At 70.3% G+C, this 55929-nt stretch carries 55 protein-coding genes and 1 riboswitch (1 of these 56 only partly in view); of the genes, 17 read left to right on the plus strand and 38 right to left on the minus strand.

Annotation, left to right across the window (positions count from 1 at the left end):
* Nucleotides 1-67: 67 nt before the first annotated feature.
* From Q1K33_RS08545 to Q1K33_RS08560, 4 genes are all read right to left on the minus strand, one after another.
* On the minus strand, nt 68-652 hold the full coding sequence (locus Q1K33_RS08545) for a hypothetical protein (RefSeq protein WP_300402725.1): 585 nt from the start codon (nt 650-652) through the stop codon (nt 68-70).
* Nucleotides 653-847: 195 nt separating this feature from the next.
* Complete coding sequence (locus Q1K33_RS08550; RefSeq protein ID WP_300402728.1) at nt 848-1963, minus strand: 2Fe-2S iron-sulfur cluster-binding protein; 1116 nt, start codon at nt 1961-1963, stop codon at nt 848-850.
* A gap of 78 nt (nt 1964-2041) precedes the next feature.
* Complete coding sequence (locus Q1K33_RS08555) at nt 2042-2341, minus strand: hypothetical protein (RefSeq protein WP_300402731.1); 300 nt, start codon at nt 2339-2341, stop codon at nt 2042-2044.
* Complete coding sequence (locus tag Q1K33_RS08560) at nt 2341-3507, minus strand: Rieske 2Fe-2S domain-containing protein (protein WP_300402734.1); 1167 nt, start codon at nt 3505-3507, stop codon at nt 2341-2343. The genes Q1K33_RS08555 and Q1K33_RS08560 overlap by 1 nt, the downstream gene beginning before the upstream one ends.
* A gap of 97 nt (nt 3508-3604) precedes the next feature.
* Between Q1K33_RS08560 and Q1K33_RS08565 the strand changes: the two genes are divergently transcribed.
* The 3 genes from Q1K33_RS08565 (at nt 3605) to Q1K33_RS08575 (ending at nt 7607) form a co-directional block, all read left to right on the plus strand.
* Entirely contained in the window at nt 3605-4792 is a 1188-nt protein-coding gene (locus Q1K33_RS08565) for an acyl-CoA dehydrogenase family protein (protein ID WP_300402737.1), read from the plus strand.
* An 18-nt stretch (nt 4793-4810) separates the two neighbouring features.
* Nucleotides 4811-5923 carry an acyl-CoA dehydrogenase family protein gene (locus tag Q1K33_RS08570; RefSeq protein ID WP_300402740.1) on the plus strand — a complete coding sequence of 371 codons (1113 nt, stop codon included), beginning with the start codon at nt 4811-4813 and terminating at the stop codon, nt 5921-5923.
* Between the two features lie 103 nt (nt 5924-6026).
* Nucleotides 6027-7607: an AMP-binding protein gene (locus Q1K33_RS08575; RefSeq protein WP_300402743.1), complete on the plus strand. Its 1581-nt coding sequence runs from the start codon at nt 6027-6029 to the stop codon at nt 7605-7607.
* 20 nt (nt 7608-7627) lie between these two features.
* On the opposite strand, the gene Q1K33_RS08580 is transcribed toward Q1K33_RS08575, so the two are convergent.
* On the minus strand, nt 7628-8737 hold the full coding sequence (locus tag Q1K33_RS08580) for a nitronate monooxygenase family protein (protein ID WP_300402746.1): 1110 nt from the start codon (nt 8735-8737) through the stop codon (nt 7628-7630).
* Nucleotides 8734-10407: an acyl-CoA synthetase gene (locus Q1K33_RS08585; protein ID WP_300402749.1), complete on the minus strand. Its 1674-nt coding sequence runs from the start codon at nt 10405-10407 to the stop codon at nt 8734-8736. The genes Q1K33_RS08580 and Q1K33_RS08585 overlap by 4 nt, the downstream gene beginning before the upstream one ends.
* Before the next feature lie 47 nt (nt 10408-10454).
* On the opposite strand from Q1K33_RS08585, the gene Q1K33_RS08590 reads away from it, so the two are divergent.
* A complete protein-coding gene (locus Q1K33_RS08590; protein WP_300402753.1) occupies nt 10455-11273 on the plus strand; it encodes a crotonase/enoyl-CoA hydratase family protein in 819 nt (272 codons plus the stop codon).
* An 82-nt stretch (nt 11274-11355) separates the two neighbouring features.
* Here Q1K33_RS08590 and Q1K33_RS08595 read toward each other — a convergent pair whose 3' ends face one another.
* The 4 genes from Q1K33_RS08595 to Q1K33_RS08610 all read right to left on the minus strand — a co-directional run bounded on the left by Q1K33_RS08595 (nt 11356) and on the right by Q1K33_RS08610 (nt 16367).
* Nucleotides 11356-12588 (minus strand): hypothetical protein, encoded by a 1233-nt coding sequence (locus Q1K33_RS08595; RefSeq protein WP_300402756.1) that lies wholly within the window; start codon nt 12586-12588, stop codon nt 11356-11358.
* Between the two features lie 51 nt (nt 12589-12639).
* Complete coding sequence (gene fadD8, locus Q1K33_RS08600) at nt 12640-14283, minus strand: fatty-acid--CoA ligase FadD8 (RefSeq protein ID WP_300402759.1); 1644 nt, start codon at nt 14281-14283, stop codon at nt 12640-12642.
* A gap of 55 nt (nt 14284-14338) precedes the next feature.
* The gene (locus tag Q1K33_RS08605) at nt 14339-14911 is read right to left on the minus strand and encodes a TerD family protein (RefSeq protein WP_300402762.1); all 573 of its coding nucleotides are present in this window, start codon (nt 14909-14911) and stop codon (nt 14339-14341) included.
* Nucleotides 14912-15323: 412 nt separating this feature from the next.
* Complete coding sequence (locus Q1K33_RS08610; protein ID WP_300402764.1) at nt 15324-16367, minus strand: LLM class F420-dependent oxidoreductase; 1044 nt, start codon at nt 16365-16367, stop codon at nt 15324-15326.
* Nucleotides 16368-16425: 58 nt separating this feature from the next.
* Here Q1K33_RS08610 and Q1K33_RS08615 point away from each other — a divergent pair, with 58 nt between their 5' ends.
* Genes Q1K33_RS08615 through Q1K33_RS08625 form a run of 3 tightly spaced genes read left to right on the plus strand, consistent with a single transcriptional unit; the run spans nt 16426 to nt 19635 of the window.
* Complete coding sequence (locus Q1K33_RS08615) at nt 16426-17406, plus strand: OB-fold nucleic acid binding domain-containing protein (protein ID WP_300402767.1); 981 nt, start codon at nt 16426-16428, stop codon at nt 17404-17406.
* Between the two features lie 13 nt (nt 17407-17419).
* A complete protein-coding gene (locus Q1K33_RS08620; protein ID WP_300402770.1) occupies nt 17420-18472 on the plus strand; it encodes a thiolase domain-containing protein in 1053 nt (350 codons plus the stop codon).
* The gene (locus tag Q1K33_RS08625; RefSeq protein WP_300402773.1) at nt 18472-19635 is read left to right on the plus strand and encodes a thiolase domain-containing protein; all 1164 of its coding nucleotides are present in this window, start codon (nt 18472-18474) and stop codon (nt 19633-19635) included. The genes Q1K33_RS08620 and Q1K33_RS08625 overlap by 1 nt, the downstream gene beginning before the upstream one ends.
* A gap of 6 nt (nt 19636-19641) precedes the next feature.
* Here the strand turns inward: Q1K33_RS08625 and Q1K33_RS08630 are convergent, their stop codons facing one another.
* Nucleotides 19642-20055, minus strand: coding sequence for a VOC family protein (locus tag Q1K33_RS08630; RefSeq protein WP_300402776.1), 414 nt, complete (start codon nt 20053-20055; stop codon nt 19642-19644).
* A 152-nt stretch (nt 20056-20207) separates the two neighbouring features.
* Here Q1K33_RS08630 and Q1K33_RS08635 point away from each other — a divergent pair, with 152 nt between their 5' ends.
* Complete coding sequence (locus tag Q1K33_RS08635) at nt 20208-20531, plus strand: helix-turn-helix transcriptional regulator (RefSeq protein WP_300402779.1); 324 nt, start codon at nt 20208-20210, stop codon at nt 20529-20531.
* Between the two features lie 7 nt (nt 20532-20538).
* On the opposite strand, the gene Q1K33_RS08640 is transcribed toward Q1K33_RS08635, so the two are convergent.
* Genes Q1K33_RS08640 through Q1K33_RS08650 form a run of 3 tightly spaced genes read right to left on the minus strand, consistent with a single transcriptional unit; the run spans nt 20539 to nt 22571 of the window.
* The gene (locus Q1K33_RS08640; RefSeq protein WP_300402782.1) at nt 20539-21333 is read right to left on the minus strand and encodes a maleylpyruvate isomerase family mycothiol-dependent enzyme; all 795 of its coding nucleotides are present in this window, start codon (nt 21331-21333) and stop codon (nt 20539-20541) included.
* Nucleotides 21334-21342: 9 nt separating this feature from the next.
* Nucleotides 21343-21966 (minus strand): ATP-dependent Clp protease proteolytic subunit, encoded by a 624-nt coding sequence (locus tag Q1K33_RS08645; protein WP_300402785.1) that lies wholly within the window; start codon nt 21964-21966, stop codon nt 21343-21345.
* A complete protein-coding gene (locus Q1K33_RS08650) occupies nt 21963-22571 on the minus strand; it encodes an ATP-dependent Clp protease proteolytic subunit (RefSeq protein ID WP_300402788.1) in 609 nt (202 codons plus the stop codon). Before Q1K33_RS08650 ends, Q1K33_RS08645 begins: the two co-directional genes overlap by 4 nt.
* 129 nt (nt 22572-22700) lie before the next feature.
* Here Q1K33_RS08650 and map point away from each other — a divergent pair, with 129 nt between their 5' ends.
* Both map and Q1K33_RS08660 read left to right on the plus strand, forming a co-directional pair.
* On the plus strand, nt 22701-23468 hold the full coding sequence (gene map, locus Q1K33_RS08655; protein ID WP_300402791.1) for a type I methionyl aminopeptidase: 768 nt from the start codon (nt 22701-22703) through the stop codon (nt 23466-23468).
* 55 nt (nt 23469-23523) lie between these two features.
* Nucleotides 23524-26760: a response regulator gene (locus tag Q1K33_RS08660; RefSeq protein WP_300402792.1), complete on the plus strand. Its 3237-nt coding sequence runs from the start codon at nt 23524-23526 to the stop codon at nt 26758-26760.
* 51 nt (nt 26761-26811) lie between these two features.
* On the opposite strand, the gene Q1K33_RS08665 is transcribed toward Q1K33_RS08660, so the two are convergent.
* Nucleotides 26812-28053, minus strand: coding sequence for a cytochrome P450 (locus tag Q1K33_RS08665; RefSeq protein ID WP_300402794.1), 1242 nt, complete (start codon nt 28051-28053; stop codon nt 26812-26814).
* Nucleotides 28054-28252: 199 nt separating this feature from the next.
* Here Q1K33_RS08665 and Q1K33_RS08670 point away from each other — a divergent pair, with 199 nt between their 5' ends.
* The gene (locus Q1K33_RS08670) at nt 28253-29416 is read left to right on the plus strand and encodes a steroid 3-ketoacyl-CoA thiolase (RefSeq protein ID WP_300402796.1); all 1164 of its coding nucleotides are present in this window, start codon (nt 28253-28255) and stop codon (nt 29414-29416) included.
* 92 nt (nt 29417-29508) lie between these two features.
* On the opposite strand, the gene ribH is transcribed toward Q1K33_RS08670, so the two are convergent.
* Genes ribH through ribD form a run of 4 tightly spaced genes read right to left on the minus strand, consistent with a single transcriptional unit; the run spans nt 29509 to nt 33045 of the window.
* Nucleotides 29509-29988 carry a 6,7-dimethyl-8-ribityllumazine synthase gene (ribH, locus tag Q1K33_RS08675; protein ID WP_300402798.1) on the minus strand — a complete coding sequence of 160 codons (480 nt, stop codon included), beginning with the start codon at nt 29986-29988 and terminating at the stop codon, nt 29509-29511.
* Nucleotides 29985-31298 (minus strand): bifunctional 3,4-dihydroxy-2-butanone-4-phosphate synthase/GTP cyclohydrolase II, encoded by a 1314-nt coding sequence (locus Q1K33_RS08680; RefSeq protein WP_300402800.1) that lies wholly within the window; start codon nt 31296-31298, stop codon nt 29985-29987. The genes ribH and Q1K33_RS08680 overlap by 4 nt, the downstream gene beginning before the upstream one ends.
* Entirely contained in the window at nt 31295-31954 is a 660-nt protein-coding gene (locus tag Q1K33_RS08685; RefSeq protein ID WP_300402802.1) for a riboflavin synthase, read from the minus strand. Before Q1K33_RS08685 ends, Q1K33_RS08680 begins: the two co-directional genes overlap by 4 nt.
* Nucleotides 31954-33045 (minus strand): bifunctional diaminohydroxyphosphoribosylaminopyrimidine deaminase/5-amino-6-(5-phosphoribosylamino)uracil reductase RibD, encoded by a 1092-nt coding sequence (gene ribD, locus Q1K33_RS08690; RefSeq protein WP_300402803.1) that lies wholly within the window; start codon nt 33043-33045, stop codon nt 31954-31956. The genes Q1K33_RS08685 and ribD overlap by 1 nt, the downstream gene beginning before the upstream one ends.
* A 108-nt stretch (nt 33046-33153) precedes the next feature.
* Nucleotides 33154-33283: riboswitch (FMN riboswitch) on the minus strand.
* A gap of 434 nt (nt 33284-33717) precedes the next feature.
* On the opposite strand from ribD, the gene Q1K33_RS08695 reads away from it, so the two are divergent.
* The 4 genes from Q1K33_RS08695 to Q1K33_RS08710 all read left to right on the plus strand — a co-directional run bounded on the left by Q1K33_RS08695 (nt 33718) and on the right by Q1K33_RS08710 (nt 37074).
* Entirely contained in the window at nt 33718-34470 is a 753-nt protein-coding gene (locus Q1K33_RS08695) for an amino acid ABC transporter ATP-binding protein (RefSeq protein ID WP_300402918.1), read from the plus strand.
* 48 nt (nt 34471-34518) lie between these two features.
* The gene (locus tag Q1K33_RS08700) at nt 34519-35424 is read left to right on the plus strand and encodes a glutamate ABC transporter substrate-binding protein (protein WP_300402805.1); all 906 of its coding nucleotides are present in this window, start codon (nt 34519-34521) and stop codon (nt 35422-35424) included.
* A 97-nt stretch (nt 35425-35521) separates the two neighbouring features.
* On the plus strand, nt 35522-36205 hold the full coding sequence (locus tag Q1K33_RS08705) for an amino acid ABC transporter permease (protein ID WP_300402807.1): 684 nt from the start codon (nt 35522-35524) through the stop codon (nt 36203-36205).
* The gene (locus Q1K33_RS08710; protein ID WP_300402809.1) at nt 36205-37074 is read left to right on the plus strand and encodes an amino acid ABC transporter permease; all 870 of its coding nucleotides are present in this window, start codon (nt 36205-36207) and stop codon (nt 37072-37074) included. Before Q1K33_RS08705 ends, Q1K33_RS08710 begins: the two co-directional genes overlap by 1 nt.
* A 1-nt stretch (nt 37075) precedes the next feature.
* On the opposite strand, the gene Q1K33_RS08715 is transcribed toward Q1K33_RS08710, so the two are convergent.
* Together Q1K33_RS08715 and rpe are read right to left on the minus strand one after the other, a co-directional pair.
* On the minus strand, nt 37076-37537 hold the full coding sequence (locus Q1K33_RS08715) for a maleylpyruvate isomerase N-terminal domain-containing protein (protein ID WP_300402812.1): 462 nt from the start codon (nt 37535-37537) through the stop codon (nt 37076-37078).
* Nucleotides 37534-38214 carry a ribulose-phosphate 3-epimerase gene (gene rpe / locus Q1K33_RS08720; protein ID WP_300402815.1) on the minus strand — a complete coding sequence of 227 codons (681 nt, stop codon included), beginning with the start codon at nt 38212-38214 and terminating at the stop codon, nt 37534-37536. The genes Q1K33_RS08715 and rpe overlap by 4 nt, the downstream gene beginning before the upstream one ends.
* A gap of 216 nt (nt 38215-38430) precedes the next feature.
* On the opposite strand from rpe, the gene Q1K33_RS08725 reads away from it, so the two are divergent.
* On the plus strand, nt 38431-39384 hold the full coding sequence (locus tag Q1K33_RS08725) for a class II glutamine amidotransferase (protein ID WP_300402818.1): 954 nt from the start codon (nt 38431-38433) through the stop codon (nt 39382-39384).
* A 15-nt stretch (nt 39385-39399) separates the two neighbouring features.
* Here Q1K33_RS08725 and Q1K33_RS08730 read toward each other — a convergent pair whose 3' ends face one another.
* From Q1K33_RS08730 to def, 5 genes are read right to left on the minus strand one after another with little or no spacing between them, the layout of a single operon-like run.
* Nucleotides 39400-39801 (minus strand): hypothetical protein, encoded by a 402-nt coding sequence (locus tag Q1K33_RS08730; protein ID WP_300402820.1) that lies wholly within the window; start codon nt 39799-39801, stop codon nt 39400-39402.
* Between the two features lie 17 nt (nt 39802-39818).
* The gene (gene ligD / locus Q1K33_RS08735; RefSeq protein ID WP_300402822.1) at nt 39819-40808 is read right to left on the minus strand and encodes a non-homologous end-joining DNA ligase; all 990 of its coding nucleotides are present in this window, start codon (nt 40806-40808) and stop codon (nt 39819-39821) included.
* A gap of 45 nt (nt 40809-40853) precedes the next feature.
* Complete coding sequence (locus tag Q1K33_RS08740) at nt 40854-42260, minus strand: transcription antitermination factor NusB (RefSeq protein WP_300402824.1); 1407 nt, start codon at nt 42258-42260, stop codon at nt 40854-40856.
* Entirely contained in the window at nt 42253-43194 is a 942-nt protein-coding gene (gene fmt, locus Q1K33_RS08745) for a methionyl-tRNA formyltransferase (protein ID WP_300402827.1), read from the minus strand. Before fmt ends, Q1K33_RS08740 begins: the two co-directional genes overlap by 8 nt.
* A gap of 9 nt (nt 43195-43203) precedes the next feature.
* Nucleotides 43204-43749 carry a peptide deformylase gene (gene def / locus Q1K33_RS08750; RefSeq protein ID WP_300402829.1) on the minus strand — a complete coding sequence of 182 codons (546 nt, stop codon included), beginning with the start codon at nt 43747-43749 and terminating at the stop codon, nt 43204-43206.
* 158 nt (nt 43750-43907) lie between these two features.
* On the opposite strand from def, the gene ppk2 reads away from it, so the two are divergent.
* A complete protein-coding gene (gene ppk2, locus Q1K33_RS08755; protein ID WP_300402831.1) occupies nt 43908-44798 on the plus strand; it encodes a polyphosphate kinase 2 in 891 nt (296 codons plus the stop codon).
* 4 nt (nt 44799-44802) lie between these two features.
* Here ppk2 and Q1K33_RS08760 read toward each other — a convergent pair whose 3' ends face one another.
* The 12 genes from Q1K33_RS08760 to carB form a co-directional block, all read right to left on the minus strand.
* On the minus strand, nt 44803-45639 hold the full coding sequence (locus Q1K33_RS08760; protein ID WP_300402834.1) for a hypothetical protein: 837 nt from the start codon (nt 45637-45639) through the stop codon (nt 44803-44805).
* 59 nt (nt 45640-45698) lie between these two features.
* Nucleotides 45699-47771 (minus strand): primosomal protein N', encoded by a 2073-nt coding sequence (locus Q1K33_RS08765; RefSeq protein WP_300402836.1) that lies wholly within the window; start codon nt 47769-47771, stop codon nt 45699-45701.
* A 237-nt stretch (nt 47772-48008) separates the two neighbouring features.
* Nucleotides 48009-49211, minus strand: coding sequence for a methionine adenosyltransferase (gene metK / locus Q1K33_RS08770; RefSeq protein WP_300402838.1), 1203 nt, complete (start codon nt 49209-49211; stop codon nt 48009-48011).
* A gap of 180 nt (nt 49212-49391) precedes the next feature.
* Nucleotides 49392-50669 (minus strand): bifunctional phosphopantothenoylcysteine decarboxylase/phosphopantothenate--cysteine ligase CoaBC, encoded by a 1278-nt coding sequence (coaBC, locus tag Q1K33_RS08775; protein WP_300402920.1) that lies wholly within the window; start codon nt 50667-50669, stop codon nt 49392-49394.
* Between the two features lie 13 nt (nt 50670-50682).
* Nucleotides 50683-51015 (minus strand): DNA-directed RNA polymerase subunit omega, encoded by a 333-nt coding sequence (rpoZ, locus tag Q1K33_RS08780; protein WP_300402840.1) that lies wholly within the window; start codon nt 51013-51015, stop codon nt 50683-50685.
* A 49-nt stretch (nt 51016-51064) separates the two neighbouring features.
* On the minus strand, nt 51065-51685 hold the full coding sequence (gmk, locus tag Q1K33_RS08785; RefSeq protein WP_300402843.1) for a guanylate kinase: 621 nt from the start codon (nt 51683-51685) through the stop codon (nt 51065-51067).
* Nucleotides 51682-52005: an integration host factor, actinobacterial type gene (gene mihF / locus Q1K33_RS08790; RefSeq protein ID WP_300402845.1), complete on the minus strand. Its 324-nt coding sequence runs from the start codon at nt 52003-52005 to the stop codon at nt 51682-51684. Before mihF ends, gmk begins: the two co-directional genes overlap by 4 nt.
* A 124-nt stretch (nt 52006-52129) precedes the next feature.
* Complete coding sequence (locus tag Q1K33_RS08795) at nt 52130-52543, minus strand: hypothetical protein (RefSeq protein WP_300402847.1); 414 nt, start codon at nt 52541-52543, stop codon at nt 52130-52132.
* A gap of 62 nt (nt 52544-52605) precedes the next feature.
* Nucleotides 52606-53439, minus strand: coding sequence for an orotidine-5'-phosphate decarboxylase (gene pyrF / locus Q1K33_RS08800; protein WP_300402850.1), 834 nt, complete (start codon nt 53437-53439; stop codon nt 52606-52608).
* A gap of 97 nt (nt 53440-53536) precedes the next feature.
* Nucleotides 53537-54709, minus strand: coding sequence for an alpha-hydroxy-acid oxidizing protein (locus tag Q1K33_RS08805; RefSeq protein WP_300402852.1), 1173 nt, complete (start codon nt 54707-54709; stop codon nt 53537-53539).
* A gap of 40 nt (nt 54710-54749) precedes the next feature.
* Nucleotides 54750-55811, minus strand: a complete 1062-nt coding sequence (locus Q1K33_RS08810; RefSeq protein ID WP_300402854.1) for a quinone-dependent dihydroorotate dehydrogenase — start codon at nt 55809-55811, stop codon at nt 54750-54752.
* Nucleotides 55811-55929, minus strand: partial view of a carbamoyl-phosphate synthase large subunit gene (carB, locus tag Q1K33_RS08815; protein WP_300402898.1) — the 3' portion only. The gene runs 3253 nt beyond the window's last position; 119 of the gene's 3372 nt are visible here — the last part of the coding sequence; its start codon lies beyond the right edge, outside the window; its stop codon occupies nt 55811-55813. Before carB ends, Q1K33_RS08810 begins: the two co-directional genes overlap by 1 nt.

Below are 55929 nucleotides of genomic sequence, written 5' to 3' on the forward strand. Positions count from 1 at the left end.
GGGCCCGCCTAGTCATTTCTGACTAGCGCGGGCCCCGACCGTCGGGTTCCGTGGGTTGCCGCCGGGATCAGGCCGCGACGTCTCCCTGTCCGCTGTCGTCGAGTCGCTCGACGTCGGGCCTCCGGCGCGCCCGAGCGGCGAGCTCGAGACCGGTGTAGCTGCCCGGCTCGTAGATCGGCGGCATCGGGGGGCGCTTCTTGGCCTTCACCGAGGGGGCGCTCCGCTTCGGGTCGGACTGCGGACGGTCAGCGACGTCGAGCCCGTTGGCCGAGGCGAAGAGCTTGAGCTCCTCGAGGTCCGGGACGGTGCCGTTGCTGATGTGGGTGAGCAGCTGCTCGTGGGTGAGGTCGGCCGCGACCACGATGCCGAGCACCTCGGCGCCGAACTGCTCGAGCCACAGCCACATGGTGAAGGGCTTGATCCCCTGCTCGTCGGCGCGCTCGGTGATGAAACGCGCCTGCTGCACCGGCACTCCCTCACGGCCGAGGGCCGCCACGATGTCGGCCGAGTTGACGTGCGTCGGGTGGGTGGCCACGAACTTGGCACGGCGGCTCGCCGAGCGCTGCCGGGAGGAGTCGGTGGCGGGACGCGAGATCTGGGTCGCGAGCAGGATGCCGACCGTCAGGCATCCGATGAGGAGTGCGAGAGACATGGGGGGTCGTTCCTTACATGGGGGAGTGGGGGGCGCACCTGAGGAGGTGCTACGAAGTCAAACGGACTCGCCGTACGCAGGTCACGTGTTACCGCAAAATAGATCTTGCGGTCTAGACCGGAGCCCGTCTCCCCCACCCGTTGTTACTCAATTGTGGATCTTGTGGACGCATGGTTACCTCTGGGTCGGGTACCCCTAGGAGTAGCTGGCGCGCACGACGTCGGTTGTCGCGGTCGCCTGGCAGGCCAACCGGATCCCGTCGGCGAGGTCCTCGTCGTCCAGCACGTCGTTGTGCGCCATGGACACCTCGCCCTCGATCAGGCGTACCGCGCACGCCGAGCACTCCCCCTCCCGACACGAGTACGGCGCCTTCACCCCACGTGCCTCCAGGTGCTCCAGCAGCGTGGTGGAGCGCTCCCAGTCGTCGAAGACGTGCTTCTCACCGTCCAGCTCCACCTCGAGGCGCACGGGGTCGGCGTCGGCGGTCACGCTGACGTCCCCCGAGCTGCTCTCCTCCACGGCGGCGGTCGTCGCTGCCGGGGCAGGCGGCTCCGCAGCCTCCACGGCCCCCGGCACGTCGCCGAACGGGTTGCCACCCAGGGACACGAACTTCTCCTGATGCCTGCGGGCTCGGGGGAAGTCGAGCTCCTTGAGGGCGGCGGTGGTCATCTTCATGAAGGGCGCCGGTCCGCACACGAACGCGTCGCGCTCCTGGTAGGGCGCAGCGAACGCGCGCAGCTGCTCCTGGGTGGGCAGGCCCTGCACGCTCTCCAGCCAGTGGATCACGAGGAGCCGACAGGGATGGGCGGCTGCGAGCTCGGAGAGCTCGCGGGCGAAGATCACCGAGCTCTCGTCCCGGTTGGCGTAGAACACCGTGATCTGCCCGCTGCCGCGAGCCAGCGCCGTACGCGTGATCGACATGATCGGAGTGACGCCGCTGCCGCCGGCGAACAGCAACAGGTCGGCGTCCAGGGACGCCGGGGTGAAGATCCCGCTCGGGGGCAGGACCCGCAGCGTGTCGCCCGCGCCGACGCGGTCGCAGATCCAGTTGGACGCATAGCCCTCGGCGGTGCGCTTGACCGTGATGGTCAAGCTCGTCTCGGCGCCCTCGTCACCCGGGCTGCTGCACAGCGAGTAGCACCGGGCAGCGACGCCCGTCTGGTCGCTGGGAACGGCCACGGTGAGGAACTGGCCGGGCCGGTACGTGAAGTCGGTGGCGGCCTCGGTCGGGACGCGGAAGGTGATCGAGTGGGCGTCGGCGGTCTCTTCGACGACGTCGATGACCTCGAGCTCGTAGGAAACAGGCTCCACGGTTCTCTTTCGTGACGAGGTTGGGTAGGACAGCAGCACACCGGATCCCGGTGGAGCGACGCTGAGCAGGCGCGAGGGTCAGTAGCCGTCCTCGGCGCCGAGGGGGATTCTTCCCTCACGGGCCGCGGCGTCGATGCTGGCCTCCATCCGTGGACACCCCGCGTGGACGGAGCGGGCGCGCGGCACGCCCCGGCGCGACAGCACCGGGCACGAGCCCTGGGCGCTCGAGCTCCACTGGATCGCGGTGTGGTGCTCGCTGTTCTTCTTCACGCCGACCTCCGCCAGGCAGTCCAGGCAGGCGACCGTGGTCTGACGCGCCTCGGTGTAGAGCCGCCGGTCCTCGAGGGTGTCGTCGCTGGTGGGTACGAACGAGGCCATCAGTGTGCCGCGGTCGCCTCGGCGGACTCCGACGACGGCGGGGCCGTCTCCTCCTCCTGAGCGCGCTTGGCCAGGTTGTCGGCTACCTCCTCCTGCCAGTACTCGTTGGCCTTGGTGGTGTCGACCTCGAACTCGAACCGGTCGGTCATCTCGGCCGCGATGTCGGCCCGGTCGACGTAGAACTGCTCGTACCACCGACGCAGCTGGTAGACGGGACCATCCTCCTCGCAGAGCAGCGGGTTCTGCACGGGCACCTTGTTCTTCCAGATGTGCACGTCCTGCAGGAAGCCCCCACCGAACATCTCGGCGTACTTCCCGGCGATGAACTGAGCGGTCGGCTCGTCGATGCCCTCGGGCTTCTTGACCGTGATGCCGTACTGGAGGGTGAACGAGTCCGGACCCGTCGGGATGTGACAGTTGATCAGGATGACCTCGGTCTGGAAGCCCTTGTAGTCGACGTCGAGCCAGTTGATCATGTACGACGGCCCGTAGTACGTCGCCTCGGACTTGAGGAAGAGGTCGGCGTCGCCGTACCCGCCGCTCATGTCGGGACGCCCCTTGGACTCCATGAACTGGGTGGCGACGTGACCTTCGAAGACGTTGCGGAAGCTGGTGGGGAACGAGAAGTGCACGTAGTAGAAGTGCGCCATGTCGACCACGTTGTCGATCAGCTCGCGGCAGTGGGAGTCCTCGATCGGAACGACCTCCCAGGACCAGTCGGTGTACTCGTCGGTCCCGACGCCGGGGAGCTCGGGCGGCAGGATGTCGTGGTCGGCGTCGCTGCCCTCGGTGTCGTGCCAGATCAGCAGCTGACCGTTGCGGATCGCCGTCGGGTACTTCTGCGTGCGGGCGCGCAGCGGCACGCGTCGGGCGTAGGGGATCGCCTTGCACTTGCCGTCGCCACCCCAGCGCCAGTCGTGGAACGGGCAGGCGATCTCGTCACCCTTGACCGATCCCTGCGTGAGGTCGCCACCCATGTGGCGGCAGTAGCCGTCGAGCACCTGCAGGTCGCCGTGGGTGTCCTGCCAGACGACCAGCTTGGTGCCGAAGGCCTCGATCCCGTGCGGCTTTCCGTCCCCGAAGGCACTCGCCAGTCCGAGGCAGTGCCAGCCGCGGGCGAACCGCTCGGGGGCGGCGCCCTGGTCGAGCATGCGAGTCTCACTCATTGCGTCTCCCGTGTCGTGCGTCCATCGGTCCTGCTCGGGCCATTCAACGTCAAGGCGAGGCTAGCCGAAAACGAGAACACGTTCTAGTCTGACGCCCATGCGTGTAGTCCTCGAGCCTGAGCACCTGGCCCTGCGAGCGGAGCTGAAGGAGTACTTCGACGACCTCGTGACCCCCGAGCGGAGGGCCGGCCTCGCCTCGGCCACCGGGGAGTTCGGTGAGGCCGGGGTCTACAAGGAGGTCATCCGCCAGATCGGCACCGACGGCTGGCTGGGCATCGGCTGGCCCCGGGAGTACGGCGGCCAGGCCCGCTCGATGATCGAGCAGCTGATCTTCACCGATGCCGCGGCCGTGGCCGGCGTACCGATTCCCTACCTGACGCTCAACACCGTCGGGCCCACGATCATGCGCTACGGCAGCGACGCCCAGAAGGAGTACATCCTCCCGAAGATCCTCGCGGGCGACCTGCACTTCTCGATCGGCTACTCCGAGCCCGGCTCGGGCACCGACCTCGCGTCGCTGAAGACCAGGGCCACCCGCGAGGGCGACGAGTGGGTGATCAACGGCCAGAAGATGTGGACCTCGCTCATCCAGTACGCCGACTGGATCTGGCTGGCCTGCCGCACCGATCCCGACCTCCCCCGCCACAAGGGACTGTCGATGATCATGGTCCCCGCACAGGCGCCCGGCGTCTCGTACACGCCCGTGCACACCGTCGCCGGCGTCGGCACCAGCGCGACGTACTACGAGGACGTGCGTGTCCCGGCCGAGAACCTCGTCGGCGAGCTCAACGGTGGTTGGTCGTTGATGACCAACCAGCTCAACCACGAACGCGTCTCACTCACGTCGGCGGCGCCGACGGTCCACTCGCTCAAGCTCGTGCGGGAGTGGGCCCAGCAGACCAAGAACCCCGACGGCCAGCGCGTCATCGACACCGAGTGGGTCCAGATCGCTCTCGGCCGGGTCCACGCGCGTGTCGAGGCACTGGCGCTGCTCAACTGGAAGCTCGCCGCCGACGCCGACGCGAAGGTCGACCTCTCCCCCGCCGAGGCCTCGGCCATCAAGATCTACGGCTCGGAGCTCAACACCGAGGTCTACCGCACGCTCACCGAGATCGTCGGTCCGCAGGCCGGCCTCACCGGCGACTCCGAGGGAGCAGCCCTGGCCGGCCGGCTCGAGCGCTACTACCGGTCGTCGCTGGTGATGACGTTCGGCGGCGGCACCAACGAGATCCAGCGCGACATCATCGGCTACGTGGGCCTCGGCCTGCCCGCCGCGAAGCGATAGAGGACGGGACGCACACCCATGGACTTCTCCTTCACCTCCGAGCAGGACGAGGCCGCCGCGCTCGCCGCGACCATCCTCGGCGAGCGGGCGACCAACGAGCGACAGAAGCAGGTCGAGGCCGCGGGGTCGCGCTTCGACGCCGAGCTGTGGGGTGAGCTCGCCTCCTCCGGCCTGACCACCCTCGCGGTCCCGGAGCAGTACGGCGGTGCCGGGCTCGGCCTCGTCGAGCTGTGCCGGGTGCTGGTCGAGGTCGGCCGCACCGTCGCCCCGGTCCCGCTGGCCGTCCACGGGCCGGCGGCCCTGCTCGTCGCCGAGCGCGGCACCGAGGCCCAGCGCGAGTCCGTGCTCCCCCGCGTGGCGTCCGGCGAGCTGATCCTCACCGCCGCGGTCGCCGAGGAGCGCTCGCACCTCCCGGCACGCCCGACGGTCCTGGCACGTGCTGCCGGTGACGGGAGCGACGACTGGGTGCTGACCGGGTCGAAGTCGATCGTCCGCGCCGGTGGCGTCGCAGGTCTCCTGCTCCTCACCGCTGCCACGGACCAGGGTGTCGGCGTGTTCCTCCTCGACCCGGCCGCCGACGGCGTCACGGGCGTCGAGGGACACAGCAGCGACCGGGACGCCGTCGTACGACTCGACCTCGACGGCGCCGCCGCTCAGCTGCTGGGCGACGTCGACGGTGCCGCCGCGGACCGCCTCGCCCAGTTCCTCATCGCCTGTGCGGCCGCCGAGCAGCTCGGCGTCACCGAGGGTGCGCTGCACCTGACGGCCGCCTACGCCAAGACGCGCGAGCAGTTCGGCCGACCGATCGGCACGTTCCAGGCGGTCTCGCAGCGTCTCGCCGACGGCTACATCGACGTGCTCGCTCAGCGACTCACCCTGTGGCAGGCAGTGTGGCGCCTCGCCGAGGGGCTCCCTGCCGAGACCGAGGTCGCCACCGCCAAGCTCTGGGCCGCCGACGCCGGGCACAAGCTCGCCCACACGACGGTCCACGTGCACGGCGGGGTCGGCATCGACCTGGACGGCGAGGCGCACCGCTACTTCACGACGGCCAAGCGTTTCGAGTTCCTCTTCGGCGGCGCCACTGAGCAGGCGTTGACCATCGGACGGGCGCTGGCTGCGGAGCCTGCCTGATCGTGTCCCAGTCCCACAATTGTGCCGTCCTGACACGTTCGGCGGCCGTGGACGTGCCACATCGGCACAATTGTGCGATCTGGACGTCCGGGGCGACGACCCCATGACCGACGCCCCCACCGTGCGCGACCACCTGGTGGCGCGCTCCGAGGACGACCGGCCGGGGCTGCTGGCCGGCGACGCCGCCTGGAGCTGGCGCGAGGTCGTCGACGCTTCCCGGGTGCGCGCGACCCTCCTGTCGTCCGTGCTGTCCCCGGGCAGCCCGCCCCACGTGGGTGTCCTGCTCGAGAACACCCCGGAGTTCCTCTTCCTCCTCGGTGGAGCGGCCCTCGGCGGTCACGTCGTCGTCGGACTCAACCACACCCGCCGCGGAGCCGCCCTCGCTGCCGACGTACGACGGGCCGACGTGCAGGTGGTCGTGACCGAGGAGTCGCTCGCGCCCCTCCTGGACGGGCTCGACCTGGGTGTGCCCGTGCTCGTCGTCGGCTCACCCGCGTGGCGGGCCCTGGTCGAGGACGCCGAGTCGGCGCCGCGGTCAGGCACCGCCACCGCCACCGGCACCCCGGCGCCCGACGACCTGCTGATGCTGATCTTCACCTCCGGCACCTCGGGCGAGCCCAAGGCCGTCAACGTGACCCACGAGAAGATCGCCTACCCGGGGCAGTTCCTCTCCGAGCGGTTCGGCCTCACCCCCGACGACGTCGCCTACCTCTCCATGCCGCTGTTCCACTCGAACGCGATCATGGCCGGCTGGGCCCCCGCGCTGGCCGTCGGCGCCACCATCGCCCTCGCGCCGCGCTTCAGTGCGTCCGGGTTCCTGCCTGACGTGCGCCGCTACGGGGCCACGTACGCCAACTACGTCGGCAAGCCGCTGGCCTACGTGATGGCCACCTCCGAGATGCCTGACGACGCCGACAACCCGTTGCGGCTGGTGTTCGGCAACGAGGCGAACGAGCGCGACATCGAGGGGTTCGGGCGCCGCTTCGGGTGCACGGTGATCGACTCCTACTCATCGACGGAGAACGCCGTGATCGTGCAGCGGGTCGCCGGGATGCCGCCGGGCAGTCTCGGCCGGCCGGTCGACGGCGTCGCGGTGCTCGACCCCGCCACCGCGGAGCCGACGGCGGACGCGATCTTCGACGACGACGGCAGGCTGCTCAACGCCGAGGGCGCGACGGGCGAGCTCGTCAACACCCACGGCTCCGGCGCCTTCGCCGGCTACTACCGCGACGACAGCGCCGAGGCCGAGCGGATGCGAGGCGGGATGTACTGGTCGGGCGACCTGGCGTACCGGGACGCCGACGGATTCGTCTACTTCGCCGGGCGCAGCGCCGACTGGCTGCGAGTCGACGGCGAGAACCTCGCAGCCGCCCCGATCGAGCGGATCCTGCTGCGACACCCGGCCGTCTCGGAGGCGGCGGTGTACGCCGTGCCAGATCCCGCGGGCGGCGACCAGGTGGTTGCCGCGCTGCTCCTGCGCGACGGGCTGACGCCGCAGACCCTGGCCGCGTTCCTCGACGAGCAGGACGACCTGTCCCCCCAGGCCCGGCCACGCTACGTCCGGATCGTCGACGACCTGCCGCGCACCGCCACCAACAAGGTGCTCAAGCGAGCGTTGGCCGAGACCGGGGGCGGCACGACCTGGGAGCGGGCGCCGCGCGGCACGACGTACGCACCGATCTGAGCGCTCGCGCCCGGGTGGCGCTACCGCAGCTTCTCCAGCTTGGCGACGGTCTCCTCGAACTCCGCCACGAGGTCGGCCATCACCTCGGCGACCGGGCGCACCTCGTTCATCCGCCCGACGATCTGGCCCACGGGCATGGAGATCACGTCGGGGTCGTTGGCAGCGCTGATCCGGTTGTGGGCGTCGGAGACGAGGAGGTTCTGCAGCGGCATGGGCAGCGGCGCCGGTGCGCCCTCCTCGGCCCAGGCCTCGGTCCACTTCGTCTTGAGCAGCCGGGCCGGCTTGCCGGTGTAGACGCGGGTCCGCACGGTGTCGCTGCTCGTGGCCCGGGTGAAGGCCGTCTGCCAGGCGTCGGAGTTGGCCGCACCCATCAGCTGGTACTCCTGCGTACCGAGCCAGATCGAGCCCATCCACACGCCCTGCGAACCCAGGGCCAGCGACGCGGCGATCTGGCGGCCGGAGCCGATGCCACCGGCGCCGAGGACGGGCACGTCGGGTCCGACGGCGTCCACGATGTCGGGCTGGAGCACCATGCTCGCCACCTCACCGGTGTGTCCGCCGGCCTCGTAGCCCTGCGCGATGATGATGTCGACACCGTTGTCGACGTGACTCAGCGCGTGCTTGGCGGCGCCGGCCAGGGCACCGATCTTGATGCCGTGCTCGTGGCACTTGTCGATGACGTCCTTCGGCGGCGAGCCGAGCGCATTGGCGATGAAGACGGGGCGGTGCTGCAGCGCGACGTCGAGGTGAGAGCGCGCCACCGAGTGCAGCCAGCCGAGCACGCCGTCGCGTCCCTCGCCCTCCGGCAGCGGCGGGACGCCGAGCTTGAGCAGGGTCTCGTCGACGAACTTCTTGTGGTCCTCGGGGATCATCGCGCCGAGGTCCATCGAGGTGCCCTCGGTGGGGATCTTCATCGGCATCACGATGTCGACGCCGTACGGCTTGCCGTCGGTGTTGTCGTCCAGCCACGACAGGACGCTCTCGAGCTCCTCGGTGTCGTTGAACCGGACGCACCCGAGGACCCCGAGGCCACCGGCCCTGGACACCGCCGCCGCCACGTGCTCGGAGGGAGTGAAGGCGAAGATCGGGTACTCGATGCCGAAGGCCTCGCACAGCGGGCTGCGCATCATGCGGGGGCTCCCTGGCTGGTGGCCTGCGTGGTGGCCGCGCCGGTCTGGTCGGCGAGGATCATCTCCTTGGCGCGGGGGTACTGCGCCTTGCCGGTGGCGTTGCGCGGGATCTCCGGCACGACCGTCAGGCTGCGGGGCAGCTTGTAGCCGGACAGGTGCTCGCGCAGGAAGGTGCGCAGCTCCTCGAGCTCCACGCTCGCTCCCTCGCGGGGCTGGACCACCGCGGCGACCGACTGCCCGTACTTCTCGTCGGGGATGCCGACGACCAGGCAGTCGTAGACCGCCGGGTGGCGCTTGATCGACATCTCGACCTCCTCGGGGTAGACCTTCTCCCCGCCGGTGTTGACGCAGTTGGAGCCGCGGCCGAGCAGGGTGACCCGGTTGCCTTCCTCGATGCGCGCGAAGTCGCCGGGCACCGAGTAGCGCTCGCCGTCGACCTCGAGGAACGTCTTGGCCGACTTCTCCGGGTCCTTGTAGTAGCCCACCGGCACCGAGCCTCCGCGCCCGAGGCGACCGATCTTGCCGACGCTGGTGGCCAGGTCGTAGGGCCGGTCGTCGTCGTCGAGCACCACGCTGCTGGGACCGAGCCCGACCACGGGGCCGTCGGAGCTGATCGCGTCCTTGTCCTGCATGCCCATGCCCTGGAAGCCCGTCTCGGTGGCGCCCACGGAGTCGGTGAAGACGGCGTTGGTGAACTCCGACATCCACCGCTCCTTGACGGGCGGGCTGAAGATCGCTGCGCTGCTGGAGATGGCGAACAGGCTCGAGCCGTCGTACGGCGTGCCGGTCGCCTTCTTCCGCTCGTACTCCTCGATCAGCGGTCGTGCCATCGCGTCGCCGGTCATGAAGATCAGCTGGACCTTGTCGTCGTTGATGATCTCCCACGTGCGCTGGGGGTCGAACTTGGGCTCGAGGATCGTCAGGTGACCCGCGAACAGGTGCATCAGCAACCCGGCCTGGGCGCCACCGTGCATCAGGGGGCTGAGCGGGAAGGTCGTCATCCGGCCGTCCAGCTTGGCCTGCTCGGACTGGTCGAACTCCGAGAGCGGCTCTCCGGTGTAGAAGTCGATCCCACCGCCGAGCACGCGCCAGAAGTCCTCGTGGCGCCACATGACGCCCTTCGGGAAGCCGGTCGTCCCGCCGGTGTAGATGATGTGCAGGTCGTCGGCCGAGCGCTCGGCGAAGTCGCGCTCGGGGCTCTGGTCGGCGATCGCGTCGGCGTACTCCACGCCGCCGTACGACGACAGGTCGGCATCGTTGGTCGGGTCCAGGATGTCGGGGAACGACACGAACGTCTTCAGCTGGGGATGGTTCGGGGCGCAGGCGGCCACGAGGGGCGCGTAGGAGCGCTCGTGGATCAGCGCGACGACGTCGGCGTTCTCGAAGAGGTAGTTGAGCTCGCCCTCGACGTAGCGGAAGTTGACGTTGATCGTGACTGCGCGGATCTTGACCGTCGCCAGGACAGCGACGACGTGCTCGACGCTGTTCTTGGCGTAGATCGCCACGTGGTCGCCGGGTTGGACGCCCTGGGCGGCGAGGTAGTGGGCGAGCCGGTTGGCGTCTGCCTCCAGCTCCGCGTAGGTGACGACCCGGTCGCCCACCTTGACGGCGGGCTTGTCCGGGGCTGCGTCGACGGCGTGCTCGAAGAGGTCTGCGATGTTCAGGGCCACGCCGCGAGACTAGAACACGTTCTTGTTTTTCGCTACCGTCTCGCGACATGACCGAAACCGCAGCCGACTCCACCTCCCACGAAGCTCCGCACTGCCTGGTCGAGCAGGTCGGCCACACCCTCGTGGTGACCATGAATCGCCCGGAGGCGCGCAATGCGCTGTCCGGGGACATGCTCGCGATCATGAGCGACGCATGGGACAGGGTGAACTCCGACGACTCCATCCGGGTCTGCATCCTGACCGGGGCCGGCGGGTACTTCTGCGCCGGTGCCGACCTGAAGGCGATGAACGCCAAGCCGCCGAGCGACAGCTTCGAGTCGGGCGAGTTCGACCCCTCGGTGATCAAGTCGCTGCTCAAGGGATTTCGCCTCACCAAGCCACTGATCGCCGCGGTCGAGGGGCCGGCGGTGGCCGGCGGGACCGAGATCCTGCAGGGCACCGACATCCGCGTCGCCGGCGAGTCCGCGAAGTTCGGCGTCGCCGAGGCGCGCTGGAGCCTCTACCCGATGGGTGGCTCGGCCGTCCGGCTGATCCGCCAGATGCCCTACACCGTGGCCGCGGAGCTGTTGCTGACCGGCCGCACCATGAAGGCTCCGGAGGCCAAGGAGGTCGGCCTCATCGGGCACGTCGTGCCCGACGGGGAGGCGCTGGCGAAGGCGCACGAGATCGCCGACGCGATCGCGGCCAACGGGCCGGTCGCCGTCCAGGCGATCCTCAGGACGATGCGTGACTCCGAGGGCAAGCACGAGGACGACTGCTGGGCTGACGACGCGAAGGTCGGCGCCGCGGTCTTCGCCTCCGACGACGCGAAGGAGGGCCCGCGGGCGTTCCTGGAGAAGCGCAAGCCCGAGTTCACCGGCCACTGACACCGACGACCGGGTTTCCGGGCGCGGCGTTCCGGAGAGGATCCTCGCCATGGCCTCCCTGGCCGTCTCCGGGCCGGCGGTCTCAGACGGGGAAGAGCGGGAGGGATCGCCGCGGCTCGAACTCGAACCTCGCCCCGGTGCTGAACCTCGTCACCGCCACCTCGCCCGCCTCCGGAGCCGGCTCGTGACGTCGTACGACGGTGAGGTCCCACGTCTCCTGCGAGCCGGTCACCTCGACGTCCAGGTAGGGGTCCACGGCGCGTACGGCGGCCTGGAGGGGCGCGGTGCGACCGGGTCCGCACAGCGCGATCCACCCACCGTCGGCGGCCGCGTCCGATGGCATGACCGCCAGCGTCGCTGCACCGGATCCGCCCTCCTCGCCACCGGTGTAGACCACGGGGTTGAAGAGCGGCAGCAGGGCCAGAGCGCGTGCTGCCCCGGCCTCGTCCGCAGGCAGGGCCAGCGCACGGTGGAGCCGCTCGGCGGCGATGCCGGCGATCCCGACCAGCTGCTTGGTGCAGATCTCCTGCGCCTGCTCCGACGATGCGGCCCGCTTGGCCACCGCGATCCCGAAGGAGAGGTTGAGCAGATGCATCTGCAGGCACACCTCGTCGGCGATGCGCACCAGCGCGGCGTGCGAGAACGCCGCGAAGTCGAGGTCGTCGACGAGGGGCCCGGCGTAGTCGTCGAGCCCGCCCCCACCCGGGACGATCGGGTCCAGCGCAACTGTCACGGCGCGCTTGGGCTCGACCTCGTAGTACGGCGGCAGGGGGGTCACCGGCTCGTGCGCCTCGTCGATCACGACGGTCCAGCGGCAGTGCGGGTGCTGATCGGTGGAGGCACGAGGCGGTCGGTGGATCGGCCGCACCTGGGCCTTGGCGTTCGTCGCCACCGCCGTGGCGTCGAACGTGGGGTCCTCGATGTCGTGGCACATCGAGCGGACGTAGTCCTCCCCCATCGGCTCGACGTCCATCAACGCACCGCAGTGGTCCAGCCAGAACTCCCCGTGCCAGGGGTCGGTGACCGCGTAGCGGAAGTCCATGAACTGGGGCGGTGCGCCGATGTCGAGCTGGAGTCCCTTGAAGATCGTGACCACGTCGGTGCCCTCGTAGCCCAGCGCGCGCTGCATCCGGCGCGTGTAGAAGGGAGAGGAGCCCGCCCACTCCTCGATGGCGATCTGCGCCATCTCCTCGCGGCCGAAGGCCGAGATGCACCAGGCCATGCCGGATCGGTCGATGAGCTGGCCGATCAGGAGCAGCTCGGGGACGAGCGTCGCGAGCTCGTCGCGGGTCAGAGATGCGTAGCGACTGGTCACACCACGATCCTCACGCGTTCCGACAGGTGAGTCAACAGTGTTGACCTCCGGTCAGCCGACAGAGCGCTCACCAGTCCAGTACTGGGCGCGCAGGGCTTTCTTGTCCGGCTTGCCCAGACCCGTCAGCGGAAGGGCGTCGGTGGCGATGACCTGCTTCGGCGACTGCACCGAGCCCTTGCGCTGCTTGACCATGTCCTGGATCTCGGCGACGACCTCGTCGGTCAGGTCGTGCCCGTCGCGCAGGACGACGATCGCGGTGACCGCCTCGCCGAACTTCTCGTGCGGCGTCCCGATCACGCCGACCTGGGCGATCGCGGGGTGCTCGGCGACGACGTCCTCGACCTCGCGCGGGAAGACGTTGAAGCCGCCCGTGACGATCATGTCCTTGGTGCGGTCGACGATGTACCAGAAGCCGTCCTCGTCCTCGCGCGCGATGTCGCCGGTGTGCATCCACCCGTCGCGGAAGGTCTCCGCGGTCTCCTCGGGGAGGTTCCAGTAGCCACCGGCGAGCAAGGAGCCGGACACGCAGATCTCGCCCGGCTCCCCGACCGGCACCTCGTTGCCGTCCTCGTCGAGCAGTGCCGTGCGGATAAAGGCCGACGGGCGCCCGCAGGAGGCGAGTCTCTCGTCGCCACCGGTGACGTGGTCGGCGCGACTGAGGTAGGTGATCACCATCGGCGCCTCGGACTGACCGTAGTACTGCGCGAAGATCGGTCCGAAGCGGTCGATGGCCTCCTTGAGCCGCACCGGGTTGATCGCCGAGGCACCGTAGTAGACGGTCTCCAGGGAGCTCAGGTCGCGGGTGTGCGAGTCGGGGTGGTCCATCAGGGCGTAGAGCATCGACGGCACCAGCATGGTGGCGGTGATCCTCTGCTCCTCGATCGTGCGCAGGACCTCGGCCGGGTCGAAGCGCGAGAGCACGTGCAGCGTGCCGCCCTTGATCACGGTCGGCACGAAGAAGGCCGCGCCGGCGTGCGACAACGGCGTGCACATCAGGAACTTCGGGTTCTCCGGCCACTCCCACTCGGCGAGCTGGATCTGACTCATCGTGTTCATCGCCGCCGACGTGCCGATCACGCCCTTGGGCTTGCCCGTCGTCCCGCCCGTGTAGGTGATCGAGACGATGTGGTCGGGCGGGAGGAGCTTGGCGGTCAGCGGTTGCGCGTCGTACTCCGCCGCCTTGGCCACCAGGTCGACGCCGACGCCTGCGAGCGCCTCGGGGACCGGCCCGATGGTGAGGACCTGGGTCAGCCCGGGACACTTCTCGAGCAGCTCGAGGGCCCGCTCGGTGAAGTAGGGGTCGATGATCAGGAACGTGATGCCAGCGTCGTTGATCACGTAGGCGTGGTCGTCGGCGGAGCCGAGGGGGTGCAACGACGTACGGCGGTAGCCCTGGGTCTGGCCGGACCCGAGGATGTAGAGCACCTCGGGGCGGTTCAGCGCGAGCAGCGCCCCGTGCGTCCCCGTGCCCGCGCCGAGGGCCTCGAAGGCCTGCACGTAGCGACTCATCTGCTCCGCGGTCTCGCCGCCGGTGAGCGTCGTGTCCCCGAGGTACATCACCGGCTTGTCGTGATGGCGCTTGAGCGCCGCGACCATCAGGTTGCCGTTGTGGGTGGGGGTGCGCATCGTCTCGGCCGACGCCTGGTGCGTCGCAGACGGCGAGGCTGATGCGGGACGGTCGTCAGTGGTCGTCATGCCGCCGAGACTAGAACGTGTTGCAGTTTCTGTCACGGGTCACGACCCGTCACCTTCAGAGCAGGCGTTGCAGCGCCGGGACCGCCTCGGTCGGGATCTTGGCAGGGATGCCGACCCCGATCGCGTGCAGACTCCAGTCGGGTGCCCGTCGCACGAGCTCGGCGATGACCAACCCGGTCTCCTTGACCGCGACGGTCAGCCGGAAGCGGGCGAGCTCGACCGCCGCCTCGTTGTCGGTGACCACGCGGCAGTAGGCGTTGTCGGTCCACTCGAGGCTGTGTCCGGCGTAGCTGCTGACGAGCAGAAAGATCCGGTCCACCTTGGCGTAGACCTTGTCGAGGTCCACCAGGATGGTCTCGTCGTCCCCCACCCCCGAGCCGGACCGGTTGTCGCCCTGGTGCACCACGGAGCCGTCACGAGTCGACAGGTTGTTGTAGAAGGCCAGGTCGAAGAGCTTGCCGTCGGCGAACTGGATGGCCGAGGCGTCCAGGTCGATCTCGGGCGCTCCGGTGCCGATGAAGCCGCCGGTACGCGACTTGTCCCACCCGATCCCCAGGCGCAACCGTCGGGGGTGCGCACCGTCCTCGGTCGCCAGGTCTGTCTCTTGGTCCTTGCTCAGCTCGATCACGCCGTCGAACGTACTCCGGCTCTCCAGGCGCGGTGCGCGTCTGGGTCAGGGTTGGTCCTGGCGGTCACCCGGGGGTGGGCCGCGCGCGGCCCCACCCCATCAGTCACAGAGGCCACAAGGTCTGGTCGGTTGGGCAGAAACGACACGAAAACGGCCTGAAACCTGTCGTATGCGCCCACTGGATGAGGCGATGTGAGTCATGTGCCGGGTGTGGCGTCCGCGCATGCGGCGGCGCGAGCTTGCTCGTGCCGTCAGCGCGTCGACCAGTCGACCGGGAGAGGCTCGCAGTCAACGGATGCCGAAGGCACCGCGAAGCGGGCGCCGCAGGCGATCCTTGACGGCGAGACCCGGTCGACTACGCGCGCGGGCGCCCCACCCACCACGAACAACACACCCACCCCGAACGCCGGCATCACGCCAACAGTTCGGCCACCTTCCGGATCTCGTCGGCACCGTGGAAGCTGAGCATCAGCGTCGTCACGCCGGTCTCCTCCCAGGCGGCGACCTTCTCCTTGACCTCGCCCGGCTCACCGACGATGTGCATGTCGTCGACGAGGTCGTCGGGAATCAGTGCGGTCGCCTTGTCCTTCTCGCCGGCGAGATAGAGCTTCTGCACCTCGGCGGCGAGGTCCTCGTAGCCCATCCGGACGAAGACCTGGTTGTGGAAGTTTGCCTCGGCGGCCCCCATGCCGCCCATGTAGAGCGACACCACGCCCTTCATCCCGTCGATCACGGCCTTCTTCTCCGCAGCGCTCGAGACGATCTGGAGATGGCAGGTCGCGGCGATCTCGAAGTCCGCGCGGGTCCGGCGTGCGCCGGGTCGCGCGAAGCCCTTGTCGAGCCACGGCTGGTACATCCCGGCCGACTTCGGCGTGTAGAAGATCGGGATCCAGCCGTCGGCGATCTCGGCGGTCTGCGCGACGTTCTTCGGGCCCTCGGCGCCGAGCCAGATCGGGATGTCGGGGCGCAACGGGTGCACGATCGGCTTGAGCGGCTTGCCGAGGCCGACCGAGCCCGCGCCGGTGAACGGCAGCGGGTAGTGCGGACCGTCGTTGGTCACCGGCGCCTCACGCGCCAAGACCTTGCGGATGATGTCGACGACCTCCCGGGTCCGGGCCAACGGCTTGCTGAACGGCTGGCCGTACCAGCCCTCCACGACCTGCGGACCGCTCACCCCCATGCCGAGCACGACCCGGCCGCCGCTGAGGTGGTCCAGCGTGAGGGCGTGCATGGCGATCGAGGCCGGCGAGCGACCCGACATCTGCACGATCGAGGTCCCGAGTCGCACCGTCGACGTCTCGCGACCCCACCACGTGAGGGGCGTGAACGCGTCCGATCCCCAGGCCTCCGCGGTGAAGATCGCGTCGAAGCCCGCCTCCTCCGCCGCCGCGACGAGTTCTCCGACGCCCTCGGGCGGTCCGGCCTGCCAGTAACCCAGCTGAAGTCCCAGTTTCATGGTCCGTAGCCTGTCAGAAACCTTGCGGGCGAGATAGAACGTGTTCTAGTTTCGTCCCATGGCTCGCACTCTCTCGGCGCCGGTGACCGTCGCCTTCGACTACACCCGCTCCACCGGCCCCGTGCTCGGCAGGTTCCTCACCGGGCTGCGTGACGGCGTGGTGGTCGGCGCGCGCACCTCGTCGGGCACCGTCGTCGTACCGCCGCCCGAGTACGACCCGGTGACCCACCAGCAGACCACCGACTTCGTCGAGGTCTCCCCCGCCGGCACGGTGACGTCGTGGTCGTGGGTGCCCGAGCCGGTCAAGGGTCAGCCCCTCGACCGTCCCTTCGCCTTCGCACTCGTCACCCTGGACGGCGCGGACGCTCCCCTGCTCCACGCGGTCGACGTGGCATCCCCGGAGGAGATGTCGACCGGCATGCGGGTGCAGGTCCGCTGGGCCGATGAGCGGGTCGGCCACATCACCGACATCGCCTGCTTCGAGCCCGCCGCCGAACGCGACGCAGTCGCGACCGAGCAGCCGAGATCCGGTGACATGCCCGCCGACGCCGATGTGGACCCGGTCACGGGCATCATCACCCCCGTCGAGCTCGACTACGTCTACGCCGCCTCCCCCGAGGAGTCGGCCTTCTACCGCGGCCTGGCCGAGGGCAGGATCGTCGGGCAACGCTGCCCGGCGTGCCACAAGGTCTACGTGCCGCCGCGCAGCGCGTGCCCCTCCGACGGGCAGCCGACCTCCGAGGAGGTCGAGCTCTCCCACGAGGGCACGGTCACGACCTTCTGCGTGGTCAACGTGCCGTTCATGGGCCAGAAGATCACTCCGCCGTACGTCTCGGCCTACGTCCTGCTCGACGGCGCCGACATCGCCTTCCTGCACCTGATCCTCGACATCCCCGCCGACCAGGTGCGGATGGGCATGCGCGTCAAGGCGGTCTGGAAGCCCGAGGACGAGTGGGGCACCACGATCGAGAACATCAGCCACTTCAGTCCGACCGGAGACCCGGACGCGGACTACGAGACCTACAAGAACCACCTCTGAGGGGCCTGAAGAGATGAGAGACGTCGCCGTCGTCGGGTTCGCCCAGCGACAGATGGAGGAGTTCGACGGGTCGCCGACCTGCGTCGAGCTGCTCGTCCCGTTGTTCGCCGAGTGCTACGAGCAGACCGGGTGGACCCGCAAGGACGTGGGTTTCTGGTGCTCCGGGTCCTCCGACTACCTGGCCGGGCGGTCCTTCTCGTTCGTGCAGGCCGTCGACGCGATCGGGGTCACCCCGCCCGTCAACGAGTCCCACGTCGAGATGGACCTGGCCTGGGCGATGTACGAGGCCTGGATCAAGATCCAGACCGGCGAGGTCGACACCGCGCTGGTCTACGCCTTCGGCAAGAGCTCCGCGGGCGTGCTTCGCCGCACCCTCGCCCTGCAGCTCGAGCCCTACACGATGACCCCCCTGTGGCCCGACACCGTGTCGCTCGCCGGCCTGCAGGCCCGCGCCGGCATCGACGCCGGGCTGTGGGACGAGACCGCGATGGCCGAGGTCGTCAACCGCTCGATGGGCGACGCCGAGAAGAACGAGTACGCCGTGCGCAAGGGCGCGTCGTCGGTCGAGGAGCTCCTCGCCCGCCCGATGTACGCCGACCCGTTGCGCAAGCACGACTGCGCGCCGGTCACCGACGGCGCGGCCGCCATCGTGCTCGCCGCGGGCGACCGGGCTCGCGACGTACGCGACAAGCCCGCCTGGATCAGCGGGCTGGCTCACAACGTCGACCCGATGAGCATGGGCACCCGCGACCTCACGCGCTCGCCGTCGGCAGCTGTAGCAGCGGCGGGTGCCGGCGTCGACGGGGTCGAGGTCGCCGAGCTGCACGCGGCGTTCAGCCACCAGGAGCTGGTGCTGCGCCGCGAGCTGGGACTGTCCGACGACGTCGCGATCAACCCGTCGGGGGGCCCGCTGTCGGGCAACCCGATGTTCTCGGCGGGCGGCATCCGGATCGGCGAGGCCGCCAAGAAGATCTGGTCCGGCGAGGCGGCCAAGACCCTCGGCCACGCCACCTCGGGGCCGGCCCTGCAGCAGAATCTCGTGTGCACCATGGAAGGACGTGCCTGATGGCCAAGCAGCCGGCAGCGGTCATCGGCATCGGCCAGACCCACCACCGTGCCAAGCGCGAGGACGTCTCCATGGCGGGCCTGTGCCGCGAGGCCATGGACCGGGCCCTCGAGGACGCCGGGCTGACCCTGGACGAGATCGACGCGATCGTGGTCGGCAAGGCTCCGGACCTCTTCGAGGGCGTGATGATGCCCGAGCTCTTCCTCGCCGAGGCGTTGGGCGCCGCGGGCAAGCCGCTCCTGCGCGTCCACACCGCAGGCTCGGTCGGTGGCTCGACGGCGATCGTGGCCTCCTCCCTCGTCCAGGCCGGGGTGCACAAGAAGGTGCTCACCGTCGCCTACGAGAAACAGTCGGAGTCCAACGCGATGTGGGCCCTGTCGGTGCCGATCCCGTTCAACATGCCCGTCCACGCCGGCGCCGGAGGGTACTTCGCGCCGCACGTGCGCTCCTACATCCGCCGATCCGGTGCGCCGAACCACATCGGTGCCATCGTCGCCGCCAAGGACCGCAACAACGCGCTCAAGAACCCCTACGCCCACCTCCACAACAAGGGCACCACCGTGGAGTCCGTGATGGCGTCACAGATGCTGTGGGACCCGATTCGCTACGACGAGACGTGCCCGTCCTCGGACGGCGCCTGCGCCCTCGTGATCGCCTCCGAGGACGTCGCGGCGTCCTCGCCCAACCCGGCGTGGATCCACGGGACCGTGATGCGCTCCGAGGCCACCTCGGGAGCCGAGCGCGACCAGGTCAACCCGCAGGCCTCCCGCGACGCGGCCGCGGTGCTGTGGAAGCAGGCCGGGATCACCAACCCGATCGACGAGATCGACATGGCCGAGATCTACGTGCCGTTCTCCTGGTTCGAGCCGATGTGGCTGGAGTCGCTGGGGTTCGCCGAGCCGGGTGAGGGGTGGAAGCTCACAGAGTCCGGGGCCACGGCGCTCGACGGCCGGATCCCGGTCAACTGCTCGGGAGGTGTGCTCTCGTCCAACCCGATCGGCGCCTCGGGCATGCTCCGCTTCGGCGAGGCCGCCCTGCAGGTGCGCGGGCAGGCCGGCGAGCACCAGGTCGACGGCGCCCGGCGGGCGCTCGGGCACGCCTACGGCGGCGGGTCCCAGTTCTTCGCGATGTGGGTCGTGGGATCGGAGAAGCCCAGCAGCTAGCTACAGCTAGCTGTACAGGCAGAACGGGTGCCCGGCCGGATCCAGCAGCACCCGTACGTCGTCCTGCGGCTGGAAGTCGGACAGCGCCGCGCCGAGCTCGATCGCGTGGGCGACGGCCTCGGTGAGGTCGTCCACCTCGAAGTCGAGGTGCATCGACATCCGCGGGCGGCCTGGCTCCGGAGGCCAGACCGGGCGCTCGTAGCCGGGGTCGCGCTGGAAGGTGAGTCCGCAGACGCCCTCCCCGGGGTCCAGCGCGGCACCCTCCGCATCGGCGGTCTCGGGCTTCCACAGCGGCCAGCCCAGCAGCTCGGAGTAGAAGGTCGCCAGGGCGAGTGCGTCGGGGCAGTCCAGGACGACGCCCCACCAGTCGCGCCGTGACCAGCGGTCGACCGACGGGTCCGAGACGCTGCGTCCACGCATGACTCGACCGTACCCCGACCCTGGGTCAGGCCACGCAGAGCTCGTTGCCCTTCCCCAGGGAGTCGCCATGCCACCAGGCTAGAACTCGCCACCGACGTTCGCCGCTGGCGAACGTGCTCGGCAACCACCCCGGACGGGCCTAACGTCGCGTCATGACTCAGGAGAACGTGGTCCCCCTGCGGCGCCCCACCGTGCCCTCGACCTCGGCGGCCGCCCCCGAGCCCCTCTGGCGCGAGGCGCTCGGCCGGGAGTTGCGCCAGGTCCGGCAGGACCAGGCGCGGACGCTCGCCGAGGTGGCGCAGCGAGCAGGCGTGTCGGTGCAGTACCTCTCCGAGGTCGAGCGAGGCCTCAAGGAGCCGAGCTCCGAGATCGTCGGCGCCGTCACCGGGGCGCTCGGGCTGCGCCTGGTCGACCTGACCGCCCGCGTCACCCGGTCCCTGGGGCGGATCGGCGGCCCCGTCTGCCTCGCTGCCTGAGCCGGGCTCAGAACCCGGGGAAGACCCGGCGCAGGTCGTCGAGGGTGACGTTGCCGCTCACGCCGACGTCCGCAGGCGTGTACGGCGCGCCAAGACGCCCGCCGAGGAGTCGGACGAACCCCTCGGTCGGCCCGTTCCACGATGCCGTGACCTCGTCGACGTTGTCCGCGCTGTCCCGAGGTGCCAGGCGCACGCCCTCTCCCAGCTCCAGCACGTAGCCGGCGACCTCCAAGCGGGCAGGCTGCGAGAGCTGGTCCGGCTTGCCGAGGAAGCCGAGCAGGAAGCCCATCGAACCGCCCAACAGCTCCAGGAGCAGCTCGGCCGACTCCGCGTCGAGGGGTGCGGAGGGCTCCGCTGCGACATGGACGTCCCACGCGTGCAGGGCGACCTCGTCGAGCCGCATCCCGAGCGCGACCTCCAGCGGGACGGGCTCGGGCAGGAAGCCCAGGTCGATGAGCAGCTCTCCGCGCTGACCGGCGTCGAGCGCCTCGACGGTCTCCACGTACCGGGCGTCGTGCTCGACGTACTGGCTCGCCTGGTCGCGAGGCGACAGCGCGTTCCACCGGTCCCAGATGGGCTGCATGCCTCCCTCGGGTGCCGGGGTGCCGTCGATCGCGGCCAGGATCGGCATGCGCATGATCTCGGCGCCGCTTCCCAGGTGCGAGAGCACGTCGGCCACGCTCCACTCCTGGGCCCCGCTGCGTGCGGCGAGGGTCTCCTCGCTGCTGTGGGCCACGAGCTCGGCCAGTCGGTCGTGCTGGGCGCGCAGGGCCGCGATGGTCCGGTCGACGTGAGTGGTCATGTCCTCACCCTAGATTGCGTGCCCCGAGCCGCTGAGCGACGCAGCCTTGCGGCTGTCGAGGACCGCGTCTGCCACGCCGTACTCCACCGCTTCGGCGGCCGTGAGGACGAGGTCCCGGTCGGTGTCGGCCCGCAGCTGCTGGATGCTACGTCCCGTGTGCTCGCTGAGCAGCGCCTCCATCGCTCCGCGGAGTCGGACGATCTCCTTGGCCTGGACGGCCAGGTCCGGCAGCGTGCCCCGGCCACCACCTGAAGGCTGATCGAGCATGACTCGGGCATGTCGCAGCAGGGTGCGGCTGCCGGGCTCGCCGGCCGCCAGGAGCAGCGCCGACGAGGAGCCCACCTGGCCGACACACGTGGTGGCCACCGCGGAGCGGATGAACTGCAGGGTGTCGTAGATCGCCAGCACCGCGGTGACCGAGCCGCCGGGCGAGTTGAGGTAGAGGCTGATGGGCGAGTCGGGGTGCTCCGACTCCAGGTGCAGCAGCTGGGCGATGACGACGTTGGCCACCCCGTCGTCGATCTCGGTGCCGATGTAGACGATGCGATCGCTCAGGAGGCGGCTGTAGATGTCGACCGCACGCTCACCGCGCACCGTGCGCTCGACGACGCTGGGAATGGTGTAGCTGCTCATCGACTCGCTCCGCTCGCCGGCCCGAAGGAGGGGCCGGGGCGCCGGGGAACCACCGCCGCGACCTGATCCAGCACGGCGTCGACGAAGCCGTAGTCCACCGCCTCGGCGGCGGTGAACCACCGATCGCGCAGCGCGTCACGCTCCACCCGCTCGACCGGCTGACCGGTGTGCTCGGCGGTGATCTGCATCATCACGTTCTTCATGTGCTCGAGGTTCTCGGCCTGGATCTCGATGTCGACCGCGCTGCCACCGATCCCGGCAGAACCCTGGTGGAGCAGGATCCGACTGTTGGGCAGCGCGAAGCGCTTGTCCGGGGTGCCTGCGGTCAGGAGGAACTGCCCCATGCTGGCCGCCAGACCCATCGCCAGGGTGCTGACGTCGTTGGGGATGAGCCGCATCGTGTCGTAGATCGCGAGCCCGGCCGAGACGGACCCGCCCGGGGAGTTGATGTAAAGGCTGATGTCGCGGCCGGGATCCTCGGCCGAGAGCAGGAGGAGCTGAGCGCAGATGGTGTTGGCGATGTCGTCGTCGACCTGCTGACCGAGCACGATGATGCGCTGGTGCAGGAGACGGTCGGAGGCCGAGAGGCCGGATGTCTGGGTCATGGCTCCAGGCTCCGTCGTACGACGTCGATCCCCCAGCGATTCTGCCGGAGGCGGATCCGCTCCGGGCGGAACCGCCACGACCGGCGGCGCCCTCGGAGGCTCTGCCCGCCGTGACCTAGGCTCGACCGCGTGATCGAGCTCCGTACCCCTGCCCAGATCGAGGAGATGCGCCCCGCCGGGCGCTTCGTCGCCTCGGTGATCGACGCCCTCGCCGCCAAGGCCGACGTGGGCGTCAACCTGCTCGAGCTCGACGCGCTCGCCGCCGACATGATCGCCCGGGCCGGCGCGACGTCCTGCTACGTCGACTACCACCCGTCCTTCGGCGCATCGCCCTTCGGCAAGGTGCTGTGCACCTCGGTCAACGACGCGGTGCTGCACGGACTCCCCCACGACTACGCCCTGAAGGACGGCGACCTGGTCTCGGTCGACTTCGCGGTCGCCGTGGACGGCTGGGTCGCCGACTCCGCCTACTCCCTGGTCGTGGGCACGCCCCGCCGTGAGGACCTGGAGCTGATCGAGGTGACCCGCAAGGCTCTCGACGACGCGATCGCGGCTGCTCAACCAGGCAACCGGATGGGCGACATCTCGGCGGCCATCGGGAAGGTCGCACGCAGCGCCGGCCTGGGGGTCAACCTGCAGTTCGGTGGCCACGGCGTCGGCCGCACGATGCACGGCGAGCCGCACGTCCCCAACGACGGCCGACCCGGCCGTGGCTACAAGCTCGAGCCCGGCCTGGTCATCGCCATCGAGCCGTGGTTCATGCACACCACCGACAGGATCTACACCGACCCTGACGGGTGGACGTTGCGCAGCGAGGACGGATCGCGCGGTGCCCACATGGAGCACACCATCGCGATCACCCAGGACGGCCCGCTCGTGCTCACCGAACGCGAGTGACGACCCGCATCGTCGGATGACGACAGCAGGCCAGGTCGTCTGAGACGGTATGCCGGTGCACCCCACAGAGCACGGCGACGAAGACGACGGCGACCGCAGCCTCGGCGACCGGATCCTGAGCGCAGTCCCCGACGGGTTGTGGATGCTGGACGACGAGGGGCGCACCACCTTCGCCAACGCCACGATGGGCGCGCTGCTCGGTCGCGACGACGAGGAGATGGCGTCCACGTCGGTCTTCGACGTGCTCGACGAGCAGGGCGGCGCACAGTTCCGCGGTCACCTCGCCGGACGCGACAGCGAGGCCCCCGGTCACGACCTGGAGTGCCTGGTCCATCGCCGTGACGGTTCGTCGTTCTGGGCGCTGGTCAGTCATGCTCGGGTGCTCGACGACGACGGCACCTGCCGGGGCTGGCTGTACCGGGTCCGGGATGACACGGACCACCGGGCGCTCTACGACGAACTGTCCCAGCGTGAGCAGCAGCTGGCCGAGGCGCAGTCGATCGCCGGGGTCGGCAGCTGGGAGCGCCTCGCCACCGGGCCGGTGTCCTGGTCGGCTGAGGCCTACCGGATCTGCCGGGTCACCCCGGAGAGCTTCGACCCGTCGCGTGACGCCTTCTTCGAGCTGCTGCACCCGGAGGACCGAGAGTCGCTCCTTCCCCACTACCAGCGCATGATCCGGGGTGGAGGTGCCCTGGACGTCGAGTGCCGGCTGCGCCCCGACGGAGACAGCGAGACGTGGTTGCGCGTCCGCGGTGTCGCCCTGCACGAACCCGACGGCACGCTGGTCCGGGTCGGGGGCACCCTCCAGGACATCACCGCGGCCAAGAACTACCAACGCGGTCTCGAGTTCCTCAGCGCCATGGCGGGCGTGGCGAACGAGTCGAGCACCTTGCAGGAGGTGCTGACCGCGTCGGACAGTCAGGTCCGCCCTTACGCACGCTGGCCCGCGGTGCTCGTCGCGGTGCCGGCCTCCCCGCTTCCGGGCGCCGAGCTGGTCCACATCGACATCGAGTGGTCCGCCGCGTCACCCACGACCCGGGACCTCGCCCGCACCCTGGCCGTCGAGGCGGTGGCCCACGGAGGGATGGTGCACCGTGCGGTCCGCCACGAGGATCACCTCGTCGCGGGTCCGGTCCTCGTCGGCGAGCGCCTGGCCTGCGTCCTGGTCTCGGGCACCGGCGCGCGAGAGGCACCGCAGCCGACCGACCTGGCCATCTTCGAGCAGACCCTGACCTTGCTCGCGCAGGTGGCCGAGCGTGAGTGGGCCGCCGAGGCCCTGGCCACCGCGCGGGACGAGGCACTCTCGGCCTCGCGGGCGAAGTCGGAGTTTCTTGCGACGATGAGTCACGAGATCCGCACCCCGCTGAACGGTGTGATCGGTCTCAGCGAGCTGCTCCGTCGTACCGACCTGACAGCTCACCAGCAGCGCCTGGCCGACGGGGTCGACCAGGCCGGGCGCACCCTGCTGGCCCTGGTCAACGACATCCTCGACCTCTCCAAGATCGAAGCCGGGCGGCTCGACCTCGAGGAGGTCGACTTCGATCCTCGAGCCATCGTGGAGCAGAGTGCGGGGCTGGTCGCCGACCGCGCCCGGGAGAAGGGCCTGGAGCTTGTCGTCTCCAGCGCAGCCGACCTACCCACCCTGGTCCGCGGGGATCCGGTGCGCTTTGGCCAGGTCATCACCAACCTGGCGTCCAACGCCGTGAAGTTCACCGCCCGGGGCGAGGTCGTCATCCGCGCCGAGCACGTCGGGCACCGGGTCCGGGTCTCCGTTCGTGACACCGGCGTCGGCATCGCGCCCGAGGCGCAGGACGGGCTGTTCGAGGCCTTCACCCAGGCCGACAGCTCCACGACTCGGGAGTACGGCGGCACGGGGCTCGGGCTGGCCATCAGCAAGCGCATCGTCACCGCGATGAAGGGGGAGATCGGGGTGCAGAGCGCGGCCGAGCTCGGCAGCACGTTCTGGTTCACCGCGACGTTTGCCGCGGCACTCGGCGAGCACCACTCCCAGCGCGATGCGCTGCGCGAGAGCGCGGTCGCGGGGCTGCGGGTGCTGGTCGTCGACGACAACGCGACCAACCGGTTCATCCTCACCGAGCAGCTCTCCGGGTGGGCGGTCGAGGTCTCCGCCGTCGCCTCGGCCTACGAGGCGCTCGTCGAGCTCGACGCGGCGGCGCGGACCGGGTCGCCGTACGAGATCGTGCTGCTGGACTACATGATGCCGGGCGCCGACGGGGAGCAGCTGGCACGGATCGTGCGGGCGGAGTCACGCCACGACGACACCCGCCTCGTGCTCCTCTCCTCGTCGACCGAGCCGACCGACGGCTGGTTGGTGGATGCCGGCATCGACGACTACCTCGCCAAGCCGGTCCTCCCCTCGCGCCTGCTCGACACCCTTGCCGTGCTCGGTGGGCACTGGGAGGCCGCGGCCGAGACCGCCGGGTCCACGGCCCCCGCGCACGCCGTGGACCGCGGCCGCGTGCTGGTCGTGGAGGACAACGCGATCAACCAGCTCGTCGCCGACGGCGTGCTGCGGCGACTGGGATTCACCGTGCAGCTCGCCGACAACGGGGCGGCAGGTGTGGCGGCGGTCGCGGACGACCCCGGCGGCTACACCCTGATCCTGATGGACTGCCAGATGCCGGTGATGGACGGCTTCGACGCCACCCGTGCCGTTCGTGCGATCCAGCGAGACGGGACCCGTACGCCGATCATCGCGATGACCGCGGCGGCCGGCGTCGAGGAGCGCGACCGCTGCCTCGACGCCGGGATGGACGACTTCATGTCGAAGCCGTTCGACGTGCGGCTGCTGACCGAGATGCTGGATCGGTGGGCGCCGGCGATGGCGTCCGCCGACCCGGCCGTGCCCCCGGACGCAGCGGAGCCAGCGGAGCCAGCAGGCCACCGCCTCACGCAGCGGCCCGTCTCCGAGCAGCCCCCCGACCACGCGCGTCTCGCCGAGCTGGTCGACGACGAGGGCATCGATCTCGTCCTCGTGGCGCGCATGGTGGAGCGCTTCGAGGCCTCGGCCACCGATGTCGTCGCCGCACTGACCCGATCCGTCGAGCAGCACTCCGTCGCAGCGGTCGAGCAGCACGCCCACGGGCTCAGGGGCAGCGCCGCCAACCTCGGCCTCCTCGACGTCGCCGCTCGCTGCGGCGCGGTCGAGGAGGCTGCGAGACAGGGTCGTCTGCCCACCCGGGCTGTGCTCGACGCGCTCCGTGAGGCTGTCGCGCACGGTGGCGGGCAGCTCCGCGACTTCGTCGAGTCCCGACGCGCCACTGGTGACTGAGCGCCCGGGAGCCCGCACGGCGCCCGGCCAGCCGCGGGCTCGCCGTACGGCTCAGCCGGTGTAGCTGACCTGAAGATCCTTGATCCCGTTGATCCAGCTGTGCCGCAGCCGGCTCGGCTCGGCGAGCTTGGTGATGTCGGGGGCCAGGTCGGCCAGGGCGTCGAACATCTGCCGGATCTCCTGGCGGGCCAGGTTGGCACCCAGGCAGTAGTGCGCACCGTTGCCCCCGAAGCCGACGTGCGGGTTGACCTCGCGCGTGATGTCGAAGGTGAAGGGATCGGTGAAGACGTCCTCGTCGAAGTTCGCGCTGGAGTAGAACAGCCCGACGCGCTGGCCCTTCTTCACCAGCTGTCCTCCGACCTCGACGTCGTGGTGGGCCGTGCGCTGGAACGAGATCACCGGGGTCGCATAGCGCACGACCTCGTCGATCATGGTCGCCGGGCGTTCCTTCTTCCACAGCTCCCACTGCTCGGGGTGGTCGAGGAAGGCGTTCATGCCATGAGTGATCGCGTTGCGGGTGGTCTCGTTGCCCGCGACGGCGAGGATGATCACGAAGAACCCGAACTCGTCGTCCGTCAGTCCCCGCCCGCTCTCGCCGGCGTTGACGAGCTTGGTCACGATGTCGTCGAGCGGCGTCGCCTTGCGCTCGGCGGCCATCGTCATCGCGTAGCCCAGGATCTCCGCCGAGGCGACCGCCGGGTCTCCGCCCACGTCGGGGTCGTCCGAGGCCAGCATCTGGTTGGACCACTCGAAGAGCTTGAAGCGGTCCTCCTGCGGTACGCCGAGCAGCTCGGCGATGGCCTGCAGCGGCAGCTCGGCGGCCACCTGCTCCACGAAGTTGCCGGAGCCCTTGGCCACGGCGTCGCCCACGATCTGGCGCGCGCGCTGCGTCATGATCTCGTCCAGGGCATTGATCGAGCGCGGCGTGAAGCCGCGGCTGACGATCTGACGCATCGCCGTGTGGTCCGGCGGGTCCTGGTTGATGATCATCACGCGCTGCAGCTCTACCTGCTCGCGCTCCATGCCCTCGCCGAAGCGGATGATCGCGCCGTTCTCGTGCGTGCCGAAGTTCTTGGAGTCCTTGGAGACCGCGAGCACGTCAGCGTGCTTGGTGATCGCCCAGTAGCCGGTGCCGGACTCCTCTGCGAAACCAGCCCGGTCATCCTCGGCCTGCTCCACCCAGTGCACCGGTGAGTTCTCCCGCAGGGTCTTGAACTCCGCGTGCGGGATCCGTACGTGGTTGACGTCCGGGAGGACGAAGTCGAATCCGGCCGGCAGCAGGTCTGCGGTCACTGGTGATCTCCCTCTGGTGCTTCTCGAACAGGACGGATCGTGCGCGACTTTCTGCAACACGTTCTAGTGCGAGATTACATACTTTCGGTACGACACGAAAGCCTTTCGTTAACCTTTCTGAGACCTCGCTCACACGAGAACCCGCCCGGCAGCGACCTCAGGCCTTGTCGGGAACGAGAACACGTTCTACTTTTAGCGCATGGGTACTCCTGTGATCATCGACGCGGTCCGCACTCCCCTCGGCAAGCGCAACGGGTGGCTGGCCGGCCTGCACCCCGCCGTACTCCTGGGCCTGGCGCAGCGCGAGGTGATCGAACGCGCCGGCATCGACCCGGAGCTCGTCGAGCAGGTCGTCGGAGGTTGCGTCACGCAGGCCGGCGAGCAGTCCAACGGCATGGTCCGACGCGCCTGGCTGCACGCGGGCCTGCCCCAGCACACCGGGGCGACGGTCGTCGACGCCCAGTGCGGTTCGGGACAGCAGTCGGCGCACCTGGTCCACGACATGATCGCGGCCGGCACGATCGACGTCGGCATCGCCTGCGGGATCGAGTCGATGTCCCGGATCCCGTTGGGCGGGAACGTGCCCGCCGGACTCGGCGACCCGCGGCCCGACGACTGGACGATCGACATGCCCAACCAGTTCGAGGCTGCCGATCGGATCGCTGCGAACCGCGGCATCACCCGGGCCGACCTCGACGCCTTCGGGCTCGCCTCCCAGCAGAAGGCTCGCACCGCCGTCGACGAGGGCCGCTTCAAGCGCGAGATCGTCGCGATCGACGCGCCGCTCCTGGACGCGGAGGGGAAGAAGACCGGCGAGACCCGCCTCGTCGACACCGACCAGGGCCTGCGCGACACCACCCTCGAAGGCCTGGCCGGACTGCGCTCGGTGCTGCCCGACGGGATGCACACCGCCGGCACGTCGTCCCAGATCTCCGACGGCGCCTCCGCCGTGCTGATCATGGACGAGGACAAGGCGCGGGCGCTGGGACTGACCCCACGGGCGCGGATCGTCAACCACTGCCTGGTCGGATCCGACCCCTACTACCACCTCGACGGGCCCATCCAGGCCACCCAGCGGATCCTCGACCGCACCGGACGCTCGATCTCGGATTTCGACCTCTTCGAGGTCAACGAGGCCTTCGCCGCGGTCGTCCTGTCCTGGGCCGGCCAGCACCAGGTCCCGATGGACAAGGTCAACGTCAACGGCGGGGCGATCGCGATCGGTCACCCCGTGGGATCGACGGGCACCCGGCTGATCACCACGGCCCTGCACGAGTTGGAGCGCCGCGACCAGTCGAGCGCCCTGATCTCCATGTGCGCCGGTGGCGCGATGGCGACCGGGACGGTGCTCGAGCGGGTCTGAGGGTCGGCGGATTGCGCCGTTTGGTCCCAAACGACGTGATCCGCGCCGTGAATCGTGTCGTTTGGGACCAAACGGCGCCCCTCGGGGGCCTGCTACTCGGCGGCGATACGGCCGAGGAGCCGGGCGGTCTCGAGGGCCGCCGCAGTCGCCTCGTAGCCCTTGTCCTCGCTGGACCCGTCGAGACCCGCGCGATCGAGGGCCTGCTCGTCGGTGTCGCAGGTGAGGACTCCGAAGCCGACGGCCACGCGGTGGTCCAGCGCCACCCGTCCCAGTCCGTCGGTCGCGGCCGTGCAGACGTAGTCGAAGTGTGGCGTACCGCCGCGGATGACGACACCGAGCGCGACCACGGCGTCGTAGCCCGCCGCGGCCAAGGCGTCGCAGACCACGGGCAGCTCGAAGGTGCCCGGCACCCGCACGACCTCGGGCGACGAGACGGAGTACGCCGTCAGCGCACGCTCAGCACCGGCCAGCAGTCCGTCCATGACAACGGTGTGCCACGAGGCGGCAACGACCGCGACGCGCAGGTCGCTGCAGTCGACGGGTGCGCTCGCGGGGGCTCCGTGACCACTCATGCCTGAGCCTCACGCTCGACCGCGTCGTGCTGGTGCGACTGCAGTCCCGGCAGCTGGTGGCCCATCCGGTCCCGCTTCGTCAGCAGGTAGGCGAGGTTGTGGTCGTTGGGGTGCGGAGTCAGCGGCACCCGCTCGACGACCGGCACGCCGTACTCATCGAGGTTGGAGACCTTGTCGGGGTTGTTCGTCAGCAGCCGCACGCTCTCCACCTTGAGGTCCTTGAGCACCTGCGTGGCGGTGCCGTAGTGACGCGCGTCGGCCGGGAGCCCGAGGTCGAGGTTCGCGTCGACGGTGTCACGCCCGCCATCCTGCAGCTGGTAGGCCTGCAGCTTGGCGACCAGGCCGATCCCGCGACCCTCGTGGCCGCGCAGGTACACCACGACACCGCTGCCCTCGGCCACGATCCGCTCGAGGGCCTCGTCCAGCTGCGGGCCGCAGTCGCAGCGGCTGCTGCCGAAGACGTCACCCGTCAGGCACTCGGAATGCACCCGCGTCAGGACCGGGTCGTCGACACCGCGCGAGGAGACGTCGCCGTAGACCAGGGCGATGTGCTCGGACCCGTCGGTCGTGATCCGGTACCCGTACGCCGTGAAGTCACCGTGCCGGGTCGGCAGGCGGGTCTCCGCGACGCGATCGACGAGGTTCTCGTTGCGGCGCCGGTAGCGCACCAGGTCCTCGATCGAGATCATCGCCAGGCCGTGCTCGTCGGCGAAGGCGCGCAGCTCTGGCGCGCGCTTCATGGTGCCGTCGTCGTTGACGACCTCGACCAGCACGCCAGCGGGGGTCAGCCCGGCCATCCGCGCGAGGTCGACCGCCGCCTCGGTGTGCCCGCGCCGCACGAGCACGCCACCCTCGCGGTAGCGCAGCGGGAAGACGTGACCGGGACGCGTCAGCTCCCAGGGCTCGGTGGCGGAGTCCGCCAGGACGCGCGCGGTGTGCGCCCGGTCGGCAGCAGAGATGCCGGTCGAGACCCCGTCGCGGGCATCGACCGAGATCGTGTAGGCGGTGCGCAGCTTGTCCTTGTTGTGCGGCGTCATCAGAGGAATCTCGAGCCGGTCCAGCATCCGTGCCGGCATCGGCACGCAGATCACGCCGCTGGAGTGCCGGATGGTGAAGGCCATCAGCTCCGGCGTCGCCTTGCTGGCCGCGAAGATGATGTCGCCCTCGTTCTCGCGTCCTTCGTCGTCGACGACCACGACCGCCTTGCCGGCCGCGATGTCGGCGACGGCACGCTCGACGCTGTCGAGGCGGATGCCGCCGTGCTGCGGTGCCCCGATGGGCCCCTCGGACGGTTCACTCGGCTGGGTCATGATGCTGCTCCTTCTGCAGATCCTGGTGCTGCTGATGTCGCTGGTGGGGTGTCGCCGACCGCGCCCAGACGGGCGGCGAGCAGCTTCTCGACGTGCTTGGCGAGGATGTCGACCTCGAGGTTGACCCGATCACCGGGCTGGCGGTGGCCGAGCGTGGTGCGGGCGAGGGTCTCGGGGATCAGGCTGATGGTGAAGCTGTGCTCCCCCACCTCGACGAGAGTGAGACTTACGCCGTCCACGGTGATCGACCCCTTGTCGACCAGGTAGCGCCCCAGGTCCGCGGGCATCGAGATCTCGACGACCTCCCAGTGCTCGCTCGGCTGGCGTCGTACGACGTGCCCGACGCCGTCGACGTGGCCCTGCACGATGTGACCGCCCAGGCGCTTCTCGGCGGTGACGGCGCGCTCGAGATTGACGCGGTCACCCACGTGCACCTTGTCGAGGGACGTCTTGTCGAGCGACTCCTTCATCACGTCCGCGGTCCAGGTACCGCCCTCGATCGTGACCACGGTGAGGCAGCAGCCGTTGACCGCGATCGAGTCGCCGAGCCCGGTGCCGTCGAGCACGGTGTCGGCGGCGATCGAGAGGCGGATCGCATCGGTGAGGTCGTCGATCGCGGTGATGGTGCCGAGCTCCTCGACGATGCCGGTGAACATCAGGACTCCTTGCTGGCGCTGGGGCTGGGGCTGGTGGTGGGGATCAGGGTGAAACGGACGTTCGGCTCCTCGCCGTCCAGGCCGGGCAGCACGCTCACGTCACGGACCACCGGACGGAACGCGTCGGCGATCGTGGTGATTCCGAGGTCGGCGACCGCACTGCGCCCGGCGCCGAGCAGGAACGGCGCGACGTAGACCACGATCTCGTCGACCAGGCGGGCCTCGAGGAACGCTGCGGCGAGCGTGGCACCGCCCTCGAGGAACACGTGCTGGCGGTCCAGCGCCCACAGCTCGGCCAGTGCTGCTCGAGGGTCGCGGGTGCGCAGGTGCACGCTCGGCGCGCCGCCGGAGAGCACGGGGTCGAAGATCCGCTTGCCGGCCGGCAGGTCCCGCTCCCCCATGACCGCACGCAGGGGCTGGGTCGCGAGCGGCCGGTCGTCGGCGTCGCGGACCGTGAGCTGCGGGTCGTCCACGGCCACCGTGTTGGTGCCGACCAGCATGGTGTCGCACCGGGCACGCAGCCGGTGGGTGTCGAGGCGGGCGGCGCGACCGGAGACCCAGCGCGACGTCCCGTCGGCCGCGGCGCTGCGACCGTCCAGGGTCGCGGCGAACTTCCAGGTCACGAAGGGTCGCTGCTCGCGCTGGGCCAGGCGGTAGACCGCCGCCAGCGCCGTCGCCTCGTCGGCCAGCAGGCCGGCCTCCACCTCGATGCCGGCCGCCTCCAGGCGGGCGCGGCCGCCGGCGGCGACGAGGTTGGCGTCGGACTCGGCGTAGACGACCCGGGCCACCCCGGACGCGATGAGTGCCTCGGTGCAGGGGCCGGTACGGCCGGTGTGGTCGCACGGCTCCAGGGTGACCACCGCCGTCGCACCGCGGGCCGCTGCGCCCGCGGCGAGGAGCGCGGCGGCCTCCGCGTGGGGCGTGCCCGGCCCGCGGTGGTGACCCTCGGCGAGGACACGCCCGTCGGGCGCGAGCAGCACGCACCCCACCCGGCGGGTGTCGGCCACCATCGGGACACCCGGCGTCGCTGCGAGCGCCAGGGCGCGACGCATGGCATCGCGCTCGGCTGCTGCGAGGGCCGTGTGGGTCATGGTCGTACGTCGTCTCCGGTCCGGTCTGCTCACGGACTCCGGGACGACGGTGGACGACGACCCGTGCTGCACGGCCAGGAACCTGGCCGAGGTCGGTCGACGATCCACCTGCGTGCGCTTCCCATCCGGACTTTGACCGTCGGTCCAGGAATCTCACCTGGTCAACCGATCGCTGGCTGCGATCGGGTCGCGGACTTTCACCGCCGGCTCGGAATTGCACCGACCCCAGAGCACGCGAGCTTGATTGCTCGTCTGGGGACAAGACTGCCACACGTGGACCCGGTCATGGGTGTTGTCCACATCACGGCCCTCGGTGATGTCGCAACACCTGGCAACCGGAAGCGGGGTCGGTGCAGCCCACCAGGGTGACCATCCGGCAGCTCGTCCTTCCCGCGCTCCCCGTGCTCGTCGTGACATCGGTGCTCGCCGGCGACGGGGCACCGCGCTCCGCCGGAGCGCGGCAACCAGGCGGTCATCGCGCACGCTGACGAGGTCACGGTTTGGTCGCGATGCATCAATCTCTTCCCGTCGGTGATGGCACTCGAGGTCGTTCCGCGGCTAGGTTCGACGGATGAGCAGCACTGGATCGCCTCGTGACCGTGCCCCCTCGCGAGACCTGACGCGCGTGTCCTGTCCGGTGGTGAGTCCGTGAGCGCGGCTCCTGAGGAGGACATCAGCGCCGGTCGCGGCGAACCGCTCGTCGTCCTCGAGGGCGTCAACAAGTGGTTCGGCGACCTGCACGTCCTGCAGGACATCAACGTCACGGTCAACCGTGGTGAAGTCGTCGTGGTGATCGGACCCTCAGGCTCTGGCAAGTCGACGCTGTGCCGGGCCATCAACCGGCTCGAGACGATCGACCGGGGCGCGATCACCCTCGACGGCAAGCCGTTGCCTCAGGAGGGCAAGGAGCTCGCCAACCTTCGCGCCGAGGTGGGCATGGTCTTCCAGTCCTTCAACTTGTTCGCCCACAAGACGATCCGCGAGAACGTCACCCTCGGACCGATCAAGGTCCGCAAGATGTCCAAGGCGAAGGCCGATGCCAAGGCGGCCGAGCTGCTCGACCGGGTCGGCATCGGTCACCAGGCCGACAAGTACCCCGCCCAGCTCTCGGGTGGTCAGCAGCAGCGTGTGGCCATCGCCCGTGCCCTGGCCATGGAGCCGAAGGTGATGCTCTTCGACGAGCCGACCTCGGCGCTGGACCCGGAGATGATCAAGGAGGTCCTCGACGTCATGGTCGACCTCGCCGAGCAGGGCATGACCATGATCGTGGTGACCCACGAGATGGGCTTCGCCCGTACGGCGGCCGACCGGGTGCTCTTCATGGCCGACGGCGCCGTCGTGGAGGAGAACACCCCCGAGGAGTTCTTCACCAATCCGCAGAGCGAGCGGGCCAAGGACTTCCTCGGCAAGATCCTGAAGCACTGACCCAGGCGCACCACTCGGAGTTCCACCCCCAAGTAAGAGGAGACAGCAATGCGCACGATGAAACTCAGGGCCGCCGCGGCGACCGTCCTGCTGACCGCCCTCTCCGGCACGCTCGCCGCCTGCGGTGACGCCGGCAGCGAGGGCGAGGGTGTCGACGTCCAGGCCGAGGAGGTCGAGGACGGCAAGTTCGAGGAGGGCTCCCGGATGGCCGAGCTGGCCGAGGCCGGGTCGATCACCATCGGCGTGAAGTACGACCAGCCCGGGCTCGGCTTCAAGAGCGCTACCGACGACATCCCGACCGGCTTCGATGTCGAGATCGCCAAGCTGCTGGTCGCCGACCTCGGCATCGACCCCTCCGACACCAGCGCGGTCACCTACGAGGAGACGATCTCCGACAACCGCGAGCCCTATCTCGAGGCCGGCCGCGTGGACCTGGTCCTGGCGTCGTACTCCATCACCGACGACCGCCGACAGGTCGTCGGTCAGACCGGTCCCTACTTCATCACCGGGCAGCAGATCCTCGTCGGTGCCGACAGTGACGTCGAGTCGATCGACGACCTCGTCGGCGAGACCGTGTGCTCGGTGAGCGGCTCGACGTCCCTGCAGAACGTCGAGGACGCCGGGGCCGTCGGCGCTCCTGCCGACACCTACTCGCAGTGTGCCGAGGACGTCCTCAACGGCACCGTCGAGGCGATGACCACCGATGGGTCCATCCTGCTCGGCCTGGCCGCGCAGAACGAGGGTGAGCTCAAGGTCGTGGGTCCGGAGTTCTCCGAGGAGCGCATCGGCGTCGGCTACAGCCAGGACTACCCGGAGATGTGCGAGTGGATCAACGGCGTCCTCACCGAGGCCTACGAGGACGGCTCGTGGGCCGAGGCGTTCGAGGCAACGCTCGGGGGCGACGACGTCGAGACGCCGGAGCCGCCGGCGCTCGACGAGTGCCCCGCTGCCTGACGCATCGACCCGGTCGAGCTGACCGGTTGAGCCACGGGGCCGGGGTGACACCTCGCTGAGGTGTCACCCCGGCACACAACCTCTGAAGGACCCCTCCATGAACGTCGTGCTCGACAACGCCGGCGACATCGCCCTGGCGTTCATCTACACCCTGAGCCTCTTCGTGGTCGCCGGGGTCCTCTCGCTCATCTTCGGCGCACTCCTGGCGGCGGCCCGGGTCGGCCCGGTGGCGGTGCTGCGCAAGGCCGCGGCCGTCTACGTGATGCTCATCCGCAACACGCCACTGCTCATCGTCATCATCTTCTTCCGCTTCGCCGGCCCGAAGATCGGCCTCACGTTCGGCTTCGTGGACATCCGCGTCGCCGACATCCGGCTCAACAACCTCTACGCCGCCTGCGCCGTGGGGCTCATCGTCTACACGAGCTCGTTCGTCTGCGAGGCGCTGCGCTCGGGCATCAACGCAGTGCCGCTCGGTCAGGCCGAGGCCGCTCGCGCGATCGGGCTGCCCTTCGGCGGCGTGATGAGCCAGGTGATCATGCCGCAGGCCATGCGCCACGCCCTGCCGCCACTGGCCAGCGTGCAGATCGCCCTGTTGAAGAACACCACCGTGTGTGGGGCCCTCGGGGTCTTCGAGGCGTTCGCGCGCATGCGGGGGCTCACCAACGACTTCGCCAGCGCGCGCACCGAGATCTTCCTCGCCTTCGCCCTGATCTTCGTCGTCCTCGTCGAGGTGCTCTCCTTCGTCGCCTACCGGCTCGAACGCCGCTGGAGGATCGCCTGATGGCCACCTCGGTACTCTTCGACGCCCCCGGACCCAAGACGGTCGCCCGGCACCGTGCCTACACGATGGCCGCCTACGGCGGCCTCCTGCTCGTCGTGGCGTTCATCGCGTGGCGGCTCCAGCAGACCGGACAGTTCGCCTACGACCTGTGGGAGCCGGTGCTCACGCCCAGCATCATCGAGGTGATCCTCGTCGACGGGCTCCTCAACACCCTCAAGATGGCGTTCAGCGCGATCATCCTGGCCGTCGTGTTCGGCCTCGTGTTCGGGATGGGCAAGCTGTCCGACCACGCCTGGGTGCGCTGGCCCTGCTGGCTCGTGGTCGAGTTCTTCCGAGCCGTGCCGGTGCTGCTCCTGATGGTCTTCATCTTCTACCAGTTCGGCGGTGTCACCAACGGTGACCGCGGCGCCTACTGGAGCGTGGTCGCCGCCCTGACGCTCTACAACGGGTCGGTGCTCGCCGAGGTGTTCCGCGCCGGGCTCAACGCCGTCCCGTCGGGCCAGGCCGAGGCCGCCTACGCCCTGGGCATGCGCAAGTCGCAGGTCATGACGATCGTCCTGCTGCCGCAGGCGGTGAAGATCATGCTGCCCTCGATCATCAGCCAGTGCGTCGTGGCCCTCAAGGACACCAGCCTCGGCTACGCGATCGCAGCCATCGGGCTGTCAACCGTCTCCCGCCTGGTCTACATCGAGTACGGCAACCAGCTCCAGGTGGTGGCCGTGGTGGCGCTTCTCTACATCAGCGTCAACCTGGTCCTCACCGGCATCGCGACCTGGGTCCAGAAGAAGTTCGTCGGGGAGAAGAACCCGATCGACCTCACCCGTGCCGGCAACATGGACGGCGGGCAGAACACCGGCGGAGGGATCTGACCTATCCGTCAGCCGGCCGCGCGTCACGGCCGTAGAGGGCCAGCACGCTGGCCTCGCGCCCGACGTCGGTGGAGACCAGCATCATCTCGAAGGCCCCGTCGACGTAGAGCTGCTCCCCTGCGTCGACCGCGAACGCGAGGAGGAAGTCGAGGGTGGCGTCGTCGAGCTCGCCCGACATCCCCCGGGCGCGAGCGATGTCCCAGGCGTGCAGGATCACCTCGAGCGTCTCCAGGAGCGCGCGAGGCTGCCGGGTCAGGTGCTCCTCGTAGACCGCGAACAGGTCGGCGTCGTCGGAGACGATGCCGTGCGCGGCCAGTACGGCCTCGTGGTTGTCGGCCACGTGGGTGAGCACGTCCGAGATGGTCCAGCCGGGGCAGGACGGCACCGGCAGGAGCAGCTCGGCCGCTCCCAGCTGCGCCGTGGCGGCGCGGAACAGCGCGGCCCCGCGGGAGTAGGCCGTCATCCTCGCTGCTCCTGGACCGCCTCCGCGGCTGTGCGCAGCGCGGTGACCATCGCGTCCGGGTCGTCGGCGTTGTAGACCGCACTACCCGCCACGAAGACGTCGGCGCCGGCCTCGGCGCAGCGCTCGATGGTCTCCAACGAGACCCCGCCGTCGACCTGCAGCCAGGTCTCGACGCCGTGCTTGTCCATCAGCTCCCGCGCCCGGCGGATCTTGGGAAGGCACAGGTCGAGGAACTTCTGTCCTCCGAAGCCGGGCTCCACGGTCATCAGCAGCACCATGTCGAGCTCGGGCAGCAGCGCCTCGTAGGGCTCGATGGGCGTCGCGGGCTTCAGTGCCATGGAGGCGCGGGCACCGGCCGCCCGGATCTCCCGCGCCAGGCGTACCGGCGCCTTGGTCGCCTCCACGTGGAACGTCACCGACCCGCACCCGGCCTCGACGTACGCCGGAGCGTGGACGTCGGCGTCCTCGATCATCAGGTGCGCATCCAGCGGGGTCGACGTGCTGCGGGCGAGCGCCTCGACCATCGCCGGGCCGAAGGTCAGGTTGGGCACGAAGTGGTTGTCCATCACGTCGACGTGCACCCAGTCGGCGCTACCGATCCGCGCGACCTCGGCGCCCAGCGAGGCGAAGTCGGCGTTGAGGATGCTGGGCGTGATCTGGATGTGGGGCGACGGCATGGGGCGAGCGTATCGGCGCCGATCCGGCTCCAGCGCAGCGGTGAACGGCACGGACCCGCGATGGGCCATCCCGGTGGGTGAGGCCGAGCGCCGCGCCGTGGCACGATGCTCGGGGGATGAAGCTCCTCATCGGCCTGATCATCATCGTCGTGCTGGCCTACCTCGGCTACCGCATGTTCTTCGTCAACGCGCGCGGCACCCGGCGGCACTGACGAGATGTGCCGCGTTCTCGCCTACGTCGGACCGGAGCTGCCCCTCGAGAGCCTGCTGCTGACCCCGGACAACAGCCTGATCAACCAGACCCTGGACCCCGAGCTGCACCCGCTCCTCCAGCTTGCGGGGTGGGGATTCGGGGGCTGGAGTGAGCACCTGCTGAAGCCGGAGAAGCCGTTCGTCTACCGGCGGCCGGTCGCGGCCTTCTACGACGACAACGCCGAGGGGATCATCCCGAGCCTGCAGGCCAGCACCCTCCTCGCGCACGTGAGGGCTGCGTCCTACGATGCCGGAGCGGTCCTGGCCGACGAGAACTGCCATCCCTTCTGCTACGAGGGGACCCGCTGGATCTTCGCCCAGAACGGTTCCCTGCCGAGCTGGACCCTCCTGCAGCGAGAGCTGCTGGTGCACTGCAAGGACGAGTACCTGCGGCAGATGCGGGGCACCACCGACACCGAGTTCCTCTACGTCCTGCTGCTGTCCCTGCTGACGGGAGACAGCAACGAGGAGGTCCAGCACGCCTTCGAGCGACTCATGCTGATCATCGTCGAGGCCATGCGGACTCTCGACCTGGTGGGGCTCACCAAGCTCAAGATCGCCCTGGTCTCCCAGGACCGCATCATCGGGGTGAACTGGGGCGCCGGCCACGAGGGAGAGATCGACGTGACCGGGGACTGGCGGGAGCTGCGGAGGTCCGGCCCCGGCACCGACGACCACGCTCTGTCCATGCTGCTCGAGCCCATGTACCTGCTGATGGGACAGAACTTCCACCACCACGAGGGCTCCTACGAGGTCGACGCGTGCGCCGAGGACGAGGCCACGTCGGCCATCTTCGCCAGCGAGGCCCTGACCGAGGACGACACCGACTGGCTGCACCTGCAGTTCGGGGAGATCGTCTTCATCGAGAACGCCGATGGGCGGGCGACCCGAGAGGTGCGCCGTCTCCAGCCTCGGTGAGGATCCCCCGCCGACTCACTGCTCCTCGCGGACGAACTCCACGTCGAGGTCCTCGACCTGGCAGCCCAGCAGCTGCAGGGCACGCACCAGCTGCAGCGCCAACCGGTTGGCCGAGATCAACGGAGTCTGACGGGAGAAGGTCCGGAACTCCTCGGACCACGGCTTCTCCCACCCGCGACCGAGGAGGGTCTCGATCGTCTCCGGCGGCATCTCCCAGTCCCCGCCGAAGGCCTTGGCACCGACGACCTCGCCGATGAGGAAGTCACGCGCCGCCGTGACCTGCACGAAACGCCGCGGCCCGGGCACCACCCGCGTGCCACCGAACAGGCCCTTCCTCACGACCTGCTGCTTGTCCCCGACGACCAGCGAGTCGTCGAGGTCCAGCGCGATGATCGCCGACGTCAGCCTGCGGTTCACGTCGTCCCAGTCACCTCTCATGCCTGCGCTCGGTCCCCTTCCTCCGGTGCGTCGGGCACGGCCGCGCCGTTCGCCTCGTCGCGTTCGGCCCACTCCAGCAGCGGCGCCAGGTCGAAGACGTGAGCGTCGATGTCCTCGTGCAGGTCGCCGACCTCGGCGAACCTCGCCGGCATCGTGGTGATCGTGAAGTCCCCCGGCTCGGCGTCGTCGACCTCGTCCCAGCGCACCGGCGCCGAGACGCGGGCCTCCGGCACCCCCCGCACGGAGTAGGCGGCCGCGATCGTGTGGTCGCGAGCGTTCTGGTTGTAGTCCACGAACAGCTGATGGGGGTCGCGATCCTTGCGCCACCACGTGGTCGTCACGTCGTCGGGCGCGCGCCGCTCGACCTCGCGCGCGAAGGCGAGCGCGGCGCGCCGTACGGCCTTGTGACCGTGGTCGGGCTCGATGCGGACGTAGACGTGCAGCCCGGAGCCCCCGCTGGTCTTGGGAAAGCCCACCGCGCCGAGCTCGTCGAGGAGCTCGCGGGTCACCGCGGCCACCCGTCGCACCTGGGCGTAGTCGGACAGCGGCCCCGGATCGAGGTCGATGCGCCACTCGTCGGGTCTCTCGGGGTCCTCGCGACGGCTGTTCCACGGGTGGAACTCCACCGTCGACATCTGCACGGCCCAGATGACCGCGCCGAGCTCGGTGACGCAGAGCTCGTCGGCGGTCCGGTTCCAGCGCGGGAAGTGCAGCTGCACGGTCTCGACCCACGGGGGCGCACCCTGCGGGAGTCGCTTCTGGTGGACCTTCGGCCCCTCGATGCCCTTGGGGAACCGGTGCAGCATGCAGGGTCGCTCGAAGAGGGCGTTGACGATGCCCGGACCGACTGCCAGGTAGTACTCCACCAGGTCGAGCTTGGTGGCTCCCCCGTCACCGACCGCCGGGAAGTAGACCCGGTCCGGGTTGCTGACGCGCACGACGCGGTCGTCGACCTCGATCTCGATGGACGGGGACTTCGTGGGCACCTGCTCACCGTAGTCGGCCGACGACCGGGGCGAGGTCGACCAGTGCTACTGCTTGCGCAACAACGCCATGAACATCGCGTCGGTGTTGTGCCGGTGGGGCCATAGCTGGAGGGTGCCGGGCAGCCGCCCGGCACAGTCCGGCACGCCGGGCAACAGGCCCGAGGCGTCCTCGAGGACGACGTCGCCGCGCGCGCCCACCACGGCGCTCACCAGGTCGGTCGTCTCCGAGGTGATCGGCGAGCAGGTCGCGTAGAGCACCACTCCCCCGGGGCGAACCAGGTCCAGAGCCGCCCCGAGCAGAGTCCGCTGCAGCAGGACCAGCGGCACCATGTCGCTGGGCTTTCGCCGCCAACGCGCCTCCGGCCGGCGCCGGAGCGCTCCGAGCCCGGAGCACGGAGCGTCGACCAGCACCCGGTCGACGGACCCGGCTGCGAGAGGGGGTGTGCGTCCGTCTGCCGTGACGACGCCGACCGTGCCGGGCGAGCCCCGCAAGGCTCTCCCGACCAGTCGCGCGCGATGCGCCTGCGCCTCGATCGCCAGCAGCGTGGCCTGACGTTCTCCCGCGAGGGCGGCCAGGAGCGCCGCCTTGCCACCGGGTCCGGCGCACAGGTCGACCCACGTGCGGTCGAGACCGTCGACCGGCGCCGCCGCCAGCACCGCGGCCACCAGCTGAGAGCCCTCGTCCTGGACCCCGGCCCGCCCGTCGGCCACCGCCGGGACCTCACCGGGGGCGCCGCCCTCCAGCGTCACGCCGTACGGCGAGTAGGGGGTGGGCGTGCCGGGCAGCTCGTCACGGGTGGATCGCCCCGGACGGGCGACCAGGGTGACCTTGGGCGGGACGTTGTCGGCTGCGAGCAGGGCTTCGAGCTCGGCGGCACCGACGGCTTTGCGCAGCTCGTCGACGATCCAGGCCGGGTGGCTGAAGGCGATCTCGGCGTGACGCTGGGGGTTGCGTTCCCGCGCGGGTGCTACCTGGGCGATCCAGGACTCCAGGTCCTGCGCGGCGACCTTGCGGAGCACCGCGTTGGTGAAGCCCGCCGCGCCCTCGCTGACCGTGGAGCGGACCAGGTCGACGGACGTGCTGATCGCAGCGTGGTCCGGCACCCGCATCGCGAGCAGCTGGTGCGTGCCCAGACGCAGCACGTCGAGGACCTTGGCCTCCACCTTGGACAGCGAGCGGTCGATGCAGGCCCCGAGAACGGCGTCGTAGGTGCCACGCCAACGGATGGAGCCCGAGGCGAGCTCGGTGACGAAGGCGGCGTCGCGCGGGCTCAGCGCGAAGTGACTCACGACGGCGGGCAGCACCAGGTTGGTGTAGGCGTCGTCGACACGCACGGTCTTGAGTACCTGGAGCGCCGCGAGGCGCGCGACGTCGACGTCGGTGCGCCGCGGGCCACGGCTCGCCTGTCCGGCGCGCCCGCCTCGGGGACTGCGACGCGGCTGGTCAGCCATCGGCGCCCAGGACGAGTCCGGACTCCAACCGCGCCCCGCGCGCCCAGTCGGCCACGTCCATCTGCTTCTTGCCGAACGGCTTGACCTCGCCGAGCCGTACGGCGTACGAGCCCGTGCCGATCAGCACCTGCTTCTTGCCGACCGCCAGCTCACCGGGCGGCAGTCGTAGCCCGTCGGCGGGGTCGGTCAACGTGACCGGACCGATCTTGATGCGCTCACCCTCGTGCGTCGACCACGCACCCGGCGCCGGCGTGCAGGCGCGGATCCGCCGGTCCACCGCAGCGGCCGGCTCGGTCCAGTCGACGTGGGCGTCCTCGACGAGGATCTTCGGCGCGAGGCTGACGCCGTCGGTCGGTTGGTCGAGGGCGGCGATCTCACCCTTCTCGAGTCCGTCAAGCGTGGCGACGAGGAGTCCGGCGCCTCCCTCGGCCAGGCGGGTGAGCAGGTCACCCGCCGTGTCGGTGGGTCGGATCCGCTCGGTCATCACCCCGAACGTGGGCCCGGCATCCATGGCCTTCACGATCCGGAAGGTCGTCGCACCGGTGACCTCGTCACCGGCCCAGATGGCGTGCTGGACAGGTGCGGCACCTCGCCAGGCGGGCAGGCAGGAGAAGTGCAGGTTCACCCAGCCGAGCGGCACGATGTCGAGTGCCGACTGCGGAAGCAGCGCGCCGTAGGCGACCACGGGACAGCAGTCCGGCTCGAGGGCCCGCAGTGCGGCCTGGAAATCGGGGTCGCGCGGGTGCTCGGGCTTGAGCACCTCGATGCCGAGCTCCGCGGCGCGCTGGGCGACCGGACTGGCGACCAGCTTGCGGCCACGACCGGAGGGGGCGTCCGGGCGGGTGACGACGCCCACCAGGTCGTGGTCGGAGGCGTGGATCGCCTCGAGGGCGGGCACGGCCACCTCGGGGGTGCCGGCGAAGACCAGTCTCATCGGTACCTCTCAGAGCCCCAGACCACGGGTGGCGTGCGGGCTGACCTTGACGGTGGGACGCTCCAGCCCGAACCACTCCGACTCACGGATCTCCCGCATGGCCAGCTTGCGGGCTGCGGCGTCGAGTCGGTCGATGAAGAGCACGCCGTCGAGGTGGTCTGTCTCGTGCTGGATCGCCCGGGCCAACAGCTCGGTGCCCTCGATGGTGACGGGTTCGCCGTGCATCGACCAGCCACGGGCGACCACGGACAGCGCACGGGTGCAGTCGAACGTGAGGTCGGGCAGCGACAGGCACCCCTCCGGCCCGTCCTGCAGCTCGCTGGACAGCGTGAGGTCGGGGTTGACCAGGTGACCGACCTCGCCGTCGACGTTCCAGGTGAAGACACGCAGCCCGACCCCGATCTGCGGCGCCGCGAGACCCGCACCCGGAGCCTCGAGCATCGTGTCGGTGAGATCGGCGACGAGCATGCGGAGCTCCTTGTCGAAGTCCACGACCTCCTGGGCCCTGGACCGCAGCACCGGGTCCCCGAAGAGGCGGATCGGCTGGATGGCCACGGAGCTCCTTGCAGGATGGGGTCAGGCGCCGTGTCTGCCCGGGACAGCGCCTCCGCAGAGTTTAGGGGTCGCCTCCCCAGCGGCGCAGCCTGGGCCCGTGCATGGTTGCGCGCAAGGCGGTCACCTGCTGTTCACTCGTCCTCCCTAGCCTGGCGCGCGTGCTTGACGACGTACGCCACTACATCGACCGCCTGCAGATCGAGGGCCACCGGATCGGCGAGGACCATGACGACGACCCGGTCCTGATCGACCCGGCCGGTCGCGCCGTCGACACCTGGCGGGAGAACTACCCCTACGGCGAGCGTCTCGACCGCGCGGTCTACGACGAGACCAAGTACCTCCTCCAGGTGGAGCTCCTCAAGTTCCAGAGCTGGGCGGCCCGCACGGGCACCAAGCACGTCCTCCTCTTCGAGGGCCGCGACGCAGCCGGCAAGGGAGGCACGATCAAGCGCTTCATGGAGCACCTCAATCCTCGCTACGCCCGGACGGTCGCGCTGACCAAGCCCAGCGACCGCGAGCAGTCGGAGTGGTACTTCCAGCGTTACGTCCAGCATCTCCCGACAGCCGGCGAGATGGTCCTCTTCGACCGCTCCTGGTACAACCGAGCCGGGGTCGAGCGGGTGATGGGCTTCGCCGAGCCAGAGCAGTACGAGCAGTTCATGGGGCAGGCTCCGCTCTTCGAGCGGATGCTCGTCGACAGCGGGATCTCGGTCACGAAGTACTGGTTCTCGGTGACGCAGTCCGAGCAGCGCACCCGCTTCATCATCCGGCAGGTCGATCCCGTGAGGCAGTGGAAGCTGTCACCGATGGACCTGCAGTCGCTGGACAAGTGGGACGCCTACACCGCCGCCAAGGAGGCGATGTTCCGCCGCACGGACACCGAGTGGGCGCCGTGGACCACGATCAAGTCCAACGACAAGAAGCGGGCCCGGATCAACGCGATGCGGCACTTCCTGTCGGGCTTCGAGTACGACGGCAAGGACCACGAGGTCGTCGGCACACCGGACCCCCTGATCGTGGTGCGCGGCGTCGAGGCAGTGGGCGACTGACGACTCAGGAGCAGGGTTGGTCGCCCGGAAGAACGGCCGCGGCCGAGACCGAGTAGACAGCGCCGTCCTGGCGGAACATCGTCGTCAGGGAGGCCTGGCTGAGCGTGTCGACGAGTCCTTGCGCCGGGACCACCTGACAGCCATCGATGTCGGCCAACGACACTTCGTCTGCCGGCCAGGCCTGGACGTCGCGGTCCAGGTCGGTCGCCATGACGTACGCCGCCAGCTCGGTCGGTGCGAAGTCGTCGGAGTCGAGACCGTCGACGAGTGCGGTCACGGCCACGATGAAGTCGCCGAGTGCCGCCCGCTCGGCCTGCTCCTCGTCGAAGCCCAGGGCGTAGGCGTCGTGCTGCCAGGTCTGGCCCTCGGCGGTCACGATGACCGAGGTGGTCGGGGCGTCGGAGATCTGCGGGCCGCCGCTGGTGTCGGTGTAGTCCGGCGGGGCACCGAGCAGGCCCGCGTCCTCGGCCAGTCGCAGGACCTCCTGCACCTGGGCCTCGTCCAGCGTCGTCACCGTCATCGGGATCAGCCGCGTCTGCTCGCTGACCTCGCCCTGTCGGAACAGGCGCCCGTCACCGGACAGCAGGAACGTCGGCTGGTTGGTGAACGCGTACTCCACCGGGACGAACCCGCCGCCCGTCTCGATCGAGAGCACGACCTCGTCGGCGCCGGTCGGGTGCGTGAGCATGACGGGGTCCTCGGCCGCCGTGGGACTCGCCGACGGCGCCGCGGACGGGCTGCCGGCGGGGTCGCTGGCCACGTCGACGCCGGCGTCACCGCCGCATCCACCCAGCAGCACGAGGGCCAGGGCGGAGAGGGGCAGCGCGAGGTAGTTCTTCATGGTGGTGTGACGATACGGCTGCGACAGCGGTTCCGCCTCCGCACCGGTGACCGGCTCGCTCAGAGGCTGACCGGGTCGACCTGCACCCGAACGGCATCCAGCTTGCGGCTCGCCCGCACCCGCTGCAGCTCGCCGAGGGCTCGGGCCAGCCCGGCTCCGTGCGAGCGCGGGGTGCGCAGGACGAGCCGTTCCTCGTCGTCTCCGGCGGGCACCGGACCCAGGACCTCGATGTGCGCGGGCGGCGCCAGCAAGGTCAGGACGTCGTCGAGTGCCCCCGGGTCGCCGGTGACCGTGGCGAGACGCACGGACGGCGGCAGGCGCGCCCCCTGACGCTCCTCGGAGAGCCGGCGGGCGAACCCCGGCTGGTCCCAGCGCACGAGTGCCTGCAGCGCGGGATGTGCCGGGTCACCGACTGCCAGCACGCGGCCACCGGGTCGTAGCAGGCCGACCGCGTTGCTCCAGCGGCGCAGCGCCTCCTCGTCGGCGCGGGAGTCGTCACGGGCCAGGAGCAGCCACGTGTCGAGGAGGACGACGGCGGAGTAACCGCCCTCCGCGATCGGCTCGGCGCCCGGCGTCGCGACGATGATGCCGGGACGTGTGTCGACCCGCCGTACGACGTGGTCCCCGGCCGAGGTGACGACCCGTGCCTTCGGGAACGACCTGCCGAGCTCCTCGCCCGTGCGTGCCTCACCCAGCACGGGAGCCCGCAGGCCGGCGGCTCCGCACTCGGGGCACGCCCAACCCTGCGCGTCGGTGCCGCACCACCGGCAGGCCGGCGGGGTCGAGGCGGACGTCAGCGCGAGCGGGCCCTGGCAGGCGCGGCACGCAGCGGGCGTGCGGCAGCGCTCGCAGGCCAGGGCGAGGGCGTAGCCCGCCCGCGGCGTCTGCACCAGCACGGGACCTTCTTCGAGAGCGCCGCGCAGCAGCGCGTGCACCTCGGCCGGCATCCGGGCGCCCTGGCCTCCGGGGTCGCGCATCCGGGCCACGTCGGAGGCCCCGGTGACCTGGACGGTCGCGCGGCGACGCAGGTCGTCGCGAGGGAGAGCCAGGTCGCGCGCCCAGCCCGTGCGCACGAGGAAGTCTGCCTCGACGCTGCGGGAGAAACCGCCCACCAGCGCGGCCGCGCGCTCGCGAGCCGCCCGCATCAGCAGCACCTCGCGGGTGTGCGGGTAGGGCGCTCGGGGCTCGGCGTGGAGGTCGTCGCCGTCGTCCCAGATGGCGACGAGACCGAGCGCGTGCACGGGCGCGAAGGCCGCCGCGCGGCTGCCCACCACGATGCGCCGCGTGCCCCGCGCCACGGCCAGGAAGTCGCGGTAGCGCTGGGCAGGACCGGAGTCGGCGGTGAGCACGACGTGGTGGCCCTGACCGAGACGTGCCGTCAACGCATCGCCCACCCGAGCCGCGTCCTTGCCGTCGGGCACGCAGAGCACGGACCCCCGTCCGTGGCGCAGCGTGGACGCCGCTGCCTGTGCCAGCATCGCGGGCCAGTCGTCACCGGGCGCCGCAGCCCAGGCGGCGCGGGGCGCCCCGCCTTCCGCGAGGTGACGAAGGAAGGGGCCGGCGTGCGGATAGCGGCTCCACGCGTCGGAGGCGTCCAGACCGCTGGCACCCGCCTCCAGTGCGGGCTCCGCGGGTGATGCCTCCTTCTCGGTGGTCGCATGGCGAGGGGGTACGGCGAGCCGCAGCACGTCGGCGCGCACCCCGGCGTACCTCTCGGCGACGTCACCGGCCAAGGCGGCGATCTCCGGCGTCAGGACGCACTCGGGGCTGACGACACGGCGAAGGGGCGCCAGGGTCCCGTGGTGGTCGCTGGTCGCTACCCGCGCGACGACGTATCCGTCGACGTCATGGCCGGCGAAGCGCACCTTGACCCGCGCGCCCGGGCGCGCGGACGGCGCCATCGTCTCCGGGACCGCGTAGTCGAAGGTCCGATCCAGGTGTGGCAGCGAGATGTCTACCAGCACCCGGGCGACCGGGTCGGTGTCCGTGATGGCGGCCTCGGCCGCCTTGCGCTCCTTGGTCGCGCGCGCCTTGGCCTGCGACTGCTTGACCGTCGAACGGACCATGCCGGGGAGCAGCTCCGGCTGCTCGCCCGCGTCCTGGGCGCGAGCGGGGGCACGCGACTCGGTCATGGTCGTTGTCTACCAGTCTGCGCCGACGGCGGCGGCTGAGGCCGTGCCCCGATGGCCGGACCCGGGTGGCTTCTCGGCGCGAACCCGCGCTCGGGGTCGATCCTTGACGGTGGGACCGGGTCGGCTACGCGCGCGGGCGCCCCACCCAGCACGGAGATCGCCGGCAGGAACGACACCGAGCCGGCGCCATCAGGCACCGGCTCGGCGTCACTCTGGGGACCACCCGGGTCCGGGAGATCAGGCGCCGACGGCCGCCTTCAACGCAGCGGCACGGTCGGTCCGCTCCCAGGTGAACTCGGGCAGCTCGCGACCGAAGTGACCGTACGCCGAGGTCTTGGCGTAGATCGGACGGAGCAGGTCGAGATCGCGCAGGATCGCGGCGGGGCGCAGGTCGAAGACCTCGAGCACGGCCTTCTGGATCGCCTCGTCGGACACGATGCCGGTGCCGAAGGTCTGGACGAAGACGCCGACGGGCTGGGCCTTGCCGATGGCGTAGGCGACCTGGACCTCGCAGCGACGCGCGAGTCCGGCGGCGACGACGTTCTTGGCGACCCAGCGCATCGCGTAGGCAGCCGAGCGGTCGACCTTCGACGGGTCCTTGCCGGAGAAGGCACCGCCACCGTGGCGAGCCATGCCGCCGTAGGTGTCGACGATGATCTTGCGCCCGGTCAGGCCGGCGTCACCCATCGGCCCACCCACGACGAAGCGACCGGTCGGGTTGACCAGGAGCCGGTAGCCCTCGGAGGGCAGCTTGAAGGTCGCGAGCACCGGGTCGATGACGTGCTGCTTGATCTCGGCCTCGAGGGTGTCGAGGTCGGTCTTCTCGGAGTGCTGGGTCGACAGCACGACGGTGTCGACGCGCACGGGCACGTCGTCCTCGTCGTACTCGATGGTCACCTGGGTCTTGCCGTCGGGACGCAGGTTGGCCATGGTGCCGTTCTTGCGAACCTCGGTGAGCTTCTCCGACAGGCGCTGCGCCATCACGATGGGCAGCGGCATGAGCACGTCGGTGTCGTCACAGGCGTAGCCGAACATCAGCCCCTGGTCGCCGGCACCGCGGGCGTCGAGCTCGTCGACCGAGGACTCCAGGCGCGCCTCGAGACCCTGGTCGACGCCGGCGGCGATGTCGACCGACTGCCCGCCGATGGCGACCTGCACGCCACACGTGGTGCCGTCGAAGCCCTTCTCGGAGGAGTCGTAGCCGATGTCGAGGATCGCGGCACGGACCAGGTCGGCCATCGGGGCGTAGGCGTTGGTGCGCACCTCACCCGCGACGACGACGAGGCCGGTCGTCAGGAGGGTCTCGACGGCGACGCGGAGGTTCTCCTTGTCGGAGTCGTGCTCCATCAGGTAGTCGAGGATCGTGTCGCTGATCCGGTCGGCGATCTTGTCCGGGTGACCCTCGGTCACGGACTCCGAGGTGAAGAGGCGTCCAGCCACAGTGGTTCTCGCTCTCGATCGAACTGGGGTGTCCCAGCAGTGCAGATGACGTTCCGGTCGGCCGCGCTGGCCCCGCCAGGCGCCGTTGCCCTGGGCGGATCAGTCTAGGCGGGTCCCAGCATGCAAGATCGGCGTCTCAGGCACCGAATCCTCGCGTGCCTCGTCCCGTCGGCCGACGCCTCAGACCAGACGGCGCGCCACCTCGTCCCAGATCACGTGCGCCAGGGCCGACTTCGATCCGAGAGGTACGTCGGTGTGCGCGCCGTCGGCGCCGAGCACGACGGCCTCGTTGTCGGGACTGCCGAAGACCGCTCCCCCGCTGACATCGTTGACCACCAGCAGGTCGCAGCCCTTGCGGGCGAGCTTGGCACGCGCCAGGTCCAGGACCGATCCGGTGTCGTCGCCCGTCTCGGCGGCGAAGCCGACGATGACGCTGCCGGCTCTGGCGCGGGTCGTGGAGATCTCGCGCAGGATGTCGTCGTTCTGGATGAGGGTGATCGTCGGAGCCGATCCGTCGGCCGCCTTCTTGATCTTCGCGTCGCTGACCTGCGTCGGACGGAAGTCGGCGGGGGCTGCGGCCATCACCACGGCGTCGGCCGACGCCGTGGCCTCGACCACCGCGCCGCGGAGCTCGGCGGTCGTCTCGACCCGCACCAGGCGCACGCCGGCCGGCGTCGGGAGGCTGACGTTGGCGGCCACGAGCGTCACCTCGGCGCCACGGGCGGCCGCGGTCCGGGCAAGGGCGTAGCCCTGCAGGCCGGAGGACCGATTGCCGAGGAAGCGCACCGGGTCGAGGTACTCGCGGGTGCCTCCGGCGGAGACGACCACGTGGCGTCCGGCGAGGTCGGGCATCGAGGACTCCGACGAGTCTGCGTCCCCCACCCGCCCGCGGGCGAGGATCTCCGTGCAGGCCTCGAAGAGCGCCTCCGGGTCGGGGAGCCGACCCTTGCCGGTGTCCTTGCCGGTCAGCCGGCCCTCGTCGGGCTCGATGACGACGGCCCCGCGCGAGCGCAGGGTGGCGACGTTGGCGCGGGTGGCGGCGTGCTCCCACATCTCGGTGTGCATCGCCGGGGCGAAGACCACCGGGCAGCGCGCGGTGAGCAACGTGTTGGTCAGCAGGTCGTCGGCCAGGCCGTGGGCGGCCTTGGCCATCAGGTCGGCGGTCGCGGGGGCCACGACCACGAGGTCGGCGCCCTGCCCGATCCGGACGTGGGGCACCTCGTGGACCGAGGTCCACACGTCGGCCGCCACCGGCTTGCCCGACAGAGCCGACCAGGTCGGGGCCCCGACGAACTCGAGGGCGGAGGCCGTGGGCACGACGGTCACGTCGTGGCCGGACTCGCTCAACCGCCGGAGCAGCTCGCAGGCCTTGTAGGCCGCGATGCCGCCGGCGACCCCTAGGACGACCGAAGGCCGGGCCCCCGTGGGGGACCCGGCCGTGGTGCTGTCGATGCTCAGCTGAGAACTCGTGTCACTCGGCCACGTTGGCAGCGGCGTCGAGGGCGGCCTGCTTGGCAGCGGCCTCCTCGGCGGCGAGCTCGGCCGGGTCGACGTCCTCGCAGGTCAGCTTGTCGTCGTTGATCTCTCGCAGCGCGATGGAGAGGGGCTTCTCCTGGACGTGCGTGTCGACCAGCGGGCCGACGTACTCGAGCAGGCCCTCACCCAACTGGGAGTAGTAGGCGTTGATCTGGCGCGCACGCTTGGCGCTGTAGAGCACCAGCTTGTACTTGCTGTCGGTCTTGGTGAGCAGGTCGTCGATCGACGGGTTGGTCACGCCTTCGGCGGCAATGTTGGGCGCAGACACGCGTCAGCCTCACTGGTTCGTTGAATGATTCGTCCGGACCCGAGTGGGTTCACGGATGGGGCGGGACGCCGGGATGACCGGAGCCCGTCATCAAGGCTACCAACTCGTCGGCTGCATCGTGAACTTCGTGGTTGACGATCGTCACGTCGAACTCGCTCTCGGCCGCCAGCTCCTCGCGTGCGGTGTCGAGACGGCGCTCGCGCTCGGCGTCGGTCTCGGTGCCACGCCCGACCAGCCTGCGGACGAGCTCGTCCCACGACGGGGGCTTGAGGAAGACGAAGACGGCCTCGGGCATGGTGGCGCGCACCTGGCGGGCGCCCTGGAGGTCGATCTCCAGCATCGAGGGTCGTCCGGCCGCCAGGGACTCCTCGACCGGTCCCCGGGGCGTGCCGTAGCGGGCCGCTCGGTGGACCACGGCCCACTCGAGGAGGTCACCGTCGGCGATCATCGCGTCGAAGGTCGCGTCGTCGACGAAGTGGTAGTGCACGCCGTCGACCTCGCCGGGACGAGGCGCACGCGTCGTCGCGGAGACGGAGAGCCAGACCTCGGGGTGCCGCTCGCGCACGGCGGTCGCCACCGTGCCCTTGCCGACCGCGGTGGGTCCGGCGAGGACGACCAGTCGGCGAAAGCCGCTCTGCTCCCCCACGGGCCGGCCGGGGTCGTGGGTCACGAGTTGTCGGGCGCGAACTCGCGCTCGAGCGCGGCGATCTGCTTGGTGCCCAGGCCACGCACACGCCGCGACTCGGCGATGCCCAGCCGCTCCATGACCTGCCGGGCGCGGACCTTGCCGAGCCCGGGCAGCGACTGGAGCAGGTCGACCACGCGCATCTTGCCGATGACCTCGTTGGCCTGGCCCTCGGCGATCACGTCGCTGATGGAGGCCCCGGAGTTCTTGAGCCGGTTCTTCACCTCGGCCCGCTCGCGTCGGGAGGCCGCAGCCTTCTGCAACGCCGCCTGGCGCTGTTCGGGGGTCAGCGGGGGCAAAGCCACGTGGGGTCCTTCGTATCTGACTGCATCGGTCCAGGCGGCGGGAGCGTGCCGCTGAGAGGCCAATCTAGTCAGATGACGCAGCACGCGGCAACGCCGGTCTGCTCCCGCCGGGTCGAAGCCGCCGTCACAGGCTCAAGGGCGTCTTGCAGACATCGCGGGACTGCTGCTGCACCGCGTCCAGCGCAGTGCGCATCGCTTCCGTGACCAGGCCCGAGGCGGCCGCCCTGATCGCGGCCGCGTCCTCGCCCGACAGATCCTCGAGGGGCTGGGCCGGGTCGTACGTCGTCGCGTCGACGTCCGCCGCCTCGAGGGCGTCGTCGAGCACGGTGAGCCGCTGGACCACCACCGCCCACTCGTCGGCGATGTCGTCGGGCGACTTCTCCTGCAGCGCCCGGAAGCTCGGCAACGCCTGGAGCAGTCCTCGCGTGGGTCCCGCCGCGGCTGCCTCGGTCAAGGGCCGCTGCTGGTCGGCGACCTCGTCGCAGTATCGGGCGAAGGGATCGTCGTCACCGCAGCCGGCGAGACCCACGCCCAGCACCACCGTGAGGACAGCCGCGGTCCACCCCCTGCGACGTCGGCGGCCCCTGCCGCTGCCTGCGCTCACCCGAGGCCGACCAACGCGTCGTTGGCACGTCGTACGGCGTCCCGCATGGCGACCGCGCCGGGGCCGGCGCGCAGCACCTCGCGCGAGGAGCTGGCGGTGACGTTGCCGGCCGCCGCACCGAAGATCCGCCGGATGTCGGCGGCCGTGCCACCCTGGGCCCCGAAGCCGGGGGCCAGGATCGGTCCGTTGAAGCCGAAGGAGACGGTCCGCTCGTCGATCCTGTCGTCGATGGTGGCACCGACCACGGCGCCGAACGAGCCGAGCGGGGTGGCGTCGTCGTTGAGCGCGCGCAGGTGCTCCAGCATCCGCTCCCCCACGCTCTGGTCGGGCGCGACCGAGGCGTGCTGCACCTCGGGCCCCTCCTTGTTGGAGGTCAGCGCCAGCACGAAGAGCCCGGCGTCGTGGCGTCGCGCGGCGTCGACGAAGGGCGAGAGCGACCCGAACCCGAGGTAGGGGCTGACCGTGATCGCGTCGGCGGCCAGCGGGCTGGCGGGATCGAGGTAGGCGTCGGCGTAGGCCTGCGAGGTCGAGCCGATGTCGCCGCGCTTCACGTCGAGCAGGACCAGCGCCCCGGCCGCGCGCGAGGCCTCGATGACCTGCTCGAGCACCGCGACGCCGCGCGAGCCGAACCGTTCGTAGAAGGCCGACTGCGGCTTGACGACCGAGCACAGGGGGGCGACGGCGTCGACGACGCTGAGCGCGAAGCGCTCCAGGCCTGCCACGTCGTCGGTCAGGCCCCAGTCGTGCAGCAGGGCGGCGTGCGGGTCGATCCCGACGCAGAAGGGACCACGCGCGTCCAACGCGGCGCGGAAGCGCGCGCCGAAGTTCACGGTGCCACCTCCGAGCCGACGAGGGAGTGGATCACGCCGGGAGGTTGAGTAGCCGCGCGAGCGACGCAGGAGCTCGCGACCGGCCTATCGAAACCCATTACGGCACCTCCACCAGAGCGTCGGACGTGAGGTCGCAGCGCCGTGGGTAGCCGTCGACGGCCATGATCAGGTCGGTCTCGGCCTGCAGGGAGCGCAGCACGTGCGTGGCTCCGGGGACCCCGCCCAGCGCCAGTCCGTAGACGTAGGGGCGCCCGATCGCCACGGTGGTCGCGCCGAGGGCGAGCGCCTTGACGACGTCGGCGCCGGTGCGGACACCGGAGTCGAAGACGACCGGAGCCTCGCTCCTGTCGGGGTGGGCGCGCACCGCCTCGACCACGCCGGGTAGCCAGTCGATCGCCGCGCCGCCGCCGTTGGCCTGGCGACCGCCGTGGTTGGAGACGTAGATGCCGTCGACACCCTCGTCGAGCGCGCGCCGGGCGTCGTCGGGGTGACAGATCCCCTTGAGGACCAGGGGCAGGTCGGTCAGCGACCGGAGCCACGCCAGGTCGTCCCACGACAGGGGGTTGCCGAACGTGCCGACCCACGTCATCACGGTCGTGCCGAGGTCCGGGTCCGGCCCGGTCATCTCGGCGAAGACCGGGTCGGAGGTGTAGTTGGCCAACGCCTTGCCGCGCAGCTGCGGGAAGTTGCCGCTCGCCAGGTCACGCGGGCGCCAGCCCGGCACCCAGGTGTCGAGGGTGACCACGATGGCGTCGTACCCGGCCTCCTCGGCCCGCGAGACCAGGCTGGCGGCGAGCTCGCGGTTCTTCGGCGTGTAGAGTTGGAACCACAGCGGCGCGTCGCCGCGAGCCGCGGCTACGTCCTCGAGCGGGTCGCTCATCAGCGTCGAGCCGATGAAGGGCACACCGGTGGCGGCCGACACCTCGGCCCCGTGGACGTCCCCGTGCTGGTCCGGCGTGACCAGGCCGAGCACCCCCACCGGCGCCATCATCAGGGGGCTGGGCACCGTGGTGCCGAAGAGCTCGACCGAGAGGTCGCGCTCGACGGAGGCGCGCAGCATCCGAGGCACGAGTGCCCACCGGTCGAACGCCGTCGCGTTGGCGCGCTGGGTCGACTCCGTGCCGCTGCCGCCGGCCACGTAGGTGCGCAGCTCGGGCGGCAACGCCGCCAGGGCGTCGGCCTCGAGCTCGGCGTAGGTGAACGGGTGCTGGGGCAGGTTGCCGCCGAGCGCGCCCAGGTAGAGCTCGATCTGGTAGTCGCCGAACGTCACCGCGCCACCTCCGAGCTCGCGACCGACCTCTCGCAACCCATCAGACCAGTCCCTTCACGATGGTGCGGGGCCACGACGGCCCCTCGTAGATGAACGCCGTGTAGCCCTGGAGCAGGTCGGCGCCGGCCTCCAGCCTGCCTCGCGCATCCTCGACGGTGGTGATGCCACCCACCCCGACGAGGGTCAGATCGGGCCCGACGCGGCCGCGGAGCAGTCGGAGCACGCGATCGGCCCGCTCGGCCAGGGGCCGGCCCGACAGGCCTCCGGCACCGATCTCCTCGACCTCGGCCGGGTGGCTGCGCAAGCCGTCTCGACTGATCGTGGTGTTGGTGGCGATGATCCCGTCCAGGCCGATGGTGAGCGCGAGGTCGGCGACCGCGAGCACGTCCTCGTCGGCCAGGTCGGGGGCGAACTTGACCAGCAGCGGGACGCGCGTGGTGGTGACGCCGTCGGCGACCCGCCGTACGTGCTCGAGGAGGGGTTGGAGCCGCTCGACCGACTGCAGGCTGCGCAGCCCCGGCGTGTTGGGCGAGCTGACGTTGACGACCAGGTAGTCGGCCCACGGCGCGAGCAGCCGGGTGCTGAGCCCGTAGTCGTCGAGGACGGCCCGCTCGTCGTCCTCCGGCACGACCTTGGTCTTGCCGATGTTGACGCCGAGGACAGGTCCACCGGCTCCCGCCGCACGCCGAGCGTGCCGCGCGGCCAGACGTTGGGCGACGGCTGCGGCTCCCTCGTTGTTGAACCCCATCCGGTTGACGATCGCCCGGTCCGCCACCAGGCGGAAGAGCCGCGGCTTGGGGTTGCCGGGCTGCGGCTGCCCCGTCACGGTCCCGATCTCGACGTGGCCGAACCCGAGCGCGCCGAGGGCGTCGATGCCGACGGCGTTCTTGTCGAAGCCGGCCGCCAGCCCGAGCGCGTGCGGAAAGGTCAGGCCCATCGCCGTCACCGGCTGGGGCTCGCCGCCGCGGCCCCGGCCGGGCACCCGATCGAGACCGCGGAGCACCGGCGCCGCGGAGCGTACGGCGCGAAACCCCAGGTGATGGGCACGCTCCGGGTCGACCCGGGTGAAGCCGTGCTCGAAGAGCCGCCGGTAGAGGACCATCAGTCGACGGCCGTCCCCGCCTGCTGGGCCTGGGTCGAGGCCCGCGTGATCGTCACCCAGTCCTGCAGGCTACGGACCCCCACGTCGCCGCGGCGTCTCGCCTCGATCCCCTGCACGG

The organism is Nocardioides sp., assembly GCF_029937575.1.
Taxonomy (GTDB): Bacteria; Actinomycetota; Actinomycetes; order Propionibacteriales; family Nocardioidaceae; genus Nocardioides.

Excerpts from the sequence above, each read along its gene's own strand:
- fadD8 (WP_300402759.1), bottom strand. The coding sequence starts at position 14,283 with ATGACGACCACTGACGACCGTCCCGCATCAGCCTCGCCGTCTGCGACG.
- ribH (WP_300402798.1), bottom strand. The coding sequence starts at position 29,988 with ATGAGTGGTCACGGAGCCCCCGCGAGCGCACCCGTCGACTGCAGCGAC.
- Q1K33_RS08615 (WP_300402767.1), top strand. The coding sequence starts at position 16,426 with ATGGCTCGCACTCTCTCGGCGCCGGTGACCGTCGCCTTCGACTACACC.
- Q1K33_RS08620 (WP_300402770.1), top strand. The coding sequence starts at position 17,420 with ATGAGAGACGTCGCCGTCGTCGGGTTCGCCCAGCGACAGATGGAGGAG.
- Q1K33_RS08680 (WP_300402800.1), bottom strand. The coding sequence starts at position 31,298 with ATGACCCAGCCGAGTGAACCGTCCGAGGGGCCCATCGGGGCACCGCAG.
- Q1K33_RS08565 (WP_300402737.1), top strand. The coding sequence starts at position 3,605 with ATGCGTGTAGTCCTCGAGCCTGAGCACCTGGCCCTGCGAGCGGAGCTG.
- Q1K33_RS08610 (WP_300402764.1), bottom strand. The coding sequence starts at position 16,367 with ATGAAACTGGGACTTCAGCTGGGTTACTGGCAGGCCGGACCGCCCGAG.
- Q1K33_RS08670 (WP_300402796.1), top strand. The coding sequence starts at position 28,253 with ATGGGTACTCCTGTGATCATCGACGCGGTCCGCACTCCCCTCGGCAAG.
- rpe (WP_300402815.1), bottom strand. The coding sequence starts at position 38,214 with ATGCCGTCGCCCCACATCCAGATCACGCCCAGCATCCTCAACGCCGAC.
- Q1K33_RS08810 (WP_300402854.1), bottom strand. The coding sequence starts at position 55,811 with ATGGTCCTCTACCGGCGGCTCTTCGAGCACGGCTTCACCCGGGTCGAC.
- Q1K33_RS08710 (WP_300402809.1), top strand. The coding sequence starts at position 36,205 with ATGGCCACCTCGGTACTCTTCGACGCCCCCGGACCCAAGACGGTCGCC.
- Q1K33_RS08685 (WP_300402802.1), bottom strand. The coding sequence starts at position 31,954 with ATGTTCACCGGCATCGTCGAGGAGCTCGGCACCATCACCGCGATCGAC.
- Q1K33_RS08645 (WP_300402785.1), bottom strand. The coding sequence starts at position 21,966 with ATGAGCAGCTACACCATTCCCAGCGTCGTCGAGCGCACGGTGCGCGGT.
- Q1K33_RS08760 (WP_300402834.1), bottom strand. The coding sequence starts at position 45,639 with ATGAAGAACTACCTCGCGCTGCCCCTCTCCGCCCTGGCCCTCGTGCTG.
- Q1K33_RS08590 (WP_300402753.1), top strand. The coding sequence starts at position 10,455 with ATGACCGAAACCGCAGCCGACTCCACCTCCCACGAAGCTCCGCACTGC.
- fmt (WP_300402827.1), bottom strand. The coding sequence starts at position 43,194 with ATGAGACTGGTCTTCGCCGGCACCCCCGAGGTGGCCGTGCCCGCCCTC.
- Q1K33_RS08555 (WP_300402731.1), bottom strand. The coding sequence starts at position 2,341 with ATGGCCTCGTTCGTACCCACCAGCGACGACACCCTCGAGGACCGGCGG.
- Q1K33_RS08765 (WP_300402836.1), bottom strand. The coding sequence starts at position 47,771 with ATGACCGAGTCGCGTGCCCCCGCTCGCGCCCAGGACGCGGGCGAGCAG.
- Q1K33_RS08630 (WP_300402776.1), bottom strand. The coding sequence starts at position 20,055 with ATGCGTGGACGCAGCGTCTCGGACCCGTCGGTCGACCGCTGGTCACGG.
- Q1K33_RS08700 (WP_300402805.1), top strand. The coding sequence starts at position 34,519 with ATGCGCACGATGAAACTCAGGGCCGCCGCGGCGACCGTCCTGCTGACC.
- Q1K33_RS08640 (WP_300402782.1), bottom strand. The coding sequence starts at position 21,333 with ATGACCACTCACGTCGACCGGACCATCGCGGCCCTGCGCGCCCAGCAC.
- Q1K33_RS08575 (WP_300402743.1), top strand. The coding sequence starts at position 6,027 with ATGACCGACGCCCCCACCGTGCGCGACCACCTGGTGGCGCGCTCCGAG.
- Q1K33_RS08625 (WP_300402773.1), top strand. The coding sequence starts at position 18,472 with ATGGCCAAGCAGCCGGCAGCGGTCATCGGCATCGGCCAGACCCACCAC.
- Q1K33_RS08725 (WP_300402818.1), top strand. The coding sequence starts at position 38,431 with ATGTGCCGCGTTCTCGCCTACGTCGGACCGGAGCTGCCCCTCGAGAGC.
- Q1K33_RS08650 (WP_300402788.1), bottom strand. The coding sequence starts at position 22,571 with ATGACCCAGACATCCGGCCTCTCGGCCTCCGACCGTCTCCTGCACCAG.
- Q1K33_RS08545 (WP_300402725.1), bottom strand. The coding sequence starts at position 652 with ATGTCTCTCGCACTCCTCATCGGATGCCTGACGGTCGGCATCCTGCTC.
- Q1K33_RS08635 (WP_300402779.1), top strand. The coding sequence starts at position 20,208 with ATGACTCAGGAGAACGTGGTCCCCCTGCGGCGCCCCACCGTGCCCTCG.
- Q1K33_RS08560 (WP_300402734.1), bottom strand. The coding sequence starts at position 3,507 with ATGAGTGAGACTCGCATGCTCGACCAGGGCGCCGCCCCCGAGCGGTTC.
- Q1K33_RS08705 (WP_300402807.1), top strand. The coding sequence starts at position 35,522 with ATGAACGTCGTGCTCGACAACGCCGGCGACATCGCCCTGGCGTTCATC.
- ribD (WP_300402803.1), bottom strand. The coding sequence starts at position 33,045 with ATGACCCACACGGCCCTCGCAGCAGCCGAGCGCGATGCCATGCGTCGC.
- Q1K33_RS08715 (WP_300402812.1), bottom strand. The coding sequence starts at position 37,537 with ATGACGGCCTACTCCCGCGGGGCCGCGCTGTTCCGCGCCGCCACGGCG.
- Q1K33_RS08740 (WP_300402824.1), bottom strand. The coding sequence starts at position 42,260 with ATGGCTGACCAGCCGCGTCGCAGTCCCCGAGGCGGGCGCGCCGGACAG.
- Q1K33_RS08570 (WP_300402740.1), top strand. The coding sequence starts at position 4,811 with ATGGACTTCTCCTTCACCTCCGAGCAGGACGAGGCCGCCGCGCTCGCC.
- Q1K33_RS08580 (WP_300402746.1), bottom strand. The coding sequence starts at position 8,737 with ATGATGCGCAGCCCGCTGTGCGAGGCCTTCGGCATCGAGTACCCGATC.